Origin of the sequence: Gordonia asplenii (assembly GCF_012933505.1) — a bacterium.
Classification (GTDB): Bacteria; Actinomycetota; Actinomycetes; order Mycobacteriales; family Mycobacteriaceae; genus Gordonia; species Gordonia asplenii.
On sequence record NZ_JABBNB010000038.1, the window covers coordinates 1 to 55,272 of the forward strand.

Here is a 55,272-nt window from a genome sequence, read left to right on the forward strand (position 1 = left end):
AGGGGGTTGCGGCACGAGCGACGACGACAGCACTCGGGCAGCAGAGGGGTGCGACACGAGCTACGACCACGGCACTCGGGGAGCAGCGCGTTGCGACACGAGCGACGACCACGGCACTCAGGGAGCAGACGGTTGCGACACGCCTGGATGCGCTACCCCTTCACGCAGACAATCTGCCGGAGGAATGCCACGACCTCGACGAGATTCGCCTGTGCCGCAACGACTTCGTTGATGTCCTTGTACGCTCCGGGGATCTCGTCGAGCACTCCGCGGTCCTTGCGGGACTCGACGCCCTCAGTCTGCGCGACGAGGTCGTCGACTGTGAAGGTCCGCTTCGCCTTGCCGCGCGACATCTTTCGGCCCGCACCGTGTGACGCACTCGCGAACGAATCAACCGAACCCAGCCCTCGGACCACGTACGACCCGGTGCCCATCGACCCGGGGATCAGCCCGAGATCGCCTGCCCCGGCACGGATTGCGCCCTTACGGGTGATGTACATCTTCTCACCGTCGACCTCCTCTTCCGCCACGTAGTTGTGGTGGCAGGAAATCTGCTCGCCGAAAGTTACGCCCGCTGTGGGGAACTCGTCGACGACGGCCTGCTTGACGAGGTCGAGCATGACCGCGCGGTTCTTGGCGGCGTAGTTCTGCGCCCACGTGAGGTCGCGCCGGTAGGCATCCATTTCGGGAGTGCCCGCAAGGAACACCGACAGTTCGGCGTCGGGCAGTTCGACGTTGTGCGTCAACGTCTTCGCGACTCCGATGTGCCGTTCGGCGATCTCCTTGCCGATGTTCCGCGAGCCCGAATGCAGCATGAGCCATACGCGCTCGTTCTCGTCGAGACAGACTTCGATGAAGTGGTTGCCGCCACCGAGCGTGCCCATCTGACGTCCCGCCCGTGAGCGGCGACCGTGAACCGCAGGGTCGAGGTCGTCGAAGGAATCCCACAACTCGTTCATGTGCCACTTGGTGCGGGTCGACATCTTGTGTCGACCGACCACGTCGTCGTGCATGTTGAAGCCGACGGGTACATACGATTCGATCCGGGTCCGCAACGCGTGCAAGTTGTCGGGCAGATCGTTCGCGGTGAGCGATGTCTGCACGCCCTCCATGCCGCAGCCGATGTCGACGCCGACCGCCGAGGGCGACACGGCATTGCGCATCGCGATCACCGACCCGACGGTCGCGCCTTTGCCGAAGTGGACGTCGGGCATGACGCGCAGCCCGTGAATCCAGGGCAGCTTCGAGATGTTACGGAGCTGCTGCAGAGCCTGCGGTTCGATCTCGTACTCGTTCGCCCACATCAATGTGTTCGGTGCGCCCGAGAGCTGCACCGGGAAGCCGTTCATCGTCTTTCCTATCCTTTGACCAATTTGCTGCTCGAAGGACGGTACGTGGTAGCGGATCGTCGAACAATCGAATTATCCCTGCCGCGCTGCGATACGCGCCTGCACCTCCGGTCGGCGAAGCGGTGGCACCGTCTTCGGTGGCTGGCGTCGTTGTGGCAACTCCCCCAACAACTCTCGGGTCGTGGCGGTCACCTCGGCGACAGCCTTCTCGAACGCTGCCTCGACGGCGGCCGACGGGTAGCGGATCCCGCTGACCTTGCGGACGTACTGCCGCGCGGCGGCCTCGACCTCGTCTTCGGTGGCCGGCGGTTCCAGACCACGCAATTCAGTGATGTTGCGACACATGGCAAACCTCTCCTCGATATGTATGTGTGAATACAGACCGCCGACCGTCGGCTGACTAATCGGCGATATGGACGACGGCCTTACCCAGGACCCGCCCCTCGGCGAGGTCGGTGAGTGCGGTGGGCAGATCTTCCAACGCATAGGTCACATTCACCGGAGGCCGCATCCCGGCGTCGATCATCTCCACCAGTTCGTCATGCAGCAGAGCCGGCACCTGCGGATGAGTACGCACGTACTCGCCCCACGCTGCACCGGTCACCGCGATATTGCGAAACAGCACGCGATTGAGCTTGACGGTCGGGATCCCTCCGGCCGCAAAGCCGACCACCACGTAGCGACCGTCGGGCGCGACCTGACGCAGTGCCTCGTCGAACACCTCGCCGCCGACCGGGTCGATCATCACGTCGACGCCCTCCGGCGCGAATTCTTTGAGCCGCGCGGCCCACCCGTCGGCCAGCTGGACTACTTCGTCGGCGCCCGCGGCACGCAGCATGTCCTCGGCACCGGTCCGGTGCACCATCGCAATAACCTTGGCGCCCATGGCCTTTGCCACCTGGATCGACGCGATGCCCACGCCGCCCGCCGACCCGAGCACCCCGACGATCTCGCCCGGCGCCGTCTGCGCCCTCATCTTCAACGCGAACAACGCGGTCTGAAAGTTGATCCCCATCGCCGACGCCTCCTCGAACGTGATGGCATCGGGAATCGGCAGCAACTGCATCGGATGCGCGACGACCTGCTCGGCGAAACCACCGATCATCGACGCCACCATCACGCGGTCACCCGACTTGATCGACGACCCGTCGGGCGCAGTCCGTACGACGCCGGCGACCTCCGTTCCGGGTGTGAACGGCAGCGGCGGACGGAGTTGATACTTGCCCTGCGTCATCAGGAGATCGGGGAAACAGATACCGCACGACTTGATGTCGACGAGTACTTGGTCGGGGCCCGGCGTCGGGTCGTCGACGTCGACGAGCGCCAGTCCGCCGGGACCGGTTTCTTCGGAGAGCAGTTGAGCCTTCATGGGTTCTGACCCTACGCCTCAGACTCTACGGCGAAGTAGAACGCGTTACAGGTAGCATCGAGCGCATGTCTGCCACAGTCTCCGCACTGACGCCCGAGCGGCTCGCCGCCGCCGACGCCGCCCCCGGCTTCATGCCGGTCGACGAGGCGACGGCGCTCTACGACGTCGCCCGCGAGTACCTCACCACGCCGGACTCGGTGGGCGTCGGCGTGGAAATCGGTACGTACTGCGGCAAGTCGACGGTTTTTCTCGGATCGGCGGCCATCGAATCGGGCTCGCTGATCGTGACGGTCGACCACCATCGCGGCTCCGAGGAACACCAGCCCGGATGGGAGTACCACGACACGTCGCTGGTCGATCCGCATGCGGGCACCCTCGACACGTCGGCGCGGTTCCGGCGAACGATCTTCGACGCCGACCTCGAAGGCACCGTCCTCGGATTGCTCGCCCGGTCGGTCGACGCCGCACGGGTCTGGGGCCGGGCCGTCGACTTCGTGTTCATCGACGGCGGCCACAGTATGAAAGCCGCACAGGCCGACTACGACGGCTGGGCACGATGGGTTCGCCCCGGCGGCGCACTGTTGATCCATGACGTGTTCCCCGACCCCGCCGACGGCGGCCGACCCCCATACGAAATCTACTGCCAGGCTTTGGATTCCGGAAAATTCAGCGAGGTCGGCGCGCACGGGTCACTGCGAGTGCTGCAGCGCGCGTAGGCGTCAGCGGTTGTCGCGCTTGGCCTGTCGCTTGGCGCCCTGCGCGATCGACGACGCCTCGTACTTCTTGCGACCTGACGACTGACGTGTCTTGTCAACGCGCGCTTTGCCTTTCGAGGCGACCTTGCCGTCTCCATCAGCGGCCAGTCGCGGCGCGGGACTGTCCTTCTTCGCCGCGGCGAGACGCTCGGCTTTGAGCTCTTTCGCGCTCTGGTGTGCGACGACGCCGAGCTGGTAGCTGACCCTGCTCAGCGCTTCCTCGAACAGTTCCGCACGTTCGGCGCGACGGACGTTGACCTTCTTCGCGAGACCTCGTCCGCCCTTCTTGCTCACCTTCTGCGCGCCTGCGCGGCGATACTGCTGAACCGCCTTGTTGCGGGCGCGGCGGGTGCGCCGATGCAACTTCAGCAGCTTGCCTTCGGAAAGGTCGGTGAGACGATCCGTCTCAGTCGCCAGAATCAACTTGTACTCGTTTTCCGACAGACTGTTCTTGATCTTCGACATGAAAGTCCTCTCCCCATCCCATCCCCGCGATGGTCATGGACATTTCAGCGTATGCCGGAAACCGAGGCGCCAACGGTACTTTGCCGGGTTCAATCCGAGCCCAGGCCGAGTTGTCCCGCGCGCTTGGCGAGGTAGGCACGAGCGGTGTCGACGTCGTTGTCGGGGACGCCGTAGAGAACCGTCGTAACGCCGAGGTCGCTCCACTTCGCGAGCCGTTCCTCGTCGGGGCGGGTGTCGAGGACGACGATCTGCGGGGTGCCCGCGCGGCCTGCATCGGCCCACGCCTTGTTCAGCAGGGTCACCGAACCTTCGATGTCGGATTCGCCGGGCGTGGTGATCCAGCCGTCGGCGCTGCGGGCGATCCACTTGAAGTTCTTCTCGTTGCCGCCGGCGCCGACGAGCACTGGAATCTGCGTCTGCGTCGACTTGGGCCAGGTCCAGCTCGGCCCGAACTTGACGAACTCGCCGTCGAACTCGGCCTCCTCCTGAGTCCACAGCGCGCGCATCGCTTCGAGGTATTCGCGCAGCATCGTCCGACGACGCCCGGCGGGAACATGGTGGTCGGAGAGCTCGTCGAGGTTCCATCCGAATCCGACGCCGAGGGTGAGTCGACCGTCGGAGAGATGGTCGAGGGTGGCCAGCGTCTTCGCGAGGGTCAGCGGATCGGACTGCACCGGCAGGGCGACCGCGGTGGCGAGCCGGATCTTCGACGTCACCGCGGCGGCGGCGGCGAGCGAGGTCCACGGGTCCAGGGTGCGCATGTAGCGGTCGTCGGGCAGCGACGAATCCCCCGTTCCGGGGTGGGCCGCTTCCCGCTTGGTCGGGATGTGACTGTGCTCGGGCACGTAATACGCCGCGAAGCCGGCCTGCTCGATCAGCGGCGCGAGCACATGCGGCTTCAACCCCCGATCGCTGGTGAACTGAACGATTCCGAATTCCATCGCGAAAGCCTTTCAGACAGTTGACTGGACACCAGTCTAGTTGGTGTTCAGCGGTTTGAGTACGTCACTTCGCGTTGCCGCACGTCACGGAAGATTCCGTTGCCCGACGACGTCCGGCTCAGCGCGTCCGCCGCCAGCACGACGGCGGCCGACGTCCAGCAACTCTTCTCGACCGGCCACCGTTTGCCGTCGGAGAACACCAGACCCGTCCAGTACGAGCCGTCCGGGTCGCGTAGATGCTGAATCGACGCCAGCAGTTCGGTGGCGCGCTCGACGTCGCCGAGGGCGTCGAGCGCTAGCACCAATTCGCTCGTCTCGGCACCGGTGACCCAGGGGCGATGGCTCACGCAGCGAATCCCCTTGCCCGCCACCACGAATTCCGACCAGCGCTCGGCGATGCGGTGCGTCCCGACGTCGCCGCGCAGCGCTCCGCCGAGGACCGGGTAGTACCAATCCATCGAGTGCTGCGACGGCGGCTCGAACACGTCGATCCGGCGCGCGAACGCCTCGCCCAGCACAGCGTGCGCCCGCGTCCACCGATCCGGTTGGTGCCCAAGGGTTTCCGCTATCGACACCGCGCAATCCAGCGCGTGAAAGATGCTCGCGTTGCCGGTCAGCTGCGCTTCGTCGAACATCGTGCGAGTCGAATGGTCCTGCGCCCAGCGGAATGCGCCGTCGGGCCGCTGGAATGTGCACACCAGATCGATGGCGCGATCCACCGTCGGCCACATCGCTGAGAGGAACGCGTCGTCGCCGGTGACCAAATAGTGATGCCACACTCCCACAGCGATATACGCGCAGAAGTTGCTGTCGGTATTGGCGTCCACGACGACGTCGCCGCGGAACTCGATGGGCCACGATCCGTCCGGCCGCTGCGTCCGCCTCGACCAACCGTAGGCCGCTTCAGCCTCGTCGGCGAAACCCGTGACCGACAGCGCCATCGCCGACTCGATGTGATCCCACGGGTCGGTCTTGCCGCCCGGAAACCATGGCAGCGCACCGGAATCGGTCTGCATCCGGGCGATCGCGGCCCCCGTGGCGGCCACCTGCTCGGCAGAGACGACGCCGGGCACCGCGGGCATCGAGGTCACCTCGGCTTACGCAGGTACAGGGCGACGGATTTGCCGATCACCGGATTGAGCAGTCGCTCGCCGCGGACCGTCAGCCACGGCTTGCTCATCATGTCCCACACCAACATCTGGTGGTAGCCCTTGACCAGGACGTTGTCGTTGTTATCCACGCCCACAGCACATTTCAGCCACCAATACGGGGAGTGCAGGGCGTGCGCATGGTCGGTGCCGGTGACTTCCAGCCCGGCATCACGCAGCTTGCCGGCCAGCTCCGACGCCTTGTAGATCCGGACGTGCCCGCCCTCCACCTCATGGTAGGCGTCCGAGAGCGCCCAGCACACCTTCTCCGGCCAGTAACGCGGAACCGTCACCGCCGCAAGGCCGCCCGGCTTGAGAACGCGCACCATCTCGGCGATCGCCGCCTCGTCGGACGGGATGTGCTCGAGGATCTCCGACATGAGCACCACGTCGAAGGAATCGTCGGCGTACGGAAGCCGCAGTGCGTCACCGACTTCCGCGCGCGCCTTCGCCGACGCCGGGACCTGCCCCTCGGCCATCATCGCGTCGAACATCCCGCCGACGTCGGACATATCCGATTCGGACATGTCGAAGGCGATCACATCCGCTCCACGACGGAACATCTCATAGGAGTGACGCCCCTGACCCGCGCCGATGTCGATGGCCTTGGTCCCCGGACCGACGGACAGTCGGTCGAAATCAACTGTGAGCAATGGTGTTTCCTTTGTCGAGCACGGATCGGTAATGCGCCGCGGTCCTCGCCGCCACCGCGGCCCAGCTGTAGTTCTGCTCCACCCTGCGCCGTCCGCCCGCGCCGAGGCGTGCACGCAGGGCGGCATCGCCGAGCAGTCTGTTGATCGCGGCGGCGAGCGCCCCCGAATCCTGCGGCGGCACAAGGATCGCGGCTTCCTCGTCGTCGCCGACGACCTCCGGGATCGCACCAGCACGTGTGGCGACCAGCGGCGTCGCGCAGCTCATCGCCTCCACGGCGGGAAGTGAGAATCCTTCGTACAGCGATGGGACGCATGCGATTTCGGCGGTGGAGAGCAATCGGGCCAGTTCGTCGTCGTCGATGCCGGATACGACGGTCACCTTGTCGGCGATGGACAGTTCGTCGATTCGCTTGGCGGACGGGCCTTCTGGATCGAGCTTGGACACCAGCACCAGTTCGACGGGGCGTTCAGCCCCGACCTTGGCGATCGATTCGAGAAGATACCCGACGCCCTTGAGCGGCGCGTCGGCGCTGGCGATGCACACGACGCGCCCGGGAACACGCTCCGGCGACGGCCGGAAGACCTCCGTGTCGACGCCGAGTGGGATGGTGGTCAGGGCGCCGTCGGGAATGTCGAACGCCTTGCGGATGTCCACTTCGCTGCTGCGCGACACGGTCAGCAACTCGGGAATCCGCCGCGACACGATGCCCTGCATCCGCAGGAAGGAATGCCAGCGCCACGCGGTGACCTTCGCGAACCCCTTGGCCGCCCGTACCGCGAGGGTTCGGTCGCGGGTGATCGGGTGATGGATCGTGGCGATCAGCGGGAATCCGTACCTCTTGATCTGCAGCAGCCCGTACCCGAGGCACTGATTGTCGTGCACGACGTCGAAGTCGGCTCGGCGCTCCTTGAGCAGTCGTGCGACGCGGAGGCTGAAGGTCAGCGGCTCACCGAATCCGGCCGTCCACATCGCGCCGACCTCGATGAAGTCGATCCAGTCGCGGAACTCGGATAGCCGTGGGGTACGGAACGGATCGGCGTCGTTGTAGAGGTCGAGGCTGGGCACCTCGGTGAGCGTGACCCCGGCGTCGAGCGCCGATTGATCGAGCTCCGGGTAGGGCTGCCCGGAGAAGACCTCGACGCTGTGCCCGAGCAGCGCCAGTTCGCGCGACAGATGTCGCACGTAGACGCCCTGCCCCCCGCAATGCGGTTTGCTGCGGTACGAGAGCAGCGCAATCCGCAGTTTCTTGTCGTCGTGCATGGGTCGATCAGCCCTCCGCCGTAGCAGCGGTCTTCTCGAACTCCTCGACGGTGACGATCTTCAGCAGGCGACGGCCCGCGGATTTTCCTGCCGACTTCTCGACGGCGTCGATGGCCTTCCAGCCCGCGAGGGTGATGCGGTTGGCGCCGCGGCCGGTGACGAGGTCGGCGACGTCGGCGCGCGAGATCGCCGGGTCGGTGAGCGTGCCCGCGATGAAGTCCGCGAGCACCGCGGCCGCGGTCTCCTCGCCGCACAGCCGATTGCGGCCGATGCCGCCGGTGGGACCGCGCTTGATCCAACCGGTCACATACAGGCCGGGTACCACGTCGCCGCCTGCTTCGGCGGTCACCCGGCCGCCGTCGTTCGGCACGATGCCGCGGACGGCGTCGAACGGCAAGTCCCCGACCGGCGTGCCGCGGTAACCGATGGAGCGCAGGACGAGTCCGGTCGGCAGGTCGAAGGTCTCGCCGGTAGCGGTGACCGCGACGCGGTCGGCGTCGTCGACGAAGGCGTTGCGAACGCAGACGACCTTCTCGGTCCTGCCGCCCCCTTCGATCGACACCGGAGAAGTCAAGTAGCGGAACACGATTCGCTTGTTGCCCGGCGTGCTCGACCGCCCGGCGAACTCGCGCGCCAGCCGCACCTTGGTGGCGATAGTCGAGTCGAGGCTGCCGTCGGCTTCGGCTGCGGCCGACGCCGGATCGAGGGTGAGTTCGTCGGGATCGATGATCACGTCGACGCCGCGGACGTCGCCGAGCGCGAGGAACTCGCTGTTGGTGTAGGCACCCTGCGCCACCCCGCGTCGGCCGAGCAGGACCACCTCGCGAATATTCGACTCGCGCAGTTTCGCGAGGGCGTGGTCGGCGATCTCGGTCTTGGCCAGTGCGGCCGGGTCGGACACCAGGATGCGGGCTACGTCGAGTGCGACGTTGCCGTTGCCGACGACCACGGCGCGCTCGCCCGAAAGGTCGACGTCGAAGTGCGCGTAGTCGGGATGGCCGTTGTACCAGGCGACGAACTCGGTCGCGGAGATCGAGCCGGGCAGGTCTTCACCGGCGATGCCCAGGCGCTTGTCGGTCGCCGCGCCCACCGCGTACACCACCGCGTGGTATCGCTCGGCGAGTTCGTCGTGGGTCACGTGTTTGCCGACCTCGACGTTGAGGAAGTAGGCGAAGTTGCGCTTGTTGGCCGTCGACGCGTAGGTCCGCTCGACACCCTTGGTGGCGGCGTGGTCGGGTGCGACGCCGGCACGCACGAGGCCGTACGGCGTGGGCAGCCGATCGAACATGTCGACCTTGACCGACTGCTTGGCGACGAGGTGCTGGGCGGCGTAGAAGGCTGCCGGACCGGCGCCGACGATGGCGACGTGGAGTTCTTTGTCGGGCAGCGGCGGTGACTTGCGCGGCGGGACCAATCCGCCCTCGACGTCGTGATCCTTGTAGTAGTCGGCGTTGATCTGCAGGTAGGGTTCGTCTTTCTCTTCGAGCTGGTCGTCGGGGTAGATCGCTTCGACGGGGCACTCGTCGATGCAGGCACCACAGTCGATGCAGGTCTCCGGGTCGATGTAGAGCATCTCGGCCGTCATGAAGTCGGGTTCATCGGGCGTGGGGTGAATGCAGTTCACCGGACAAACGCTGACACAACTACCATCGTTGCAGCAGGGTCGCGTGATTACGTGCGCCATCTGGCCTCTACCTCGCAGTTCGCCTTGTAGAACGTGTTCTACTTCGCTGTCAAATGTACCTTAGCCGCTAAGCCCACCATCGCCAAGAGTGAGGACGCTCCGTGAGCCCAACCGACCTGCCGGTCACGTTCGAACCGCTGAGCGATCGCAAGGAAGGCGCGCGATTCTTCGAAGCAGGTTATCGCGTCCGCACCGACGACGTAGACCAGGCGATGCGGGTACGCCTCGACGCCGTCGCACGATTTCTGCAGGACGCCGCCAATGACAACCTCGACGCGACCCCGTTCGTCGAGACCGACCCCTATTGGATCGTGCGCCGGACCATCATCGACGTGATCGAACCGATCTCCTGGCCGGGCGAGGTGTCCGTCGAGCGGTGGTGCGGCGCGCTGTCGACGCGGTGGACCAACATGCGGGTGCGGGTGACGTCGAAACACGAGACCAACCGCTTCAACCCCGGCTCACGCCCGGACGGGCTGATCGAGACCGAGGGTTTCTGGATCAACGTCAACGAGCAGGGGATGCCGTCACGGATCACCGACCACGCGCTGGAACTGCTCGGGGAGACGGCGCTGGAGACCCGGCTGCGCTGGAAGTCGATGAACCAGGACACCGCCCCCGACGACGTCGTGCTCCCCGATCGCCCCCACGTCCTGCGCGTCACCGACTTCGACCCGTTCCGGCACCTCAACAACGCCGCCTACCTGGAGGCGGTCGAAGACGAACTCGCCGACCATCCCGACCTGGTCGAGCGGCCCCACCGTCTGGTCATCGAATATCTGCGGCCGATCGTGCCGGGTACCGAGCTGACTCTTCGACGCCGCCGGACCGCCGACAAGCTCGAAGTGTGGATTCAGATGGGCTCGGCGAAGACAGTCGCCGCGACGGTTTCGGTGGCGTTGCTGCCAGAGCGCTAAACACGCCTTCTCTGCACCATTCCGACGATCCACAGCAGGATCACCGCGCCCAATACCGCGGTGAACAAGGTGAACCACCATCCCCCGGATGCGGTGTCGAGGAAGAAGCTCAGCAGAAAGCCACCCAACAGGGCGCCGATGACGCCGATCACGATGTTCATCAGAATTCCCGAACCGCTGCCCTTGACGATCTTGCCTGCGATCCATCCCGCGAGTGCGCCGATGATGATGTATCCGATCCAGCCGACGCTGGTGGTTGCCGTCGAACGGGCGAGAACCTCTTGTGCGGCAATGACGTCCATGACTTCTTCTCCTCAAAGCAGTTGGTTCGCTGTGCTTTCGACCCTAGCCCGATTCGAGGCGTTGGTCGGGGATCGAAGTCAAACGTTTACCTTGTTTCACCCCTAGGGGTGAAAGGCCTGCGATTCAGGCGTCGCCCTTCAACACCAACGACATCAGGTTGATGGCAGCCGTACACGGATCGCCTGCCCCGACACGCGGTTCGACCCACCACGTGTACACCCCGCGGCTCGGCGCATTGGAGGTGACGCCGCACATCGTCGGACGCTTGGGATCGCGAGCGGTGAACGCGGTGTACACGTTCTTGATCTTGATGGTCTCGGTGGTGTAGCCCATCCGCTTGACCGTGCGTTGCTCGACGGCCATCGAGCCCCACTCGAACCAATTGAAGGTCACGGCGGTCGTGATGCTGCCCGACACGGTCCACCGACAGATCGCCCCGTTGAAGTTTCGTGTCGCGAAGGTACCGCCTACGGCCTTCGCCACCTGCGCGGGAGTGAGGATTTCACATTCGAGGAGCAGCTTGTCGAACTGATCGGTGCTCACCGCTCCCGGCTCGTCGGCATTGCCGCCCACCGGATGCGCGGTGCCGTCGACGGTGCATCCGGCGATCGCGAGGACGACCGCGACGAGTACCGCCAGCAGTCCGGTCGTCGAGCGGCGGACCGGACGTCGAACCATGCTCATGAGGCCCTCTCAATCGACATGCGCGCCAGATTCTTCGCCGCGGTGCAGAGACTTTGGGTCGACTCCGCGGTCGACGTGGTGAGGCTGCCCGCACTGATCGACCACTCGAAGAAGTCCGCGCCGAAACCGATGCCGATCTCACAGATGCCGGTGTCGTAGGCGATGAACCCCTGATGACCGTTGATGTCGATGTTCTTGGTGGACTCGCGGGAGAGCTGCTCGGTGGCGCGCTCGCGGGAGATCGGCGAGCCGCGGTACCAGTTGAACGACGCGACCGCCCCGAGGCGCAGGTCGTCGCTGGCCCACTCGCACACCGACGGATTGTCGACGGTGGCCGAGACACCGCTGAAGCCGGTCTCCCGCTTCACTTCGTCGATGGTCACGCCGCCGCATTCGCCGAAGAACGGTCCCGACCCGGCGGGAGCCAGCGCGGTAGGCGGCGTGGTGGGGTTGTCGTCGGTGTTGCTACCGCACCCGGCGATCAACAACGCGACGACGATCAGCAGCAGGGTCGGCAATCCCCCGAGGAATTTCTCGAGGTCACGACGTTCCCGCTTGGTGGGCCGTCCCGCGCCGCGATCACGGCGCGGTTGGCTGGCGATGACTTCGCGTGACGGCGGAGGCGGCGACTTGTCGATGTAGGCCTCGGCGGCCAACGGTGCCGATACTCGTTTGGTGATCGGCTTGGTCACTTCGACGATTCGGACGATTCCGTTCAACCGCACCTCGACGGTATCGCCGACACTGACCGACTGCGCCGGTTTGGCGGTGACCCCGTTGACCCGGACGTGTCCCGCCCGGCACGCGGCGCCGCCTGCGGAGCGGGTCTTGGTGAGTCGAATCGCCCAGATCCAACTGTCGACGCGTGTCCCCATGTAAGTACGCCTACGACTGCGCGGCCGGTATGCGGCGCGCAACTGTCGTGCGGTTGGCGGGATCGGCCCCCATCGAAACTCCTTAGCTGCCGGTGCGATCGGCATGCACCTGATCGGTACTGCCGGCCCTGCCCACACTGTAGCGAAGTACAGCGACACTGCTCCCGCGACTGAAGCTGAGCGACATTCGGCGCCGCATCCCGGGTGGGTGGATGTGGCGCCGAATGTTGTTGTGGCGGTTAGTCATTGACTACCACCGGTCAGAATGTCCGAAATGCCGTGCCGTACTCGCCTTTGGTGAAAAACAACTTGAAGCTGAAATCAGTTAAGCACATCGGATCGACACTGCGAGATCCGAATCGCAAAAGTTTTCTATGTATTTTCTCGGGTCGTTTGTCCAAGTCAACCGCCCTTTCGTTACCTCGGCGAACGGCCCGCACCGGATAGGGTAAGCCCATGACCGAGCGCCTCGACCCCATCGCACTCGCCCGTGAGAACTGGACCGAGGCGGGCTGGTCCGACGTCGCCGACGGAATGGTGGCGGTGACGTCGGTGATGCGCGCCCATCAGATCTTGCTGGCCCGCGTGGAGACGTCGCTGCGGCCCTACGACCTGAGTTTCTCCCGCTACGAACTTCTGCGGCTGCTCGCGTTCTCCCGCACCGGGTCGATGCCGATAACGAAGGCCAGCGATCGACTGCAGGTGCACGTCACCTCGGTGACCCATGCGATCCGTCGGCTGGAGGCCAACGGACTGGTACGTCGCGCGCCGCACCCGACCGACGGCCGCACCACCCTCGTCGAGATCACCGACATCGGCCGCTCGACCGTCGAAGACGCCACCACCACGTTGAATCGCGACGTCTTCTCCGACGTCGGGATGGACGACGCCGAGATCTCCGGACTCGTCACCGCGATCCACTCGCTGCGCCACCACAACGGAGATTTCTGACGTGGACGACATGCGCGAACCGCTCTGGCTGATCGCTGTCGCGTTGCTGCTCATCTTGGCCGTCGCCCTGATGTTCAGCGCGATCGCCCGATGGCTGCTGCGGGGCCGGGCACGGCTGCAGATGTCCACATCGATCGTCTTGTCGATCTTCGGCTCGTCATTGGGGCTGCTGCTCGCGAACGCGATCAAACCCGTTGCGCACCTTCGTGATCCATTGTCGATCCTGTCGTGTCTGGTCTTGTCGGTCGCGGTCATCGCGGCCTACGGGGGCGTCGTCGCACATTTTCAGCGGCCACAACTCGAACTCCTGTCCGATCTCATCGCGGCCGGCGAGTCAGACCGGGTGGAGTTCAAGTCGACGGCGCGTGTCAACCTTCGATCCGGCGACAAGGATCCGCGGATGGAGCAGGTGATCGTCAAGACGGTCGCCGCATTCCTCAACGCAGACGGTGGAACGCTGCTCATCGGCGTCGACGACGACGGCTCACCGCTGGGCCTCGACGCCGACTACGCGACGCTGAAAGTACCCGACGCCGACCGCTTCGAGCTGTGGCTGCGCGACCTGTTGACGACGAGTCTCGGCCAGACGACGGCGGCCGAAGTGTCGATCGGGGTGGAACCGATCGGCGTCGACGACGGGCAGCGGCCGGTGTGTCGAGTGCGAGTCTCGGCGTCTCCGCGGCCGGTGTACCTGTCGCCCGGAAAGAACGCCCCGCGCGAATTCTGGGTCCGCTCGGGCAACTCGACACGTCAGCTGCATGTGGACTCCGCCGCCGAGTACGTGATGCATCGGTGGCCATTGCGGGTCGGATCGTCGGTGGCGGCTCAGTTCAAGGCCGCGGTTCGCTTCTCAGCGGAACGGTAGGCGCGACGATCCCGGTGATCACGATGTCGATCATGCCCGACGCCCGCGCGGTGTCGAAGCCCACGTTGTCTGCGACGGAGGCGACGCCGCTGATCAACCGCATCACTTCTCGGTCATCGACACCCGACCGCAGCTCGCCCCGATCAGCAAGTCCCCCAAGAACTTTCGCGTTCGCTGCGACCAGCACCTGACACTTGCGGTAGATCGGCGACGACTCGTCGTCCATCGCCGACATCAGCTTCGCCGCCGCGCCGCGATAGATGCCGACATTGTCGACGAAGCGACCGAACCAGTCGCGGAGAACTTCGGGAGCGGGCCGCGGGTCGACCGACGCGGCGTCGGCGTCGGCCTCGATCCGCAGACTCCAGTCCTTCATCACGGCGTCGATCAGGTCGTCGCGAGTGGGGAAATGCCGGTACAGCGTGCCCGGCCCGACGCCTGCGCGTTTGGCGACGTCGTCGAGCGACGCCTGCGATCCGGCTTCCCGGAACACCGCGCGCGCAGCCTCGATCAGCTTCTCCCGGTTGCGTCGAGCGTCGGCACGCATGGGTTTCTCCGTCGACGTCTGCTTTGTCTGCGACGGCGTCGAACCCACGACAACACCAACCCTCTTGCTAACCGGAGACATTCTCCGTATCGTTAATAACCGGAGGAACTCTCCGATTACATAATCGGAGACTCACTCCACATCAGACTACCTCGTCCGGAAAAGGATGCACATGTCATTTCGCATACCATCCGAACGGCGCCGCGCGGTGGGCCTGGCCATCGTCCTCGTCGCTCAACTCATGCTCGTTCTCGACACCACCGTGGTGAATGTGGCGCTGCCGCATATCCAGGAAGATCTGCACTTCTCCCCCGCCACCCTGTCGTGGGTGCTCAACGCCTACACGCTCGCCTTCGGCGGCCTGCTGCTGCTCGGCGGACGCCTCGGCGACGTGCTCGGCCGACGCCGAGTCTTCACCATCGGCCTGGCCGTGTTCACCGGATCGTCGCTGGCCGGAGCCTTCGCGACCGACGCGACCTTCCTCGTCGTCGCACGTGCTCTGCAGGGGGTCGGGGCGGCTCTCGCGGCGCCGAGCGTACTGGCGCTGCTCACGACGTCGGCGCCCGACGATCGCGCCCGCAACCGCGCCTTGGCGCTGTTCACCGCGGTGTCGTCGGCCGGCGCGTCGATCGGACTGATCGCCGGAGGTCTGCTCACCGACCTCGGATCCTGGCGTCTGACCCTGTTGATCAACGTGCCGATCGGCCTCGCTGTGCTGGCGTTCACATCGCGCTTCCTCGACGAGACTCCCCGGCGGACTGGACGATTCGACGTGGTCGGAGCCGTCACGGCGACTGCCGCGGCAGTCAGCGCCGTCTACGCGCTGGTCACCGCACCCGAACACGGCTGGGCGTCGGCGACGACGATCGGCCTGCTCATCGCGTCGGCCGTACTGCTGGCGGTCTTCGTCGCGACCGAGACCCGAGTCGCCCATCCACTGCTCCGGTTGAGCCTGCTCAAAGTACCCTCCCGCGCGGCCTCGCTCACCCTGATCGCCATGATGGTCGGCTCACAGTTCTCGATGTTCTTCCTGTTGATCCTCTTCGTCGAGCGCGTGCTCGACTTCGGTCCGCTGGCCGCGGGCGTGGCGTTCCTGCCACTGTCGTTGTCGATCTTCGCGAGCTCACGCGTCAGCGCCGCCCTGGTCGGACGGTTCGGCCCCTGGCCGCTGCTCGTCGTCGGAACGGCGGGCATGATGGCGTCGTTCCTGTGGATCAGCGGCATCGACGAATCGACGTCATATGTGACCGGGCTGCTCGGCCCGATGATTCTCAACGGACTGTCGGCCGGGATCGCCTTCATGCCGACCACCGTCATCACGCTCAGCAATGTCGAGCCGGAGCACGCGGGTTCGGCGTCGGGACTGATGCAGACCATGCAGCAACTCGGTGGCGCGGTGGGCCTCGCGATCATCGTGTCGGTGTACTCGTCGCACGCGGTGCCCGGGCAGGTGGTTCCCGGTCTGGCACAAGGGTTCGCGACGTCGGCGATCATGTGCGGAATCGCCGTGCTGATCGCGATCTCGGGCGCGGTGGCGTTCGGGGCGCGACGTCGGGTAGTGCGAGTTGCCGCGGTGACAGAGTCGGAGTCGGTGAACGCCTGAGCGCGGACGGGCTCTGGCGCTACTGCGCCGCGCGGAACATCGGCCATACCTGCGGACCGTTCGGCAATTGGATCACTCCGGTGACCTCGAAGCCGAAGCGTTCGTAGAGTGGGATGTTCTCCCGCTTGGAGCTCTCCAGGTAGGCAGGACCGTCGAGGGTGTCGAGGCGATGATGCAGCAGACCGGTCCCGATGCCGCGGCCCCGTTCGATGGAGCCGATCGTCGACAGGTACCAGTGCGGTTGCCTCGGCCGATGCGCGCCGAACGCCTCTTCGATGATCACTCCCCGACGGACCCGGGTGCGAAAAAGGCGCAGTGCCATCGGAATCGCCCGCCAACTCTGCTCCGCCTTGAAGCCCGGCGGATCCCAGTAGGCGGCGCCCACCGGGCGCTCGGCGTCGAGCATCAGATCGGTGGAGTCGGGCGCGCCGTGGGCGGTGCGATCGAGGAACCGGAACATCGCGACGTCGCGGGCGGGATCGGAGATGAGCCACCGCATCACCGGGTCGTCGGCGAATGCCGTTGCGAGAACGCGGTAGGACGCCTCGCGATTGGTGTCGTCGACGGGCACGATCTGCATCTTGCTCCCCTATCTGAATGCGGCCAGTTCGAGGGTAGCCGCAGGCGAGGTTCGGCAAGCGCCTGCGATGCCGGGACGGCCGGGGATACGGTGTGCGAATGCACGCCTCGTCAACACTGCGCGCACTCAGCTGCGTCGGGCTCGCCGCGGCTGCGGCGTCGGCGGTGGCGCACGTCGTCGGGGCCGGGCACCTCGGAGTGCTGGGTGCGGCGGTGTCGGTGGCGATGGCCGCGAGTTGCCTCGGCTGCACCGGGCACCTGGTCCGTCGACCGGCCGCCACCGGCGCGTGGCTGACCATGGCGGTGATGGCCGCCGGGATGATCGCGATCCACATGATGGTGATGGGCACCGGGCACATGAGCGGCCACGTGCACGCGGCCGGAGTGACGATCGTGCCCGGCGAGATGTCGGGGCTGATGCAGGTGATGCTGGTCGCCAGCGGCGCGGAGCTGCTGATCGCCGTCGTCGGACTATGGGCGGCGACGTCGGAGACGAATGCGCGCACCAGGCTACAGCTGGAACGGCCGGCACGACGATAATCGTCGCGCCGGCCCGTCTGTCCGTAGGTTATTCCTAGTGTGTGTCTCCTAGCGCAACGTCTGGATGATGGCGCTGAAGTCCAGATCGGAGTGCTGCTCGGCGAAGCGCGCGTACAACTGCGCGGCATGGGACCCGAGGGGGGCATTCGACGACGTGCTGCGGACGGCGTCCATCGCCAACCCGAGGTCCTTGTTCATCAGCGCGGTGGCGAAGCCGGGCTTGAAGTCGTTGTTGGCCGGCGACGCCGGGACCGGACCGGGGACGGGACAATTGGTGTGCACCGACCAGCAGTTGCCGGTCGCACCGGTGATCACGTCGAACAGCGCCTGATCGGCCAGGCCGAGCTTCTCCGCCAACACGAACGCCTCGCCGATGGCGATCTGCTGCACGGCCAGCACCATGTTGTTGCAGACCTTCGCGGCCTGGCCGGCACCCGGGCTGCCGCAGTGAATCACCTTGCCCGCCATGGGTTCCAGCGTCGACTGCGCCGACGCGAAGGCTTCGTCGGTGCCGCCGACCATGAAGGCCAGCGTGCCGGCGACCGCCCCCTTCACACCGCCCGACACCGGGGCGTCGAGCTGCGCGAGTCCGTGGTCGGCGGCGAGCCGGTTCACCTCCCGCGCGTCGTCGACGGAGATGGTCGAACTGTCGATCAGCAGAGCGCCGGTCTGCGCGACCGGCAGGATCTCCGCATAACACTGCTTCACCAGCGCGCCGTTGGGCAGCATGGTGATGATCACCTCGGCACCCGCGACCGCCTCGATGCCCGCGGGAAAGACGTTGACGCCGTTGGCCTTCGCCTCTTCGACGGCAGCGGGAACCGGATCGAAGCCGTGCACGGTGTGGCCCGCCTTCACCAGGTTGGCCGCCATCGGGCCGCCCATGTGCCCCAGGCCGAGAAATGCGATTGTCGTCATCGAGAAGACTCCTTCATCGAAAGTGATCAGATCTTGTAACGCGAAGCGATGGCCCGGCCGTGCACCACGCGCATGATTTCGTTGGTGCCTTCCAGGATGCGGTTCACTCGCAGATCGCGCTGGATTTTCTCCACACCGTACTCACGCAGGTACCCGTAACCGCCGTGCAATTGAATGGACTGGTCGGCGATGGAAAAGCAGGTGTCGGTGACATAACGCTTGGCCATCGCACACTTCTCGACCTTGTCGGGGGCGTCGGCGTCGAGCGCTTGCGCGGCATCCCACAGCAGCAGGCGCGAGGTGTGCAGCCCGGTTGCCATGTCCGCCAACGTGAACCGGATGGTCGGCTCGTCGATCAGGGTGGCGCCGAACGCCTCTCGCTGTGCGACATAGGTGGCCGCGGAGTCGAACGCCGACTGTCCGCCGCCGAGCGAGCAGGCGGCGATGTTGATGCGGCCGCCGTTGAGACCGTTCATCGCGATGCCGAAACCGATGCCCTCCCGCGCGCCGAGGAGCGCGCTCGACGGCACTCGCACGGCGTCGAAGACCACCTGCGCGGTGGGCTGCGCATGCCAGCCCATCTTCTTCTCCTGCGCGCCGAAACTTAGTCCGGGAGTGCCCTTTTCGACGAGGAACGTCGAAATGCCTTTCGGGCCCGGACCTCCCGTGCGCGCCATGACGACATACAGATCCGACGATCCCGCACCGGAGATGAACTGTTTGATGCCGGTGAGCACGTAGTCGTCGCCGTCGCGGACCGCCTTGGTGGACAGGTTCGCGGCGTCGGAGCCGACGCCCGGCTCGGTGAGGCAGTAGCTGGCGACCGTCTCCATCGACGCGAGCCGGGAAATCCATTGGGCACGTTGCTCATCGGTGCCATAGGTGTCGACCATCCAGGTACACATGTTGTGGATGGACAAGAACGCCGCTGTCGTCGGGTCGGCGTAGGCCAGCTGCTCGAAGATCCGGACGCCGTCGATGCGACGCAGCCCCGATCCGCCGAATTTCTCTTCGCAATAGATTGCGCCCATACCCAATTCGGCTGCGGCCCGGAGCTCGTCGACCGGGAAATGACCGGCCTGATCCCACTCGGCAGCATGCGGCGCAAGGTGTTTGGCGGCGAACGCCGCGGCGGTCTCGACGATGACCCGATCGGTCTCGTCGAGGCCCGCCAACGACGCAGCCGGAACAGTCCGTGTCATGTTCGCCTGTCGTCCTCGGTGAGATGTGTCAGTGGGTGGGCATGATGAACGACGCACCCGGCTGATCACCGTGGCGCGGCCAGCGCGTCGTGATGGTCTTGACCTTGGTGTAGAACTGGATCGACGCCGGGCCGTGTTGATTGAGATCGCCGAAGCCCGAACGCTTCCAGCCGCCGAAGGTGTGATAGGCCACCGGAACCGGGATCGGCACGTTGACGCCGATCATGCCGACCTGCACGCGTGTGGTGAAGTCGCGGGCGGTGTCACCGTCGGCGGTGAAGATCGCGACGCCGTTGCCGTACTGATGATCGGTGGCCAGCGCCAGCGCCTCTTCGTAGTCGCCGGCGCGGACGATCGACAGGACCGGGCCGAAGATCTCGTCGGTGTAGATGGTCATGTCCTTGGTGACATGGTCGAAGAGCGTGGGGCCGAGGAAGAATCCCTTCTCCAGGCTCGCGTCGCCGTAGGTCAGCTCGTTGGCGGCCCGGTCGCGGCCGTCGACGACCAGCTCGGCGCCCTCGTCGACGCCCTTGCCGATGTAGCCCTTGACGCGGTCGAGTGCGGCCGCGGTGACCAGCGGCCCGTAGTCGGACTTGGGGTCCAGGCTGTGTCCGACGCGCAGCGCCTCGACCTTGTCGATCAGCTTGGCGCGCAACCGGTTTGCGGTCTCCTCGCCGACCGGCACCGCGACGCTGATCGCCATGCAGCGCTCACCCGCGCTGCCGTAACCGGCACCGATCAGCGCATCGACGGCCTGGTCGAGGTCGGCGTCGGGCATGATGATCATGTGGTTCTTGGCGCCGCCGAAGCACTGCGCCCGCTTGCCGTTGCGCGCGGCGTTCTCGTAGATGTACTGCGCGATGTCGGAACTGCCGACGAACCCGATGGCGTGGACGTCGTCGTTGTTCAGCAGTGCGTCGACCGACACCTTGTCACCGTGGACCACCTGCAGCACACCCGCGGGCAGACCGGCCTGAACGAAGAGCTCGGCGAGGCGCACCGGGACGGACGGATCACGCTCGGACGGCTTGAGGATGAAGGCGTTGCCGCAAGCGAGGGCGGGACCGATCTTCCACAGCGGAATCATCGCCGGGAAGTTGAACGGAGTGATGCCCGCGACGACGCCGAGCGGCTGGCGGATGGAGTGGACGTCGATGCCGCTGCCCGCGCCCTCGGTGAACTCACCCTTGAGCAGGTGCGGGATGCCGATGGCGAATTCGATGACGTCGAGGCCGCGCTGGATGTCGCCCTTGGCGTCCTCGAAGGTCTTGCCGTGCTCCAGCGAGAGCTTCTCGGCCAGCTCGTCGGTGTTCTCCTGGACCAGCTGGACGAACTTCATCAGTACGCGGGCCCGACGCTGCGGATTCCAGGCGGCCCATTCACGCTGCGCGACCTGCGCCGACGCGACGGCAGCATCGACTTCGGCTGCGGTGGCGAGCGGTACCACCGCCTGCACCTCACCGGTGCTGGGGTTGAAGACGTCGGCGGTCCGCGAGTCGGCGGGAGCATCGACCCGGCGGCCGTCGAGGAAGTGCGGAATTCGGGGAACTGCGGTAGTCACGGCGAGGTCATCCTTTACATGGACACGGCTGCGAGGGGGACTATCCAATTGTAGGACTTCCTAGTAATTACTTGCAACCCCTAGTTTCTTGCCACGGTTCCGGCAGACCTCACAGCCGCAGGATTGGTCTTCGACGCCGACCAGACCGTAAAATAGCCACCGAACTAAGGTCACCCTTAGCGCGTCACCCCGAAAGGAAACCATGTCCACCGTCATCCTCTACGGCACTGAGACCGGCACCGGCGAGCTCGTCGCCGACGCGATTTCCGATGTGCTGGCCGCCGAACACGACCCGTCGATCTACGACATGACGGAGTTCGCGGTGGAGGATCTCAACACCGACGACTTCCTCGTGGTGATCTGCTCGACCTACGGCGAGGGCGAATTGCCCACCGGTGCAGAGCCTTTCGCCGACGAACTCGACGAGGTTCAGCCAGATCTGAGCGGCCTGCGATTCGCGGTCTTCGGCCTGGGTGACACCGTCTACGGCGACACCTTCAACCGCGGTGGCGAGATCATGGCCGAGAAGCTCACCGCCCTCGGCGCGGTTCAGGTCGGCGAGCACGGTCGTCACGACCTGTCGTCGAAGGTCAAGCCGCAGGCTCAGGCGAAAGAGTGGGCGCAGGCCCTCACCGACGTCATCGCCGAAGGCTGACCGGCACGTCGAACCCGCTCACGACCCAGGGTCGGGGGCGGGTTCTTTGCTGTCGGCGTCGTCGCTGTCTGGGGCCGGGTCGGCCTTGAGGGTTTGCCCGCGCACCGCGGAATGCTTGGCCAACTCGACCACCGAGCGCGCCAGGATGGCCAGAATGATGCCGAGAAACAGCGCCGTCTTGGTGCTCACTTTCACGTTCTCCCCCAGCAGCACGATACCGAGGATCATCGACACCACCGGCTCCATCACCACCATCGCCGGGAACGACGTCTGCAGGTCGCCCGCGCCGAACCCCCGTTGCTGGGCGCCGATGGCCCCGACGATGACGATCACCAACAGGTAGACCTCGGGGTGGCGGAACATCCCGATCGGAAAGTGGACCGCCTGATAGATGACGGTCTTGATGAGCAGCGCCGACACCCCGAACAGCACACCGGCGGTCAACCCGTAGAACAGGGCCCGATAGTGCGGGCTGGACCGTTCGGCGATCAGCACGAATGCGATCACCACCCCGATCACCGACACGACCGTCACCGCGATGAGGGTGAGGTCGGGGCGTCGCAATGACGACGTCGGCCGGGCGACCAGCAGGAAGGTGACGACGCACGCCACCAGGACGCCGCCCCACGCCCACTCCCCGAGTTTGGGATGGCGATGATCGGCCCACGCCTCGAACGGGAGCGAGAACAGCACCGCCAGCACGACCAGCGGCTGGACCAGCAGAATCGTCCCCAACCCCAGAGCCGCGGCCTGCAGCGTAAAGCCCGCGATCGCGATGATGGCCCCCACCCACCAACCCCGCGTGATGGCACCCGACGACGCCGAGGCACGCTGCCGAAGGACCGTGCCGCCCGCGATGAGCAGCGCAGCGCTCACCGCGAGAACGGCCGGAACCCAGGTTTCCACGTCGACAACGTTAACGGCCGACGCTGGGTGCTACGCAATCGAACCGGACTAATTATCGTTGGTGAATCAGGCCGATCCGACGTTCAGCGTCGTGACCACCGGTGTCGGGTTGAGCGTGAGATCGAGCACCGGGCAGTGTGCGTCGACCACCTCCTGCAGTTCGCGGTAACGCTCGTCGGTTTCCGGCCCGGCGACGTCGACGATGACGCGTACCTCGGTGTATCCCGGCCGCACGGCGTCGTCGAGACCGAAGAATCCGCGGACGTCCAGATCTCCTTCGGCGCGGGCGGACAGCGAGTCGACACGGATCCCCAGGCGCTGAGCCCAGAAGCGGTAGGTGACGACCTGGCACGACAACAGCGAGGCGAGATAGAACTCGACCGGATTGGGCGCCGAGTGCTCGCCGCCGAGCGCCGGCGGTTCGTCGACCGCGACCTGGAAGGTGCCGAGCGTGACGTCGCTGCCGACGGTACCCCGCGGTTGCGCAGCAGCGCTGAAGACGACGTTCGCGTTGGCGACATTGGCCTCCACCGCGGCCGCGGTGGCCGCGGTGATGGCATTGAGCGGCAGGTCGGCGGACGGGAGCGGATGGGTCGCGGAGATCGTTGTGGTCATGGCAGGCGACGCTAGTGAGTGGGCTTGGGGTGGCACAGGTTTTGAATTGGTGCGAATGTAATGGCGAGCCTTCAACGAGCCAGGGGTACAACTCGAAATGACTGCACGCACATTGATTCTCATGCGCCACGGAAAGTCAGGATATCCGCCCGGCGTCACCGACCACGAGCGTCCGCTCGCCGAGCGCGGGAGACGCGAGGCGGAGCTGGCGGGCGAATGGATGGCACGCGACGGACTCGCCGTCGACGCGGTGCTGTGTTCGACGGCCACGCGGACGCGGGAGACCCTGCAGCGCACCGAGATCGACGCGGCGTCGACGATCTTTCTGGACGAGATCTACGGTGGCACCCCCGACGACATCTTCGAGGCGCTGCGGGTTCATGCGCCCGACGACGCGACGACAGTGCTCGTCGTCGGCCACGAGCCCGGCATGCCGGAGACGGCACTCGAGCTCGATCCGCTCTGCTACATCGAGCGATTCCCGACGTCGGCGTACGCGGTGCTCGACGTGAGTCTGCCGTGGGACCGCATCGGGCTGGCCCCCGACCCGGAAGCGTCGTTGCGGGCGATGCGCATTCCGCGCTGAGCCGCCGCTGTCGACACCGCGACGATGTTTGACCCCCGTCGCCGCGGGTACTCGTCATCGACACGAACGTCGTGTCGACGAGGAGGCTTTGATGCCGGAATGCGACGTGTGCGGGAACGAATACCCGCACACCATGACCATCGAGATCGGCTCCGGGGCGGATGCGACCGTCGGGATCTTCGACAGTTTCGAATGTGCGATCTCCGCGCTCGCGCCCCGCTGCGCACACTGCTCCTGCCGCATCATCGGGCACGGCGTGGAATGCGACGGCGTGCACTTCTGCTGCGCACACTGTGCCCGCCAAATGGGTGTCACCGACGTGGCCGACCGGTCCGAAACGACCAATAGTGCGTTCTGGAATCAGACCGCACCCGCCGGGGGTGAATGACATGCGATTCGCCAAGGCACTGGGCCTCTGGGGCTACGTCACACTTCTTGTGGCCGTGGCGCTCGTGGTGCTGTGGATAGGGATGGCCGCCGGCGATCACCGAGGCACGATGTGGGCGGGGACCGCCGCAGTCGTGATGGTGATCATCAGTCTGGCGTCGCTGACGGTGAGCAGGCGGCTGCTGGTCCGCCGAGACCCCGACAATCGGCCGGAGCAAGACCCGTTGCAGCCCGCGGTCACCGACGAGGAGGCCGCAGACTACGAAGCGCGCTACCACGGACGAGCCGACGGAGACGACGCCACCGACCGATGAAACATGGTCGGCGGCAACCTGTTTCTAAATGACGACCGGGCGTGGTGGCGGATCGGGATTTGGTGCTCCGGGGTCGGGAATTACCGGGTCAGGAATTCCGGGGTCGGGAACCGGCACCCCCGGGTCGGGTGGCCGCGGGGGCGGCGGGGGCGCCGGCGGGTCGGGCACAGGTACAGCGGGTTCGGGCGTCGGCATCGGAGGCGTCGGGCGCGGGACGGGCACCGGGCCGGTGTCAGCTCGGGGCGCGGTGGCTTCGAATCGATTCATTTCACTCAACCAGCTTTCAATCGGTACTCACCTGCGAGAAGTACCCATCCGACGACCCGCCGAAACATCGTCGGCCTAGCCAGTGACTCAAACGGTTGCTAGGCTCGAGAACACGGTTGACACAACAGCCGTCCTGGCGGCTCGGCCGCTGCTTAACGGGAGTTACCGTGGCAAATTTTCTCTCAGCAGTCCCTGAACAAGAGGTTCCACCCGAGGACGCGTTTGCAACCGCGCAGGTACGCGCCGGCAACTGCCAGGCGGTGGTAGTCGACGTTGACGGGATCACCTTAGCGACCATCTCCGGGTCGATCGATGCTGTGAGTGTCGGCGACTTCACCGGGCATCTCGCCGCCGCCTGTGCGGCGGGAACGGGGCGGCTGGTGCTCGACATGTCCGACGTCGACTTCCTGAGCGTGGACGGTATCGCCGCCCTGCACAACACCGCTCGTTACGTGACGAACTCGGGTGGAGCGTTGGCGGTGAGCGGGGGCCGCGCGGTCAGGCGACCTTTGCAACGCACCGGACTCGACGGCCTCATTCCCGTATTCGATTGGTTGCCAACGGCTTTCGACGCCGTCGGAGGCATCGCGCCAGCTTAGTTGCCAGGTCGGGCCGCGTCGCACACTTGGCGTGGCCCGACCGTGGCCGCTCTACGCTCCATCGTGGTCACCGAGTGGGAGGGGCGCTGCGCTCGTCAGTCAGTCGGCGAGTGACACGAAGCGGTATCCACCCCCAGAGAACTGCGATCAGCACCGCTATCGAGGCCCCCGCCCCCGCGGCCGCCCACACCGAATGCGTAGCGGCCAGCGCGACCATGACCAGCGCACCCGTCGTTGCGACCCCGACCATCGCCAGTCCGAGCAGAACGTAGCGATGTGCGGCGGTGACCACCACCGCCAGCCGATGCCGCCGAAAGAGAAAGCGGTGCATGGAGATCGGCGCAAGCAGGAACACGATCGCGAGCACGGCCGCGGACACGGTGACGAAGTAGACGACGTGTCCCCCGTCATCCAGCTCCGCGAAGCCCGCCTGAAACGGCACGATCATCAAGAATCCGGCCAGCAACTGCACGCCGGTCTGCAGAACACGCAGTTCCTGAACGAGTGATCCCCAGTTGCGGTCGAGCCGTTGCACTTCCGTCTCCCCACGCGCCTGCCCGTTCCAGCGCACCTCATCGCGGTCGGACGTGATGGGGTTCAATCGCGGGGCACCCGGCAAGCTGTTCACGTAGGCTCACTTCCTCCTCCAGTCGGCGCGCCAGACGAGTACCCAGTCGGCCCGACAGCCAAACGTGAGCACCCCGACTCGGTAATATCGACCGAGTGACCGAGAGTCAGTCGATCGAGAACACCCTTTCTGATTCCACATTCGAGATCGGGCAGTTTTGGTACTACTTCGATGAGGATCGCTGGGTGTGGTCCGATGAACTCGCGCGCATTCACGGGTATGCGGGGACAAGCGAAGTGACGCCGACGACGCAACTCGTCCTAGAACACAAACACCCTGATGACAAGGCCCGCGTCGACGAACTCATTCAATCTATTCGCAATGGTCACAAATCATTCAGCAGCTTGCATCGAATCGTGCGCGTCGACGGTACCGTTGTACCGGTGGCGGTCGTCGCTGATACGTTCGTCGACGACGCAAAACGGCGAATCGGGACGTCGGGTTACTATCTCGTGTTGCAAGCCCCGGGAGCACTTACCAAGGCCAGCAACGAATTCGAGGCTCAACTGCGCGAATCGGTCACCGACCGCATAGACGAAGTCGTCGACCACCGCGCGGACATCGAACAAGCAAAAGGGGCGTTGCGGTTGGTGTATCGCCTCACCGACTCGCAGGCTTTCGACTTGCTCACGTGGCGCTCCCAGGAGACCAATGTGAAAATTCGCGATCTCGCACGAGCGATCTGCGATGAGCTCGGATCTATCGAGATCACCCCGCAAACCCGCTCTCAATTCGACCACCTGTTGCTGAACGCACACGACAACGAATAAAAGGACGCGACTGCCGCAATTCACCGCACTTTCACGACACCCCGCCAACGCCTTCGCTACCCCCTTAGGGGTGAAGACGTACGCCCGTGATAGCCGTAGCTTCGCACTGTCGCATGCGATCCCATCCGGGACGACGCACTCATCGCCGAAGGGGCCTGGATGACACTTGGAACAGAACCGACTTCGAATGGAGGATTCCGCACTGGCCGTTTCATGTACTTCGCCGAGGGCGACCGCTGGGAGTGGTCCGACGAATTGGCCCGCATCCATGGCTACGAGTCCGCCGCGGCGGTCTCACTGTCCACCGAACTTCTGCTGCGCCACAAACACCCTGATGATCGCGCCCGGGTCGCCGACCTGATCCACCGAGTTCGGTTCGGCCGCGAACCGTTCAGCGGCAAACATCGGATCGTCGACGTCAACGGGGCCATCGTCCAGGTGATCGTCGTCGCGGACACGATGACCGACGGTGACGCCGTGATCGGCACGTCCGGTTATTACATCTCACTCGACGAGCCACCGCTGATCGGTGACGTCGATGAGATATTCGATCGCCGGATGCTGATAGAACAGGCGAAAGGGGTGATTCGCTTCATCTACCAGCTCGATGACCAACGCGCGTTCGACCTGTTGGTCTGGAGATCGCAGGAGACGAATACGAAGATCCGAGACCTCGCGTCGGCCCTCTGCGACGCCTTCTCGACAGTGACGCCGTCGAGCGAGACGCGGGCGCGCTTCGACCACCTTCTGCTCACCGCGCATGAGGCGTGCGGCCCCGACGACTGATTGCGGGCCCCGCCGGTTCGACCGGCGAGGCCCGCAATTGTGTGACGCCTACTGCTGGTGCGCCTGCTGCCGCTTCTCTGCGGCCTCGGCGTGTGCACGATCGGCGTCGGCCTTGACTTCGTTCTTGCCGGCTTCCCGGGTTGCCTGGCCCTTCTCCTGCTGGGCCCGACCTTCCTCGGCAAGATCAGAACGACCGGTCACATTTCCGACCGCCTCCTTGACTTTGCCTTTCACGTCCTCGACCGTTCCCCTGATCGTCTCGCCGGGTCCGTTGTTCTCAGCCATGAGCGACTTCGCTCCTTTCGAGTTCGTGGTGTGTGATCGACGGACTTGGTTGCCGTCGTAGTCGGGGTAGCCGAACGGCTCGCGCCTCAAACCTCTTGTGGCAGAGGACACAGTCGACGAATACCCGGATCAGTCCGGTCCTGGTTTCGATGCCGCTTGGTTTCAAAGCCGGCTCATCGGGGTATTCACAATGCCTCACAACAGACGAGGAGCGAGCCATGAAGATCGCGATGGTCTCCGAACACGCCGATCCGCTCGCCGACATCGTCGGTCCCGACCGTGGCGGTCAGAACGTCCATGTCGCCGGGCTGTCAGCGGCCTTGACCAGGCGCGGCCACGATGTCACGGTCTACACCCGCCGCGACTGCGCCGGGCCGCGCACACGGGTGGCGCCGGAGGGCTATCGGGTGGTGCGCATCGACGCCGGGCCGCCCGAACGCATTCCGAAGGACGAGGTCTACGACTACCTGGACATCCTGATCGACGGCCTGTCCGCGGCGTTCGCGATCGATCGACCGGATGTCGTGCACGCTCACTATTGGATGTCGGCGATCGCCTCAGAACTCGCGGCGTTTCCCGAGCGACTACCCGTCGTCGTGACCTTCCACGCACTGGGCTCGGTCGAACGCCGCTTCCTCGGCTCGGCCGATACCAGTCCGACACAACGCATTCCGTTGGAGACCGTGATCGGCAGACGCGCAACCGCGATCGTCGCGACGTGCACCGACGAGGTGCGCGAACTGCACGACCTGGGTGTGTCGACGAGGCGAGTGAAGCTCATCCCGAGCGGCGTCGACGTCGACGAGTTCGGCAACGGCCAACCGCAGGATCAGCTGCCGCGAGAGATGCTGCCACCGCGTGGGCAGCGCCGTCGGATCGCGACCGTAGGCAACATGACTCCGCGGAAGGGGCTCGCGACGGTGCTGGCGGCGCTTGCCGACATTCCCGATGCAGAGCTGATCGTCGTTGGCGGCTCGTCGGCGGGATCAGTGTCCGACGACCCGGAGGCGGCACACTTGATTCGTTGTGCCGCAGAGTATTCGGTGAGCGATCGGGTCCACTTCGTCGGGTCCGTCGCCCACTCGGCGATGCCGGCGATCCTCGCCGACGCCGACGTCGTGGCATGTGTGCCGTGGTATGAACCGTTCGGCGTCGTGCCGCTGGAAGCGATGGCGGCCGGCACCGCGGTGGTGGCCTCTGCCGTGGGTGGGATCCTCGACACGGTGGTTCCCGGGGTCACCGGAGAGCTGGTACCGCCGCGCGACCCCGCTGCGCTCGCCGAGACGTTGCGCTCGTTGTTGGCCGACGATGTCCGGCTGCGGTCGTACGGTGACGCCGGTCGTCGTCGCGCCGACGAGCGATACCGCTGGTCGAAGGTCGCGCTGGAAACTGAACGATTGTATCGGCGACTGTGCGAGCAGCGGCAGAAGGTCGGTTCGGAAGTGATCGGTCACGCGGCGCTGTGACGTGGGCGGAACGGTTGGCCGCATGACTGGTGTGCCGCACATCGTTTGGGACCGGGCTCCGGTGGGTAACCGACTCGCACAGTCAACCGCAAAGGAGCATGGCATGACATTCACCGCCCCCGGCCTCACCGACACCGACGCGAAAGAACTCATCGACACACTGCAGGAGCGACTCAGCGCCCTCAACGATCTGCACCTCACGCTCAAGCACATTCACTGGAATGTGGTGGGCCCCAACTTCATCGGAGTGCATCAGATGATCGACCCGCAGGTGGAACTGGTCCGCGGCTACGCCGACACGCTGGCCGAACGCATCGCCGCGCTCGGCGGCTCACCGGAGGGAACGTCCCGCGCGATCGAGCGCGAGCGCACCTGGGACGACTACTCGATCGGACGCGACACGGCCCAATCTCATTTGGCCGCACTCGATCTCGTCTACAACGGATTCATCGCGTCGCATCGCGGCGCCATCGACAGAACCGGCCCGATCGACCCCGTGACCGAGGACATCCTGATCGGGCAGACCGCAGAGTTGGAGAAGTTCCAGTGGTTCGTCCGCGCACACCTGGAGAACCCGTCAGGTGGCCTGACCCACGCCGGCACTCACACCGAACGGCAGGCGGCCGCGGCAGCGTCGGAATGAGTCGGCGAGACTAGTGCTAGAGCTGTAGGTCGGTGGCGGTGTGGTGTTGATTTGGGGACTTGTGAAGAAACGCCATCCTCGTCGTCGATGAGACCGGGCATCTGAAGAAGGGCACCAAAACTGTTGGGGTGCAACGCCAGTACACCGGTACGGCGGGTCGGATCGCCGTCGTCGCAGTGGTGGTGATGTTAGACAAGGCCGAGTCGGTCCGCGACGTCTTAGATCCGGGAGCGCTGCTCGCGGGTGAGGGGTTGGACGGGCACTCGCTGACTGCGTCGGCTGGGCGGCCGTGATGTGCGGCGCGGGTGACGGCCAGGGCCGACTCCGGCAGTGTCCCGCCGATGACCGAGTACCACGCGGCGCAGCCCGCGTTGAGGCTGGCGGCGGCGAAGGCGTCGCCGGAGATGCCGAGCGTGACGTGTTCGGGGATCGTGGCGCGGATCGCCGCGACGCGGTCGCGGGCTTTGGCGGGGTCGGCGGGGACGCCGGGGATCTTGATCGAGGCGATTCCCGGCAGTTCGGCGATGCGGGAGTAGAGCTCGGTGGTGAAGGTGAAGTGGGTGGTGGTGGGGTTGTCGTAGACGATGACCGGTAGATCTGTGGCGCGGGTGACGGCGCGTCGTCGTTGAGAGGTGTGAGCGGAAATGCGGATAGACCGGTGAACAGGTTGCTCATGAGGGCTCCGGTTCCGGTCGGTGCTCGAGGCCGAGGATCGGGTTGCCGTAGATCGAGCGCACCTCGGAGATGACGACGCGGTACTCACCCAGCCATTCCTGGTGACGGCTCTTGGCCAGACGGTGGGTGTCCATACCGACGAGTTGACGCAGTGCCGCCATGTCGCTCCAGTAATAGACCTCGGCGTGCAGTCCGGTTTCTTCGTTGTGCCATGCCTCCTCTCCGAGGAAGCCCGGGATTTGGCGGGCGCGCTGCGCGATCTCGCTGTCGATATTGTGGAATTCGTCGGTGAGTTCGCCGATTTCGAAAATGAATGTTGAGCTGTATTTCGGCTTGGCGTTCATGTGTTCTCCTTCGATGGGGATGCGGGTATCTCTGTGGTCACGAGGGTGTCGGCCGTGCGGTCGCCGTCGCGTTGGGCCGCGGCGCCGGCGAGGACGACGAGGGCTATGCCTGCGATTTGTAGAGGTGTGGGGGTCTGGGCCAGTACAAGTAGCCCGATGAGGATGCCGAATGCGGGTTCGATCGACAGCAGAGTGCCGAACGCAGTGTGGGTCATGCGGCGTAGCGCCGTCATTTCCAGGCCGAATGCGATGACCGGCGTGATGAGTGCAATAGTGGCGGCCGCGGGCAGAACCCACCAGGTGAGAGTGCCGGCGATGACTTGGGGCAGGCCCACCGGCAGGGTCGCGAGCGCTGCGACCGGGATCGTCAGGGCCAATCCGCTGATGCCGGCGAACCGGTCGCCGACGTGCTGGGTCAGCAGGTTGTACAGGGCCCAGCAGGTTCCCGCGGCGACGGCGAAACCGACGCCGACAAGGTCGATACTGCCCTTCCAGGGTTCGGTCAGCAGCACCACACCGACGAAGGCGAGCAGCGGCCAGAGGAGAGCTTTGCGTTGTTTGCTCATCACTGCGGCGACCGTGAGCGGTCCGAGGAACTCGATCGCTACGGCGGTGCCGAGTGGGACGCGCTCGACGGCGGCGAGGAAGAACGTTGTCATGAAACCGGTGACCACGCCGAGTGCGATCAGTGCGGGGATGTCGTTGCGGCGCAGCGCGCGGAGATTTGGTCGGGCGATGCACCACAGGAACACCACCCCGAAGCACATCCGCATCCAGGCGGTACCCGCCGGTCCGACCTGTTCGATCACCGGTACGGACAGGGCGTTGGACAACTGCACCGACATCATCGCGGCGACCGCCATCAACCACGGTGGAATGCCCGATATGGCGTCAGGGGACTGGATCTCAGACATCGGTGGAATCCGCTCGGTGAGAATCTCCTACCCCAGGCTCATAGACGGTTAGGGAGAAATGGGCCAGTGTGTCGTCGCTCGGATTGACATATGCGTGGTCCACATCGCCGGCGAAGGACAGTGCGTCCCCGACGCCGAGTGCGTGAGCTCGACCATCAACCTCCACTGTCATCGCGCCCCGCAGGACCTGGAGTAGTTCACGAGTCCCCGCTACGTGGGCCTCACTCACATGACTGTCACCAGGACCCAGGGTCCAGTCCCACAACTCGACGACATCCGGCGGCTCGGTGCCGGCCACGAGCACGCCACGACCGCCGTGCTCGCCAGTCCACAAGACCGCACCATCACCACTGCGAGTCACCTTCGCCACCTTCGGAGCGGGGGGTTCCACGAGAGCGGGTAAGCCCACCCCGAGTGCATCACTTAGCCGCAGCAACGTGCCCACGCTGGGGTTCACGGCCCCCTGCTCGACGTTGACGACCATGCGTCGGCTGACCCCGGCGAGTTCGGCGAGCTGATCAAGCGTCCACATGCGCACAGTTCGTTCCTGCTTCACCCGTGCGCCGATCGCCAGCGCTAGAGCCTCCACACTTTCATCCATGATAGTGCAGCATAGTGCAAATGTGAGGCAATATAGTAGCCGTTGCGGTCTTCACTATTGCCGAGTAGCGCGCGACGCGGACGCCGACGATGCGCCAGCTAAGCCACCAAAAACCCAGCGCCGCAACACAATAGCCCAATCTACGACTGTAATGCTACGGCGGACGACACCTACGCGGGCGGGTCGTCCGCCACCGACTTGCGCAGCCGACGCAACGTGCTGGACAGCAGCCGCGACACATGCATCTGGGAGATTCCCACTTCGGCGGCGATCTCGCTCTGCGACTTCGACTCGAAGAAGCGCAGCGCGATGATCCTTCGCTCGCGCTCGGGCAACTGCTCCATCGCTGGACGCAGCGTCACGAAGTCGTCGATTCGCAACATCTCCCGATCTTCTCCGCCCAGGGTGTCTTTCAGGGTTCGCCCGTCGTCGTCGGCGGCGGCATTCGGTGAATCGATCGACGACGCCGAGTGCGCCGACCGCGCCAGCAGCCCGTCGATCACGTCGGAGACCGGCATGTCCAGATGCGTGGCGAGCTCGCTGGGCTTGGGTGAGCGCCCCAATTGCTGGATGAGTTCGTCGGTTCCGCGAGCGATGGCCGCGGCGATGTCTTTGGCCCGACGGTTGACGCGGACCGACCATGTGTTGTCGCGGAAATGACGCCGGACCTCGCCCATCACCGTCGGCACCGCGAAGGACAGGAACTCGGCGCCGACCGTCGGGTCGAAGCGATCGACCGCGTTGACGACGCCGACCCGCGCCACCTGGAGGAGGTCGTCGAACGGCTCTCCCCGGCCGGCGAAACGTCGGGCGATGTGCTCGGCGAGTGGAAGGCAGCGTTCGATCGCCTCGTCTCGCAGGTCGGCTCGGTCTGTGGCATCGTCGACGGCCGCGGCTTTCGCGAGCAAGGCCGCCACGACGGCGTAATCGTCGGCTTGTGGGGTGTTTGGCACTGGCGCCGTCAGTCTCTGACCGTCGTAAGCGTTATCCGCGCCTCGCGGCCGCGGGCGCCCTGGGCGTACGCGACGCTTACGTCGTCGGCGACGCATTCGATCACGTACCAGCCGAAACTCGTCACATCCACCATCGAGTCCCCCACCGCACAACAGACCTCGATCTGGACACGCTGTGGCCCAGTGGTGACGACCACGTGCAACGACGCCGCCTCGGAGTCGGCAAGAGCGATCAGTTCGGTGCACGATTCATCCACGCCGACTTTCAAGTCGGCGACGGTGTCGAGCCCGAAGTCGTCGGTGAGCAATACGTTCTCCACGAGTCCCCGCACGATGGGGAGTCTGTCGACCCGGGCCGGCACCGTCAGTTCGACGACGCTGACGATCGTGTCGGTGGCTTCTGCGGTTGCGCTGTTCAGGTTCTCCATTGCCGCCTCGTGAGTGAACTCGTGCCTGCGTCGAAGAGACTACCCAGGCACCGGGCGGTCGAAACGTGGCGCGGTGAAAGTCGTCTCAGCGGTCCGCCAGACCCTGACACCACCAGTCGGCGGCGGTTCGACGATGGTAACGCCTGATAACTTCGATCTGTCGCGCATCGACACGACACGACCGAATGGAGAGGTGACTTTACCCGTGAATTCCCCGGGCGGGGCGGTCGACGATCATCCCCAAGCAGCGGTGGCCGTTCTCTGCGGCGCAGGCATCGTCGTCGCGTTGATGCAGACGATCATCGTGCCGCTGATTCCGCAGCTGCCGTCGATGCTGCACGCCGCACCCGACAACACCACGTGGGCCCTGACCATCACCCTGCTCGTCGGCGCGGTGATCACTCCTATCGCCGGGCGGCTCGGCGACATGTACGGCAAACGCCGCATGCTGTTGGGCAGCATGGCGACGCTGCTGATCGGATCTGCGACGTGTGCACTGTCGTCGTCGTTGCCGATGTTCCTGATCGGCCGTGCGTTTCAGGGGCTCGGATTCGGCACGATCGCACTGGGGATCAGCGTGATGCGCGACATCGTGCCGCCGAACCGCCTCGGGTCGGCGGTCGGCACGATGAGCGCGTCGCTCGGTGTCGGTGGTGCGCTCGGACTGCCGTTCGCGGCGGTGATCGCCCAGCATCTCAGCTGGCAGGCGTTGTTCTGGATCTGCGCGGCCGCGGGGGCGCTGGGCGGTGTGGGGATCCTCGCGTACGTCCCCGAGACGCCGTCGCGGGCCGGTGGACGATTCGACGTCGCCGGTGCGCTCGGACTGGCAGCGATGCTGACCTGTCTGCTGCTCGCGCTGTCGAAGGGCGCGTCGTGGGGGTGGGCGTCGCCGACGACGCTCGGCATGTTCGGCGCATTCGCGGTGATCGCCGTCGGATGGTGGATCGTCGAGCGGCGCAGCGCCAACGCACTGATCGACCTCGACGTCGCGCTGAGCCGCCCGGTGCTGCTGACCAATATCGCTTCTGTCGCAATCGGATTCGCGTTCTATTCGATGCAGTTGATCCCCATTCAGCTGTTGATGGCCCCGGCGTCGAGCCCCAACGGTCTCGGACTGGACATGCTGATGGCGAGTCTGGTGCTCGCACCCAGCGGCATCTGCATGTTTCTGTTCTCCCACGTGAGCGCCCGGCTGAACGTGATGTTCGGCCCGCGGACGTCGCTGGGGATCGGCGCGGTGGTGATCGGCGCGGGGTACGTGGTGTTCATCGTCGCCGTCGCCGGGTCGTGGGAGATGGCGTGGTGGATGATGCTCGTGGTGTCGTTGCTGATCGGCGCGGGCCTGGGCATCGCGTATTCGGCGATGCCCGCGCTGATCATGCGGGCGGTGCGCGTCGAACGGACCGGCGAGGCCAACGGCTTGAATGCGTTGATGCGTATCGTCGGGACATCGTCGTCGGCCGCGGTGACCGGCATGATTCTGTCGGCGTCGATGGTCGGGGTGGCCACACCGCAGGGCGCGCTGTCGGTGCCGAGCGAGTCGGGTTATCTGTGGGCCAGCGGCATCTCCCTGGTCGCTTCTGCGGCAGCGGTCGCGCTGGCTCTGGCGATTCCCGCGCCCCGCGCATTTCGGATCAGTCCCGCCTAGCGGGTTCTGCTGACGGAGCGTCGACGAGGATGGAAGATGGCTTCGAGGACCATCCGACGTTTGGAGTTTCCATGACCGACTTGACCATCGACCCCGCCAAGACCGCACTCGTCCTCATCGAGTTCCAGAACGAATTCACCTCTCCCGGAGGTGTTCTACACGACGCCGTGGCCGGTGTCATGGACAGTACCGGGATGCTCGACAAGACGGTCGCGCTCGCGGCGAAAGCCCGCGCGGCCGGCGTCACCGTGATGCACGCTCCGATCACTTTCGCCCCCGGCTACGGCGAATTGACCCGCCATCCGTACGGAATTCTCAAGGGCGTCGTCGACGGCAACGCCTTCGTCAAGGGATCATGGGGCGCCGCCATCGTCGACGCGCTCACCCCCGCCGACGGCGACATCCTGATCGAAGGCAAACGCGGCCTGGACACCTTTGCGAGCACCAACCTCGACTTCATCTTGCGCAGCAAGGGAATCGACACAATCATCCTCGGCGGATTCCTGACAAACTGTTGCGTCGAGTCGACGATGCGCACCGGCTACGAGAACGGTTTCCGGGTGATCACGCTGTCCGACTGCACCGCGGCGACATCGGCCGAGGAGCACGACAACGCCATCAAGTACGACTACCCGATGTTCTCGACTCCACTCACCGCCGCGGAGGTCGACGCGGCTCTGTGAAGCGGGGATCGCGCGAAACCCGTTGCATCACTGCAAATTCGGGCCCATACGTCGCCAAGAATGCTGCGGCAGAAACCATCTCAACCTGATATCGGACCGCGACCACCGAAGAGCAGTTCACACGGTGTCGATGTAGGCGCTCAGCTCACGGCCGGGAGGTGGGCTGTCGACGATCAGCTTCTTGCTGCGCAGAACAGTGCGGGCGGTGACCAAATAGTTGTGTATTAATGGCCCCACGGCATCCTTGCGGTATGCCAGGGCAAGCGGTACCGCGATTCGCGGCGTACGCAATGGACGGTAGGTGACCCCGTTCATGCGAAGGTGCCGGATCGACTCAGGTGCCAAGGACACGCCCAGCCCCGCGGCTACCATCGCGACAAGAGTTGCTGTCTCCGCGACCTGTTGCCCGATCGTCGGCGTGAATCCCTCTTGTGCGCATGCCGCGATCAGTGTGTCGTACATGGTGGACGGAGCGCAGTACCCGATGAAAGTCTCGTCGGCGAGGTCACGCAGGTCGATCGCGGTGTAGGTGGCCAGCGGATGCTGAACAGGGAGAACCACCATCAGCGGTTCGTTTCTCAGGAGTTCGACCACGATTTCCGGTGACTTCACCGGCGGGCGGAGAAGGCCGACGGACAAGGTTCCGTCGAGAAGCGCATCGACCTGAGCCGGACTGAGCATCTCACTGCGGAGGGTGAGCTCGACGAATGGATTGCGCTCACGATGGGCGCGAACGAGATTGGGCATCAAGTCGTACGTCGCCGAGCCGATGAAGCCTAGCGAGAGCGAGCCCAGTTCGCCGCGGTCGGCTTTCCGGGCGGATTCCATCGCGTCGTCGCTGTCGGCAAGCAGCCGGACGCAGCGCTCATAGAACACGCGACCGGCCTCTGTGAGCGCGATCGTACGCGTCGTGCGCTCGAGCAACGTCACCCCCAGTTCGCGTTCGAGTTTGCGGATCTGATGTGAGACCGGCGACTGAGCGACCGACAGTCGCTCCGCGGCGCGAGTGAAGCTGCCCTCGTCGACGACTGTCACGAAATACCTGATATGCCGCAGTTCCATACACCAAGCCTAGATACAGACAAAAAAGAGGTCAATAACGGAACATACAGGTGTTGGACATCTAGATAACGCGATCCTTACGCTCGTTGCAGAGACATCGATCACAGCTCGAACGCCTGGAAATACACATCACAACCCCTTCAGGCCGCCGCCGATCATCCGACAGGAGACAACATGATCACCGCCTTCCCGACCATCGAGCGCCGCCAAGCTCCCGACAACCAGGTCACTCCAGAGACGGTCCGTCGCGCCATGGGCCGGGTTCCCACTTCCGTCGCGGTCGTGACGGCCTCGCACGGGGGTCGACCGATCGGCATGACCATCGGATCGCTGACGTCGGTGTCACTCGACCCACCACTGGTCGCGTTCTTCGCGTTTTCCGGGTCATCCACGTTCGCCGAGCTTCGCGAATGCGAGCAGTTCTGCATCAACGTGCTCGCCGAGGATCAGGCGGAAATCTGCTACGGATTCGCGCGAGTCGACGGTGAGAAGTTCGAGCTCGGCGAGTGGAAGAACCACGACGGAATCCCACGCATCACCGACGCTGTCGCCACGGTGTTGTGCGAAAACGCAGGAGTCTTCGCCGCAGGCGATCACCTCGGGATGCTGGGTCGGGTCACCGACGTCGAGTTCAGCGACAACCGCCCGCTTCTCTACTACCGGGGAAAGACTTCCCAGCTACACACGCACGCCGCCTGAGTACCAATACACCATCCATCCAAGGAGTATCCGTGAAAGTCAATCTGTTCTTGCAGGCGCCATATCGCTATCTGCCCGACGATTTCGAAACCAAGCACGAATCGGTGTGCGATGTCCCCTACTCACTCGTGACACGCGATGGAATGTACTCGTCGATCCGAGACTTCATGGACGAGCTGATGCTTGGCGCTCGAAGCGGATATGACGGTGTCGCCATAACCGAGCACGGTCAAAGTAGCTATGACATGGTGCCGAACCCAGACCTGATCGCAAGTAGTCTGGCGTATATGACCGAGGCCGAAGGCCTCGAGGTGGCCATATATCCAATGGGGCGCTCTCTCGGCAAGTCGCGGGAACCGCTACGCGCCGCTGAGGAATACGCCACGATCGATGTGATGAGTGGCGGCCGCCTGGTCGCCGGCCTCACCGTCGGACTGAGCTACGACGCGAACATCAACAACGAAATCCCGCCGATCGAGATACGCCCTCGCTTCGATGAGAATCTGGAGTTGGTGCTGCGGTCATGGCGCGAGCAGGAACCGTTTGCGTGGAACGGCCGGTTCTCACAGTATCCGATGGTCAATATGTGGCCCCGCCCCCTGCAGGACGACGTACCCGTGTGGATTACTGGAATCGGCAATCCGCGGACCATGCGAATGTGCTTTGATCGAGGCTTCGGATTCAACTATCTGAGCTGGTTCGGCGCAAAGGTAACCGGAAAGCGGATCTTCGACCGCATGTGGGAGCAGGCCGACGAGGCCGGCGTCGCCCGCAATCCCAATCGCATCGGTTTTCTGCAGACCATTGCCGTGTCCGAGACGGACGAGCGTGCCGAGATCGAATACGGACCGCACGCCGAATACGCCTTCCGCAAAGGGCTCGGTTCTATCCCGATCGAGAAGCTGGGCCTACCCGGCGCAATCGACATCAATGGCGTCAAGGCGTTGATCAAGGACCCCGGTGACTTCGGGCTCTACCACAAGATGCGCACTGTCACCTTCGCCGAACTGGTCGACGCCGGTGTGATCGTCGTCGGCAGCCCCGATACCGTTGCCGAACAACTGATCTCCTTCTGCACCGAGTACGGGATCGGCAATCTGCACGCGATGCTCGGCTTCGGATCGCTGCCGCGAAACCTCGTCATGAAGAACATCCAATTGTTCGCCGAGGAAGTCCTTCCCCGGCTGCGTCCGCTGTGGACCGACACCGACTTCGAACACCACTGGTGGCCGACTCGTCTCGGCGGCAAGCCGATCGCCTACCAGACCAAGGCCCAGACCACGGCAGGAGCGAGCGCGCGATGAACACCACGACCCTTTCGATCACCGAGCAGACCGTCGACTTGTGGGGCGGCCGGTTGAGCATCACGGTCAAGGTGGCCGGCGCGGGCGCACCGCTGCTCTACCTTCACCCGGCGGCCGGCCTGACGTGGGATCCGTTCTTGACCCACCTCACAACGCATTACACGGTCTATGCGCCTGAATTCCCGGGCACCAGCGAGGGCAACCCCTACGCGATCCATACCATCGACACGCTCAGCGACATGGTTCTGGCCTACGAAGAACTGATCCGAACTCTCGGCCTCGACCATCCGGTCATCGTGGGGCAGTCGTTCGGCGGCATGCTCGCGGCCGAACTGGCCTCCACCTTCCACGCACTGCCGAACAGGTTGATCCTGCTCGATCCGATCGGACTCTGGCACGAAGGGGCTCCCACCGCGAACTGGGTGGCGACACCTCCAGACCAGCTGCCCGCCTTGCTGTTTCACGACCCCGAGGGACCCGCCGCACAGGCGATGCTCGCGCCGACCGACGATGTGGAGCAACTGCAAGCCGCGGCCGCGGCGATGGTGTGGGCGATGGGATGCACGGGGAAGTTCGCATGGCCGATCCCCGACCGTGGACTCCGTCACCGACTCCACCGACTCGCTGTGCCCACCCTGATCATCTGGGGCCGTGACGACAAGCTGATCTCGGTCGAGTACGCCGAGCACTTCCACAAGCTCATTTCCGACAGTACCGTCACCATCATCAACGAGTGCGGCCACATCCCTCAAGTGGAGAAGTTCGACGAGACCGTCGAAGCCGTCGACAAATTCCTCATCTGATTGACAGATCCCATCCGAGTGTTCCGCACGACTCGGTAACACCGACCGCAGGAGATTGAGATGGCACCGACGCATCATCCGACGTCGAGTTCCGACGCCGGCTCCCCACGAACGCATATCGCGTCGATCGATTCCACGGTGATGCGCCGGGCCATGGGACGCGTTCCTACTTCGGTGGCCGTCGTCACCGCCCAGTGCGACGGAGAACCTATAGGCATGACTGTCGGATCGCTGACTCTGGTGTCTCTCGACCCACCGCTCGTCGCGTTCTTCGCCTTCGCGGGATCATCGACCTTTGCCCGAATCCGCGATTGTGAACGATTCTGCATCAACGTTCTCGCCGAGGATCAGCACGAAGTCTGTTTCGGGTTCGCCACCCTCGACGGCGCCAAGTTCGATGTCGGAGAATGGGACTACCACGACGGCATTCCGGCTGTCCGGGGTGCGGTCACCACCGTGCTCTGCGAGCAGGACCACATATTCGAGACCGGCGATCATCTGGGGATGCTCGGCAAAGTCATGAATGTCGATTTCAGCGACAACCGGCCCCTCGTCTACTACCGCGGACAAACGTCACAACTAGACGACCAGTCGCTGCGCTAGTCGAGCTCGACGCCAACTGGCCCGGCATCGATTCAGTCGTCCGCAAACGCTACTCACCGAAAGGCCTACTCATGTCTATCACCCACATATCTCCGGCCGTGCGAGGCCGACAACTTGTCGAACAGCTCGAACACCTACTGCAGGACTTCATCCGCAAGCAGCACGTGACCCATGACGAATATCGCGTGGCGACCGATCTCATCATCGATTCGATCGAGTGTGGAGAAAAGTCGTTGCTCTTCGATGTCTTCTTCGAGGCCGAAGCAACCGACGTGGCCAATATCGGGCGGGAGGTGAGTCCAGAAGCGATCGAGGGACCGTTCTATCTGCCTGGCGCACCGGTGTTGACCGGTCCGTTGAATGTCATGCCGCAACGGCCGCATGAAAAAGGAACGCCGCTGTATTTCCACGGCACGGTCCGCGACCCGGGCGGGAATCGTCTCGGTGGCATCGAACTGGATCTGTGGCACGCGGATGCCGATGGGCTCTACTCCAACATCCATCCGAACATCCCCGACTATAACCTGCGGGGCCGGTTCTATTCAGAGTCCGATGGTACCTACCAAGTTCTGTCGATCCTGCCGCCGCCGTACGAGATCCCCAAGAACGGCCCGACGGGCACCGTTCTGCGCGCGCTCGAGCGGCACTTCTTCCGGCCCGCGCACCTACATGTGAAATTGCGGGATCCCGCAGGCGACTACGAGGAGATGACCAGTCAGCTTTACTTCGCCGGAGGCGAGTACGTCGAGAATGATGTGGCGCATGCCGTCCGCGACGGTTTGCTGATCACCCTGAAGAACATCGATAACCTCGATCGGATCGCCGCGCTCGGCTTGGACCGGCCCTATATCGAGGCCGAATACGACTTCACACTCGCGCCGGCGTCCTGATCGAGCTGCAGTCATGGACTCTTCGATCATCTCCGAGATCCGCACCACGATCGTCGACATCCCGATCCGACGTCCGCACAAGTTCGCGGTCCTCACCATCGACACACAGAGCTTGCTGTTGGTGTCGGTCGAAACCCGCGACGGCACAGTGGGTATCGGTGAGGGGGTCGTGCCCGGCGGGCCATGGTGGGGCGGCGAATCAATCGAGGGCATGAAGGCTCTCATCGACGGATACCTCACGCCGCTGCTAATCGGCGAAGACGCCCATCGTCCCAGCTTTCTCGCTCACCGTCTCGATCGCATGATCGGCGGCAGCGAGTTCGCAAAGGCCGCAGTGGAAATGGCGCTGTGGGATCTCAGCGGCAAAGCAGCCGGGATCCCCGTGCACCGACTGCTCGGTGGCGCACACCGAGACCGTCTCCCCGTCACGTGGGCGCTGGGTGCCGAAACTGCAGACGTGGTGATCGCGGAGGCGCGGGCCAAACTCGAACAGGGAAGCCATACTTCGTTCAAACTCAAGATGGGTGCCGGCGAGCCCGCTGCCGACGTGGCCCGAATAGCGGCGGTCGCGGCCGACCTGGCAGAGAAAGCACGACTGTCGGTTGACCTGAACGGTTCGTGGGACCTCCTAATCGCCGAACGCTATCTCCCCGAACTCACCGCGGCCGGCGTATCGCTGTTCGAGCAACCGGTGCCACGATGGGACGTGCCGGCAATGTCGCGACTCGCCGAACTGCTGACCGCTCCGGTGATGGCCGACGAATCGCTGCGTTCACCGCAGGATGCCGCGCGCCTGTGTACGGCGCGCGCCGCGGACATCCTCGCCGTCAAGATCCCCAAATGCGGAGGAATCACAAATGTGACGGCGATCGGTGCCGTCGCCGAATCCTTCGGCATCCAGTGCTTCGGCGGAACAACCATCGAGTCGTCGATCGGGACAGCCGCCGCATTGCACACCTATTGCGCCATGCCGTCACTGGTGGCCGGCAGCGAGCTGTTCGGAACGCTGCTGCTCTGCGACGATCTCGTCGTGGAGCCGATCGGGCTCCGCGACGGACATCTCCACCTGCCCACCGGCCCGGGGTTCGGGGTCGAGCTCGACGAGCGGAAGGTGAAGCGCTATGCCCGCGCATCCTGAACATTTCCGCACCGAAGACGACCGGAGGATCAGGCTGATTGATGACTACCCCGTCTACCGAGAACTATTGGCACGCAACGATGCTCCACCCGGTTCGAGCTGGGGTGTGTTCGGCGACGATGATCAACTCGGCACCTTGAACTTCCTCGTGTTGGCGGACCTCGCCGACGCTGCTCGGACGGTGCGGGCGGGCCGTGCGTATTCGCTCAACCTCCGCTCGGACGCAATCACATCTTCACTGGCACCGACCAGAGAGCCGTTCGTTCACAACATCTTTCAACGAACACCGTTTCATCGCGACGAATGGCTGGACCGCTTCTATCTGCAATACGCGACACAGATCGATGGCCTGCGGCATATCGGTCACCCCGACTACGGGTTCTATAACGGCGCTGACGGCACCGATTTTCAGCCGGGAACCGAGCGCCTCGGCATCCACCACTTCACCGCGCTGCCCATTGCGGGACGTGCGGTGGTTGCCGACATCGACGGGTATCTGCAATCGATCGGAGGTCATCTCGATCACGATGCGGGACAACCGGTTGAACTAGAGACCCTGTGCGCGACGCTGGAACATCAAGGCAGCACGATCAAGCCGGGAGACATCGTCCTAGTCCGGTTCGGATGGCTCGGCCACTATCGCGACGACAGCTCTGCCGACTGGCGAAAGAATCTGGTAGTCAAGCAGTTCCATACCGGGATGCGACAGGACCGCGACCTGCTCGAGTGGCTATGGGACCATCGCGTCGCGATGGTTGCGGCCGACAACTTCGCATTCGAATGCTGGCCTGCCGGCCCCGACAGCCCCTTCTTCGCAGAGGCCGACCGTTCGGGCGTTGCCGACGACCCGCACGCCGGGATCATGCATCGGGAACTGATCGCGCTCCTAGGCATGCCGATAGGAGAGCTGTGGGACCTCGATCGACTGGCCGCGGACTGTGCTGCCGACGGCCGCTACGAGTGCCTGGTCACGGTCTCGCCGCTGCCGGTAGTAGGTGGCGTCGGATCCCCCGCGAACGCGATCGCACTGCGATGACGGTTTCCAACTTCAGTTACCAGGCGCTACCCATGCGAGTGGCCTTCGGCGACGGTGCCGTCTCGCACCTGCCCGACGAGTTGGATCGCGCCGGTCACATGCGCGCGTTGGTGCTATGCACTCCGGGACAGACGCGTATCGCGCAGATCGCCGTGGCCGCGCTCGGGGTGCGGAGCGCCGGGGTGTTCGACGCCGCGCGTATGCACGTTCCTGTCGAAACCGTCTCGGCCGCAATCAAGTACGCGTCAGAGGTCGATGCCGACAGTTGTGTGGCGATCGGCGGGGGCTCATCGATCGGACTCGGCAAGGCCATCGCCCTGGAATCCGGGCTCCAGATCATCGCGGTACCGACGACCTACGCCGGTTCCGAGATGACACCGATCTGGGGGCTCACCCGTAATGGACGCAAACAGACCGGCCGTGACTCCGTCGTTCTGCCGACGTCGGTAGTCTACGACCCACAGCTCACGACTTCCCTCACAAGTGAGATCTCGGCCGCCAGCGGACTCAACGCGATCGCTCATGCGGTCGAAGCCCTCTATGCGCCGGACGCGTCACCGGTCATCTCGCTCATGGCGGAAGAGGGCGTCCGCGCCCTCGCCGGTGCCCTGCCGGCGATCGTCGACAACGGTAGCGACCGGGTAGCTCGACGCGCGGCTCTATACGGGGCGTGGCTGTGCGGCGCGTGTCTGGGGGCAACGACAATGTCGCTGCATCATAAGCTGTGCCACGTACTCGGTGGCTCGCTCAATCTGCCCCATGCCCAAACGCACGCGATCGTCCTACCATATGTCTTGGCCTACAACGAAGTTCACACTCCCGCGGCGAAGGCGGCCTTACAACGCGCACTCGGCGTGGACTACGCGCCGTCGGTAGCGCTTCGAGAAATCGTCACCAGACTTCCGATCCCGGGGTCGTTGTCAGCTCTCGGTGTCCGATCAGAACAACTGCAGTCCGTCATCGAACAAGTGCTGGCAAGTCCTTACGCCAATCCCACGCCCGTGGAAATCGAGGGTCTGCGCGACATCCTCCACCGTGCGCTACGCGGCGCCGCGGTGTCAGAATGACGCACGAAGAATGAGCGCCGAGGCTGGTGCGATGTCCTTGGGAAAGGTCACACCGAACGGCTACCGCTCTCCATCTCATCCGCCGGTGAAGGGATCCACCGGCACGCAGGGCACCGCGCGCGGGTGCGCGGGATCGAGGGCATTGAGGACCAGGGCCGCGCTGCGGCGATTCGAGGTGATCGACGCATGGTCGGAGTGGTCGAGTGAACACCCCTGCTGCACAACGATGTTCGTGACGTCGGTGCCCGCCGGTCCGGGAAGTTGACCCGCTCTGTACGGCGTCACGACCTCGTCGTCGCGCGTCGAGATATTGGTGTAGGCGATGCCGCGCACATACGGCGTCGGCAGCCGGACCGCTTCGTTGAAGTCGAAATCGGCGGCCGGCGTCGAACAGCCCGCACATGAGCGCGGCGGTAGCTTCGCCCCGAGTCGGCGCCCGATCGCCTCGGCCAAGTCGCTGCGGGCGTCGTCGTCGTCGGGCCCCTGCCTCCAGTACGGCGCGAGCGACACATAGCGGCGCACCTTTCCCGCGCCGCCGAGGTACTTGATCCAGTAGGTGGGGAGCTGGGTGCCGAGCGAATGCCCGACGACGTCGATCTGCCGAGCCCCGGTGCGGGCGAGCACCGCGTCGACGAAATGCTTGATCTCCCAGGCACTTTCGAGTTTCGACCCGAGTCCGCCGAGCGCCGATGCCGGCCACGGGGTGCTCAACGCTCCATAGGTTGGAGCGAAGACGCAGTATCCGGCGTTGTGCAGCACCGGCACCAGCGTGCCCCAATTCGTCTGTCGCCCACCGCCACTGCCATGAAACAGGACGACGGGACGGGGATGCGCCGACGTCGGGCGGCAGGAGTAGTCGTTGCTGCCCGGCAGCGAGCCGCCGGGATTGCGCAGCTCGGCGTCGATGCCGGACAGGAAGCTGTAGGTGACCGGGAGCCGGGTGACCGGCGTCGCCGACGCGGGTGGCGCGACGGCCGTGGTGAGCACCGCCACCAGGAACAGTACCGCGGCAACGACTTTCATCGAGACTCCTCGTCGTCGGTGACCAGATCCAGCCGAACGCCCAACAGGCGGACGGGACGGTCGAGTTCGAACTGGTCGAGCAACGCGTGGCAGACCGGTTCGATGTCGTCGAGGGCGATCGTCGGTTCGGGCAGCTTGCGCGATTTGGTCCGCGTGTAGAAAGTCTTGGTGCGCACCGTGATTGCGATGCGGAACACGACACGCTGTTCGGCGAGGACCTGATCGAGTACTTCCCGGGTCAGTTCGGCGATGGCCGCGTGCAATTCGGCGGCGTCGGTGATGTCGGTGGCGTACGTGCGCGATTTGGAGTGCGAGCGGGCCAGCCACGGTTCGGCGGTGATCGTCGCATCCCCTCCCCCACGCGAGAGGACGTAGAGCCAATTGCCTTGGTGTGGACCGAAAGTGGCGATCAGATCATCCTTGGGCGTCGCGATGAGCTGATTGACGGTGTCGACCCCGTTGGCAGACAACTTCTTCGCCGTCTTCGGCCCGACACTCCACAGCTCCTTGGTGGGCCCCTCGCCCATCAGCTCGATCCAGTTGCCGGCGTCGAGGCGGAAGATCCGTTGCGACGCAGCGTCTCTCACCTCTTGCTTCTTGGCGAAGTTGGTCGCCATCTTGGCGCGCTGCTTGTTGTCACTGATGCCGATCGAAGCGCGCAGTCCGTTGCGATCCGCGATGGCCGTGATGATCTGCGACGCCAGGGCAGCCGGGTCGTCGACGTCGGCGCCGAGGTAGGCCTCATCCCACCCCCACACCTCGACCGGGTGCCCGAAGCTGCGCAGTGTCGCCATGACGTCGGCCGACGCGACGTCGTACGCGGGAGCGTCGAGTGGCAGGTAGACGGCATCGGGCATCTTGCGATGCGCGACGCGCAACGGCATGCCGGCCCGGACGCCCTGTGCCCGCGCCTCGTACGACGCGCAGGTGACCACCTTGCGAGCCTCGGTGGGGTCGCCGTTGCCGCCGACGATGACGGGGACGTCGACGAGTTCCGGCGAACGCAGGCGCTCCACGGAGACCTGGAACTGGTCGAGGTCCACGTGCAGGATCGCGCCGAATCGTTGGGCGGTGGTCACGTGGCCAGGGTAGAACTTCAGCCGAATGCGCGGCGATACCGGTCAGATACTGTCCGCATTAATCGATAGAACTGAAGTCGGAACCAACAACCGAGAGGGAGCTCATCATGGACTGGACCATCGAAGTGGCGATCCTGCCGGTCACCGACGTCGACCGCACCAAGGCGTTCTACGAGTCGATCGGGTTCGCCGCCGATCACGACCACACCGTCAGCGACGAGGTGCGTTTCGTCCAGATGACCCCTCCCGGATCCAATTGCTCGATCGCCTTCGGCAAGGGTCTCACCGACGCCGAATCGGGATCGCGGCCGCTGCACATCATCTGCGTCTCCGACATCAACGCGGCCCGGGAGCAACTGCTCTCGGCGGGAGTCGAGGTCAGCGACGTCGACGTGCAGGCGTGGGGCCACTTCGTATACTTCGGCGACCCCGATGACAACCGGTGGTCGGTGCAGTACCTCCCCTACCGCTACGCGTCGTGAGACATCGGGACCTTATGCCCTAGTGGCCGGGCCCGCCCCGCGGGAGGATTGATATGCGGGCCGGAGTCGGGGGCCGGCCCGAGGAGCAGCAGTTCGCAGGCCCGGCCCAGTGAAGTCGGGCCTGCGGACCTCGCCCTGGCAATACGCTGGTCCCATGTCATCCTCACAACCCTTTCCCGACGTACGTTGGGGCTCGGAGTCAAGCTTTCTGCGCGCGCCGATGGTCAAACTGGCCAAGACCGGCTTCGGTTCCGCGGTCATCCGCACCCTTTCTCCCGCCGACCGCTGGTTGCTGGAGAAGACGAACGGCCGGTTCACCGCGCTCGGCCCGATCGGAGCCCCGACGATGCTGCTGGCGACGACCGGCGCCAAAACCGGCGCGCGCCGCGTCCAGCCGCTGCTCTACTACCGCGAAGACCCCGACATCTTCGTCATCGGCTCCAACTTCGGCGGCGATCACCACCCGGCGTGGACGCACAACTTACTGGCCGGCGGGCCGGCGTCGGTGCTTATCGGCGACGAAATCCCGGTTACCGCAACGCTTCTCGACGGCGAAGATCGTGAGCGGGTGCTCGCGGGCTTCATCGACATGGTCGCGGCCTATCAGGTCTACCTGACCCGGACCGATCGCAAGCTGCGGATCTTCCGGTTGTCAGCGAAGCAGTAGCCGAGCATCTAGTCTGATCAGACAACACTAGTTATCAGAAATGGGGAGGCCGACGGCATGGTCGTGCGTCACATACTCGATGCGGCATCGGAGACCATCGGTGCGCTGAGAATCCTGCAGCACCGCGGCGCGATCGACCTACGGCGCCCGCTCGACATCGTCGAGATGGCCAAACGGGGCAGCACCATCGGCCCGTCGTCGACCGTCATCCTCGCCGGTGCCCAGAAGTACCCCGACGCCCCGGCGATCACCGACGAACGCGGCACGCTGACGTTCGCCGAGGTGGATCGGCAGTCGAACGCACTCGCGAATAAGCTGCTCACGCAGGGCCTGCGGCCCGGTGATGTGGTCGCGGTACTCGCCCGCGATCATCGCGGACTCATCGTCGCGCTGAGCGCCACCGGCCGAGCGGGTTTCCGGCTCGCGATGATGAATACCGGCTTCGGCAAGAGTCAGTTCGTCGAGGTCGCCGAGCGCGAAGGCGTTCGCGCGATGCTCTACGACGAGGAGTTCGGTGACATCGTCGACGGGCTGCCCGCGATGCCGCGCGTCCTCACCTGGGTCGACGGCGAACGGCCGGTCCCCGACGGCGTCGCCACCCTCGACGACGTGGTGGCCGACGGCGACACGTCCATGCCGCCGACGCCGAAGTCGTTCGCCGGATTCGTGATCCTGACCAGCGGCACCACCGGACTGCCCAAGGGTGCGCGGCGCGCGAAGACACCCCCGCTCGCGAGCGCCCTGCTGCTGGACCGGATTCCGATTCCGCAGCGCGGCACCATGGTCATCGTGTCGCCGATCTTCCACTCGACCGGGTTCGTCGTCTGGGGCGTCGGAACCGCGCTGGGCAATCAGACGGTGGTAATGCGCCGCTTCGACGCCGAGAAGACGCTGGCCGCGCTCGCCGAACATCGCGCCGAAGTTCTGGTGGCCGTGCCGACCATGCTGCACCGGATGATCGCCCTGGGACCCGAGGTAATCGCGAAATACGATCTGTCGGCGCTGAAGATCATCGTGATCGCCGGATCGGCGCTGTCGCCGACCTTGTCGCAGGCCGTGCAGGACACCTTCGGCGACGTTCTCTACAACCTGTACGGGTCGACCGAGGTGGGGATCGTGTCGATCGCCCAGCCGCACGAATTGCGCCTCGCGCCGGGGACGATCGGGCGGACGCCGGTGACCAGTCACGTCGCTCTGTTCGACGAGCACGATCAGCCGATCACCGGAATCGACGTTCCCGGCCGACTCTTCGCGCGCAACGCCGCTCCGTTCGAGGGCTACACCGACGGGCGGAGCAAACAGGTCATCGACGGCTACATGTCCACCGGCGACATGGCCCGCATCGACGCCAACGGCCTGATGTTCATCGAAGGCCGCGACGACGACATGATCGTGTCCGGCGGTGAGAACGTCTTCCCTCTCGAAGTGGAGAATCTGCTCGCCGAGCATCCCGACGTCGCCGATGTGGCGGTCATCGGCGTCGACGACGATGCTTTCGGAAAACGGTTGCGCGCCTTCATCGTTCGCAACCCTGACGCCGATCCGCAGCCCGACGAGCTGAAGTTGCACGTCAAGACCCACCTGGCCCGGTACAAGGTGCCGCGCGACGTCGTCTTCGTCGACGACCTGCCCCGCAATCCGACCGGAAAGCTGGTCCGCAGGATGCTGCCGACCGGACCGCTGGAGTGAGCGACTCGTAAAGTCAGCCGAAACGGCGTCGGGCGAGAACAATGGGAGGCACCCGAGGTCAGGAGGCGTGATGTCGAATTTCCCAACGGTCGTGATCGAGCAGGCTCGTAGCAGCGCATGGGCGACGACGCTGGATCGGGCGCGCGAGATGAATCCGGTGAATCCCGGGGACTCCTGCATCTCGCTCGCCGTGGACATTCTTCGACGACGTGGGATGGCGGTTCGGGACTCGACGGCTGCACCGCTCGACGCCGAAGCACTTCGCGGCGTCGACGTCTACGTGATTGCGCACCTCGCACTGCCCGGCGTCGAATATGTGACCGGGCCTCTACCGCCGGTCTACTCGCCCGCTGAACTGGATGTGCTGGAGCAGTTTGTGCATGACGGCGGCGGGTTGATCGTCTTGGCCGAATGCGACACCGCGACGTCGGGCAACAACCTGGCCGCCCTGACCGCACGGTTCGGCGTCGAGGTGCGCTCGATGGTCGTGCAGGAGTCGCCCGGTGAGCGGCGGGTCTCGGGAAATGCGTCGTGGGTGCTGTCCGACGTCGATCCCGCGCTGCGTGGTCAGGGGATTCTGACCGCGGTCGAGCAGGCGTGCTTCTATCGGTCGGGCACCCTGGCGGTGACCGACGGCCTGGATGCGACGGTGCTGGCCCGAACGAGTGCCACCGCGTGGCCTGCCGGCGCACCACTCGCCGTCGCGGTGCGGGCGGGACTCGGACGCGTCGTCGTGTTCGCCGATTCGGATCTCTTCGGTGACGATTCCATCGAAGAATTCGATCACCGGCAGTTGTGGGCGAACGTCGTGACCTGGGCCTCCGGTGTCCGTTCCGTCGCGCCACGCGGCGGCTCGGTGACATCCGGTGACCGGAAGTGGTTGCCGCTCAAGGCTTCAGTCGAAGAGTTGCGCTTGCTCCAGAACTCCGACGGATCGGTGACCGACGACGATGCGCGACGTCGGGCCGGCGAGTTGTGTTCGTCGGTGTCTGCGGCGTTGGCGTCGATGTCCGATGGGTTCGCACACGACGGCGACTACTTCGCCGCAGCGGTCCGAGACCTCGAACGCTGGGCGGCAAGCGGATTCGGTGTTCCGGACTTCAGCGCATCACTGGCCGCGTTCCGGCCTGATCTGCAGCGCGGCGACGGCGTCGAGCATGTCGTCGTCTTTCCGATGTACACCCAGAACGGCAATGCCGGGCACGTGTTCGAAGCTGTGCAATTTCGGGTCCTGTGGCCAGGATGGCTGGCCGATCTGGAACGGACCTACGACAATCCACAGTTCCTCCCGGTGGAGTTCGTCGACTTCACCTCGGGGTACGACACCAATTCCGCGGTACTGTTCCCGGAGACGGTGACGGTTGCCGCGCCACCCGAATTCCATTGGGGCGCAATATTCTGCGACCGTGAGGCCGCACGATTCCGCCGAGTCGTGGGCCGGGCGGCGGAGTTGCTGTCGCTGGCCATGCCTCCAGACCTCGAGCGACTGCTGGGCTCACAGTCGTTGGCGCAGTCGACATTCGCGATGTGGGACCTGCTGCACGACCGCACGCACAGCCGCGGCGAACTGCCCTTCGATCCGTTCATGATCCGCCAGCGCATGCCCTTCTGGCTGTACTCGCTCGAAGAACTGCGATGCGATCTGTCGACGTTCCGCGTCGCGAACGAGCTGGAACGGCAAGGCCATCCGTATGGCTGGCCGGTGCAACTGGCCATTCTGTGCGATCGGCTGTTCCGGTTCCCGATCACCGGCGACCGGGTCCGCAACTACGACGGCCTCGGCGGGCAGCTGCTGTTCGGGTATCTGCATCGCCGCTCAGTGTTGTCGTGGCGGGACAATCGGTTGTCGTTCGACTGGAAGGCGTTGCCGGACAGTGTGATCGCGTTGAGTGAGGAGATCGAGGACTTGTACCGCACCGGAATCGACCGCGACAAGGTCGGGCAGTGGCTGGCGACATATCGTTTCGTCAGCACGTATGTGACGCCCGCTGCGGGGTCGTCGTGGGCGCGTGGCGACCTGCCACTGGGCGAGGCACCGCGCGAACTGGTGAATCTTGTTGCGCCAGACGAGTTCCCGCTCAGCGTGTTCTACGAGGCACTGAAACGGAAGATGCAGCCGACGATCGACTCGACCCGCGGAATCCGGGCCGTCGCATGATCGAGCGTCGGCACGATCCCGCCAAGCGCGGCTTTGCGAGCGACAACTACGCCGGCGTACTCCCCGAAGTACTCGACGCCATCGCCGTCGCGAACGGCGGTCACCAGTCGTCGTACGGTGCGGACGCGTACACCGCCGCGCTCGCCGAACGGGTGCGCGAGCTGTTCGGACCGTCGGCGTCGGCGTACCCGGTGTTCAATGGGACGGGCGCGAATGTCGTTGCGCTGGCATCGATGTCGCAGCGCTGGGAGTCGGTGGTGTGCGCGGCGTCGGCGCACATCCACGTCGACGAGGGCGGTGCACCGGAGAGCGTCGCGGGACTCAAGTTGTTCACGGTCCCGACGTCGGACGGGAAACTCACCGTCGCCGGAATCGAGGATGCGCTGCCCGACCGGGCGGGCGACGTCCATTGGGCGCAGCCGCGGGTGCTGTCGGTGGCCCAGGCGACCGAGCTGGGGACGGTGTACTCACGCGCCGAGCTCGGTGAACTCGTCGACTACGCGCACGGTCGGGGGTGGTCGGTACACGTCGACGGCTCCCGATTGGCCAATGCCGCAGCGTCATTGGGCGTCGAGTTGGCCGCGTCGACCGCCGACGTCGGGGTGGATGTGGTGAGCGTCGGCGGCACCAAGAGCGGATTACTGGGTGCCGAGTTGGTGCTGGTGCTCAACCCGGACGCCGTGCGCGGTGTCGAATACGGCCGAAAGTCGTTGATGCAGTTGGCCTCCAAACAGCGGTTCCTGGCCGCGCAGTTCCTGGCGCTGTTCTCCGACGGCCTGTGGGAACGTGTTGCGCGCCACGCCAATTCGATGGCGGCACTGCTCGCCGACGCGATGGCTGACCTGCCCGGCGTCGAACTGACACAGAAGGTGCAGGCTAATGCCGTATTCGCGACCCTGCCGCGGGAGGTGTCGCTGCGGCTGATGGAACAGGTCCCGTTCTACTTCTGGGACGAAGCGCGCGGCGAGGTTCGGTGGATGTGTTCGTGGGACACGACCGAGGAGGATGTGCGGGGGTTCGTGGAGCTCGTGCGGGGCGAGTTGAAGTGCGGTGAGGTGAGGGCGACTCACCGGGCCGCAGATACTTGAGGTACTTGCCCAAACCGTCGAACTCGCCGACCAGACGGACGACTCCGTTCTCGTCGACCCAGTCATAGTCGGTTCGGGCGATGAATCGTCCCTGCCGGTCGACGATCTCATGCTGAAGGCGCGGGACTGTCAGTCCGGCTCGAATCATCTGCGCCCTCCCCCACGTCGAATGCGGTTCGGCACAGAGTAGTCACCCAGACACCGTCGATTCGAGTGACGTCGCTCGGCGATAACGGCCCCGGATGAACATGGCGGCGCGAGCGCTGGTAACCGCGATCCGACGTCGCCGACGTGAGGTGCAACCGCCCGAAGTCGGGTTGTAACACCGCCATACCGTGGACGACAGCCGCCGATGTATAGCTGACGGCGACCGTCGGCGACGTCGACGCAGCCAGTACTTCGAGTCGGTGGGCTGCTTCGGGCGTGTGCTCGACGGGCGGCACGTATACCCCGGGCCCGACACGACGTAGGTCTCCGGCGTCGGCCCCACAACAAACGACAGACCCGACACTTTGAAAGTGTCGGGTCTGTCGTTGTTATGCGGGTTTGCGCTGACTACCGGGGTTAGCGGTAATCGCTGCCGAATCCGTAGTCGTCGAGCGGCACCGCAGCGCCGGCCGGAGCACCGAAGGTGCCGTCCGGGCTGTAGTAGGTGTCGTCGTAGTTCGGGACGGCGTACGCCGCGGCCCGAGCCTCTTCGGTCGGCTGCACCTGGATGTTGCGGTACCGGTTGATGCCGGTGCCTGCCGGGATGAGCTTACCGATGATGACGTTTTCCTTGAGGCCGATGAGCTTGTCGCTGCGGCTGTTGATGGCCGCATCGGTGAGCACCCGGGTGGTCTCCTGGAAGGACGCCGCCGACAGCCACGAATCGGTGGCCAGCGATGCCTTGGTGATACCCATGAGGACCGGACGTCCGGCCGCGGGCTCGCCACCCTCGGACACGACCCGACGGTTCTCCGACTCGAACTCGGCGCGCTCGGTGAGCGAACCGGGCAAGAACTCGGTGGCACCGGAGTCGATGATCGTCACGCGACGCAGCATCTGCCGGACGATGGTCTCGATGTGCTTGTCGTGGATCGACACACCCTGGCTGCGGTAGACCTCCTGGACCTCGTTGACCAGGTGCACCTGCACCTGACGGGGACCCATCACGCGCAGCACCTCGTGCGGGTTGGCCGAGCCCTCCATGAGCTGCTGGCCGACCTCGACGTGGTCGCCGTCACTGAGCAGACGCTCGGAGCCGTCGTCGTGCTTGAACACGCGCAGACGCTGACGCTTGGAGATCTTGTCGTACACGACCTCGTCGGACCCGTCGTCGGGGATGACGGTGATCTTGTAGAACCGATCGTCATCCTCGAGCCGGATCCGGCCGGATACCTCGGCGATCGGCGCGACACCCTTGGGCACACGTGCCTCGAAGAGCTCCTGCACGCGGGGCAGACCGCCGGTGATGTCGTCGCCGACACCACCCTGGTGGAAGGTACGCATCGTCAGCTGAGTACCGGGCTCACCGATCGACTGCGCCGCGATGATACCGACGGCCTCGCCGATGTCGACGAGCTTGCCGGTCGCCATCGAGCGGCCGTAGCACATCGCACACACACCGGTGCCGGTGGCGCAGGTCAGCACCGAACGCACCTTCACCTTGTCGATGCCCGCGGCGAGCAGAGCCTCGATCGCCGGGTCGCCGAGGTCGTGGCCACGCTCGACGACGACGTTTCCGTCGGCGTCGACCGCGTCGGCGGCCAGGGTGCGCGCGTAGGCGCTCGTCTCGACGTGCGCGTCACGGATGATCGAACCGTCGGCCTGCTTCTCACCCAGCGGCACGATGATGCCGCGCTCGGTGCCACAGTCGGTCTCGCGGACGATGACGTCCTGCGACACGTCGACGAGGCGTCGAGTCAGGTAACCCGAGTCCGCGGTACGCAGCGCGGTGTCGGCTAGACCCTTACGGGCACCGTGGGTGTTGATGAAGTACTCGAGAACGGTCAGGCCCTCACGGAACGAGGACTTGATCGGACGCGGGATGAACTCACCCTTCGGGTTGGTCACCAGACCCTTCATGCCCGACAGGTTACGAACCTGCGTCAGGTTACCGGTGGCACCCGACTTCGGGATCATGATGATCGGGTTGTCCTCGGGGTAGTACTCCTCCATG

General features: G+C 65.0%; 60 protein-coding genes and 2 pseudogenes (1 of these 62 only partly in view). 31 read left to right on the forward strand and 31 right to left on the reverse strand.

The window, feature by feature from the left end; translation table 11 throughout:
• Positions 1 to 152: 152 nt before the first annotated feature.
• The 3 genes from HH308_RS25540 to HH308_RS25550 form a co-directional block, all read right to left on the reverse strand.
• Entirely contained in the window at positions 153 to 1,349 is a 1,197-nt protein-coding gene (locus HH308_RS25540; RefSeq protein ID WP_170197096.1) for an RtcB family protein, read from the reverse strand.
• A 72-nt stretch (positions 1,350 to 1,421) separates the two neighbouring features.
• On the reverse strand, positions 1,422 to 1,694 hold the full coding sequence (locus tag HH308_RS25545) for a DUF2277 domain-containing protein (RefSeq protein ID WP_170197097.1): 273 nt from the start codon (positions 1,692 to 1,694) through the stop codon (positions 1,422 to 1,424).
• A gap of 55 nt (positions 1,695 to 1,749) precedes the next feature.
• Positions 1,750 to 2,718, reverse strand: a complete 969-nt coding sequence (locus HH308_RS25550; RefSeq protein ID WP_170197098.1) for an NADPH:quinone oxidoreductase family protein — start codon at positions 2,716 to 2,718, stop codon at positions 1,750 to 1,752.
• A 65-nt stretch (positions 2,719 to 2,783) separates the two neighbouring features.
• On the opposite strand from HH308_RS25550, the gene HH308_RS25555 reads away from it, so the two are divergent.
• Positions 2,784 to 3,434, forward strand: a complete 651-nt coding sequence (locus HH308_RS25555) for a class I SAM-dependent methyltransferase (RefSeq protein WP_170197099.1) — start codon at positions 2,784 to 2,786, stop codon at positions 3,432 to 3,434.
• A gap of 3 nt (positions 3,435 to 3,437) precedes the next feature.
• On the opposite strand, the gene HH308_RS25560 is transcribed toward HH308_RS25555, so the two are convergent.
• From HH308_RS25560 to HH308_RS25585, 6 genes are all read right to left on the reverse strand, one after another.
• Positions 3,438 to 3,938, reverse strand: a complete 501-nt coding sequence (locus tag HH308_RS25560; protein ID WP_170197100.1) for a hypothetical protein — start codon at positions 3,936 to 3,938, stop codon at positions 3,438 to 3,440.
• Between the two features lie 89 nt (positions 3,939 to 4,027).
• The gene (locus tag HH308_RS25565; RefSeq protein WP_170197101.1) at positions 4,028 to 4,879 is read right to left on the reverse strand and encodes an LLM class F420-dependent oxidoreductase; all 852 of its coding nucleotides are present in this window, start codon (positions 4,877 to 4,879) and stop codon (positions 4,028 to 4,030) included.
• 47 nt (positions 4,880 to 4,926) lie between these two features.
• A complete protein-coding gene (locus HH308_RS25570; protein ID WP_170197102.1) occupies positions 4,927 to 5,961 on the reverse strand; it encodes a prenyltransferase in 1,035 nt (344 codons plus the stop codon).
• Positions 5,962 to 5,966: 5 nt separating this feature from the next.
• Positions 5,967 to 6,680, reverse strand: coding sequence for a class I SAM-dependent methyltransferase (locus HH308_RS25575; protein WP_170197103.1), 714 nt, complete (start codon positions 6,678 to 6,680; stop codon positions 5,967 to 5,969).
• Positions 6,667 to 7,923 (reverse strand): glycosyltransferase family 4 protein, encoded by a 1,257-nt coding sequence (locus HH308_RS25580; protein ID WP_170197161.1) that lies wholly within the window; start codon positions 7,921 to 7,923, stop codon positions 6,667 to 6,669. The genes HH308_RS25575 and HH308_RS25580 overlap by 14 nt, the downstream gene beginning before the upstream one ends.
• A 25-nt stretch (positions 7,924 to 7,948) precedes the next feature.
• Positions 7,949 to 9,625: an FAD-dependent oxidoreductase gene (locus HH308_RS25585; protein WP_170197104.1), complete on the reverse strand. Its 1,677-nt coding sequence runs from the start codon at positions 9,623 to 9,625 to the stop codon at positions 7,949 to 7,951.
• 101 nt (positions 9,626 to 9,726) lie between these two features.
• On the opposite strand from HH308_RS25585, the gene HH308_RS25590 reads away from it, so the two are divergent.
• The gene (locus HH308_RS25590) at positions 9,727 to 10,542 is read left to right on the forward strand and encodes an acyl-[acyl-carrier-protein] thioesterase (RefSeq protein ID WP_170197105.1); all 816 of its coding nucleotides are present in this window, start codon (positions 9,727 to 9,729) and stop codon (positions 10,540 to 10,542) included.
• Here HH308_RS25590 and HH308_RS25595 read toward each other — a convergent pair.
• The 3 genes from HH308_RS25595 to HH308_RS25605 all read right to left on the reverse strand — a co-directional run bounded on the left by HH308_RS25595 (position 10,539) and on the right by HH308_RS25605 (position 12,404).
• Positions 10,539 to 10,844, reverse strand: a complete 306-nt coding sequence (locus HH308_RS25595) for a GlsB/YeaQ/YmgE family stress response membrane protein (RefSeq protein WP_170197106.1) — start codon at positions 10,842 to 10,844, stop codon at positions 10,539 to 10,541. The genes HH308_RS25590 and HH308_RS25595 overlap by 4 nt on opposite strands.
• Before the next feature lie 124 nt (positions 10,845 to 10,968).
• Positions 10,969 to 11,523: a DUF3558 domain-containing protein gene (locus HH308_RS25600; RefSeq protein WP_170197162.1), complete on the reverse strand. Its 555-nt coding sequence runs from the start codon at positions 11,521 to 11,523 to the stop codon at positions 10,969 to 10,971.
• Positions 11,524 to 11,525: 2 nt separating this feature from the next.
• Positions 11,526 to 12,404 (reverse strand): Hsp15 family ribosome-associated heat shock protein, encoded by an 879-nt coding sequence (locus HH308_RS25605; RefSeq protein WP_170197107.1) that lies wholly within the window; start codon positions 12,402 to 12,404, stop codon positions 11,526 to 11,528.
• A gap of 456 nt (positions 12,405 to 12,860) precedes the next feature.
• Between HH308_RS25605 and HH308_RS25610 the strand changes: the two genes are divergently transcribed.
• Both HH308_RS25610 and HH308_RS25615 read left to right on the forward strand, forming a co-directional pair.
• On the forward strand, positions 12,861 to 13,355 hold the full coding sequence (locus HH308_RS25610; protein ID WP_170197108.1) for a MarR family winged helix-turn-helix transcriptional regulator: 495 nt from the start codon (positions 12,861 to 12,863) through the stop codon (positions 13,353 to 13,355).
• Between the two features lie 10 nt (positions 13,356 to 13,365).
• Positions 13,366 to 14,220: an AlbA family DNA-binding domain-containing protein gene (locus HH308_RS25615; RefSeq protein ID WP_170197109.1), complete on the forward strand. Its 855-nt coding sequence runs from the start codon at positions 13,366 to 13,368 to the stop codon at positions 14,218 to 14,220.
• Here the strand turns inward: HH308_RS25615 and HH308_RS25620 are convergent.
• The gene (locus HH308_RS25620; RefSeq protein ID WP_170197110.1) at positions 14,186 to 14,767 is read right to left on the reverse strand and encodes a TetR/AcrR family transcriptional regulator; all 582 of its coding nucleotides are present in this window, start codon (positions 14,765 to 14,767) and stop codon (positions 14,186 to 14,188) included. The genes HH308_RS25615 and HH308_RS25620 overlap by 35 nt on opposite strands.
• 172 nt (positions 14,768 to 14,939) lie before the next feature.
• Between HH308_RS25620 and HH308_RS25625 the strand changes: the two genes are divergently transcribed.
• Entirely contained in the window at positions 14,940 to 16,370 is a 1,431-nt protein-coding gene (locus HH308_RS25625) for an MFS transporter (RefSeq protein ID WP_170197111.1), read from the forward strand.
• A 19-nt stretch (positions 16,371 to 16,389) separates the two neighbouring features.
• On the opposite strand, the gene HH308_RS25630 is transcribed toward HH308_RS25625, so the two are convergent.
• Positions 16,390 to 16,950, reverse strand: a complete 561-nt coding sequence (locus HH308_RS25630) for a GNAT family N-acetyltransferase (protein WP_170197112.1) — start codon at positions 16,948 to 16,950, stop codon at positions 16,390 to 16,392.
• A gap of 98 nt (positions 16,951 to 17,048) precedes the next feature.
• Here HH308_RS25630 and HH308_RS25635 point away from each other — a divergent pair, with 98 nt between their 5' ends.
• On the forward strand, positions 17,049 to 17,489 hold the full coding sequence (locus tag HH308_RS25635; protein WP_170197113.1) for a hypothetical protein: 441 nt from the start codon (positions 17,049 to 17,051) through the stop codon (positions 17,487 to 17,489).
• Between the two features lie 48 nt (positions 17,490 to 17,537).
• Here the strand turns inward: HH308_RS25635 and mmsB are convergent, their stop codons facing one another.
• The 3 genes from mmsB to HH308_RS25650 are packed head-to-tail and all read right to left on the reverse strand — an operon-like array spanning position 17,538 to position 21,170.
• Complete coding sequence (gene mmsB / locus HH308_RS25640) at positions 17,538 to 18,407, reverse strand: 3-hydroxyisobutyrate dehydrogenase (RefSeq protein ID WP_170197114.1); 870 nt, start codon at positions 18,405 to 18,407, stop codon at positions 17,538 to 17,540.
• A 26-nt stretch (positions 18,408 to 18,433) separates the two neighbouring features.
• Positions 18,434 to 19,609 carry an acyl-CoA dehydrogenase family protein gene (locus HH308_RS25645; protein WP_170197115.1) on the reverse strand — a complete coding sequence of 392 codons (1,176 nt, stop codon included), beginning with the start codon at positions 19,607 to 19,609 and terminating at the stop codon, positions 18,434 to 18,436.
• Positions 19,610 to 19,637: 28 nt separating this feature from the next.
• On the reverse strand, positions 19,638 to 21,170 hold the full coding sequence (locus tag HH308_RS25650) for a CoA-acylating methylmalonate-semialdehyde dehydrogenase (protein ID WP_170197116.1): 1,533 nt from the start codon (positions 21,168 to 21,170) through the stop codon (positions 19,638 to 19,640).
• A 202-nt stretch (positions 21,171 to 21,372) separates the two neighbouring features.
• On the opposite strand from HH308_RS25650, the gene HH308_RS25655 reads away from it, so the two are divergent.
• Positions 21,373 to 21,825 carry a flavodoxin domain-containing protein gene (locus tag HH308_RS25655; RefSeq protein WP_170197117.1) on the forward strand — a complete coding sequence of 151 codons (453 nt, stop codon included), beginning with the start codon at positions 21,373 to 21,375 and terminating at the stop codon, positions 21,823 to 21,825.
• Positions 21,826 to 21,843: 18 nt separating this feature from the next.
• On the opposite strand, the gene HH308_RS25660 is transcribed toward HH308_RS25655, so the two are convergent.
• Positions 21,844 to 22,731, reverse strand: a complete 888-nt coding sequence (locus tag HH308_RS25660; RefSeq protein ID WP_170197118.1) for a DMT family transporter — start codon at positions 22,729 to 22,731, stop codon at positions 21,844 to 21,846.
• A 66-nt stretch (positions 22,732 to 22,797) separates the two neighbouring features.
• Positions 22,798 to 23,346 (reverse strand): OsmC family protein, encoded by a 549-nt coding sequence (locus tag HH308_RS25665; RefSeq protein ID WP_170197119.1) that lies wholly within the window; start codon positions 23,344 to 23,346, stop codon positions 22,798 to 22,800.
• A gap of 97 nt (positions 23,347 to 23,443) precedes the next feature.
• On the opposite strand from HH308_RS25665, the gene HH308_RS25670 reads away from it, so the two are divergent.
• The 4 genes from HH308_RS25670 (at position 23,444) to HH308_RS25685 (ending at position 25,499) form a co-directional block, all read left to right on the forward strand.
• Positions 23,444 to 23,932 (forward strand): SixA phosphatase family protein, encoded by a 489-nt coding sequence (locus HH308_RS25670; protein WP_170197120.1) that lies wholly within the window; start codon positions 23,444 to 23,446, stop codon positions 23,930 to 23,932.
• A 91-nt stretch (positions 23,933 to 24,023) separates the two neighbouring features.
• A complete protein-coding gene (locus HH308_RS25675) occupies positions 24,024 to 24,320 on the forward strand; it encodes a metallothionein (RefSeq protein ID WP_170197121.1) in 297 nt (98 codons plus the stop codon).
• 1 nt (position 24,321) lies between these two features.
• Entirely contained in the window at positions 24,322 to 24,633 is a 312-nt protein-coding gene (locus tag HH308_RS25680) for a hypothetical protein (protein ID WP_170197122.1), read from the forward strand.
• Between the two features lie 434 nt (positions 24,634 to 25,067).
• Entirely contained in the window at positions 25,068 to 25,499 is a 432-nt protein-coding gene (locus HH308_RS25685) for an STAS domain-containing protein (RefSeq protein ID WP_170197123.1), read from the forward strand.
• Between the two features lie 67 nt (positions 25,500 to 25,566).
• On the opposite strand, the gene HH308_RS25690 is transcribed toward HH308_RS25685, so the two are convergent.
• Positions 25,567 to 26,127 (reverse strand): DUF6328 family protein, encoded by a 561-nt coding sequence (locus HH308_RS25690; RefSeq protein ID WP_170197124.1) that lies wholly within the window; start codon positions 26,125 to 26,127, stop codon positions 25,567 to 25,569.
• A 95-nt stretch (positions 26,128 to 26,222) separates the two neighbouring features.
• Between HH308_RS25690 and HH308_RS30580 the strand changes: the two genes are divergently transcribed.
• Complete coding sequence (locus HH308_RS30580; RefSeq protein ID WP_170197125.1) at positions 26,223 to 26,897, forward strand: PAS and ANTAR domain-containing protein; 675 nt, start codon at positions 26,223 to 26,225, stop codon at positions 26,895 to 26,897.
• A gap of 159 nt (positions 26,898 to 27,056) precedes the next feature.
• Positions 27,057 to 27,683: a PAS and ANTAR domain-containing protein gene (locus HH308_RS25700; RefSeq protein ID WP_170197126.1), complete on the forward strand. Its 627-nt coding sequence runs from the start codon at positions 27,057 to 27,059 to the stop codon at positions 27,681 to 27,683.
• A gap of 48 nt (positions 27,684 to 27,731) precedes the next feature.
• On the opposite strand, the gene mbp1 is transcribed toward HH308_RS25700, so the two are convergent.
• A complete protein-coding gene (gene mbp1 / locus HH308_RS25705) occupies positions 27,732 to 27,968 on the reverse strand; it encodes a microaggregate-binding protein 1 (protein WP_170197127.1) in 237 nt (78 codons plus the stop codon).
• Between the two features lie 218 nt (positions 27,969 to 28,186).
• On the opposite strand from mbp1, the gene HH308_RS25710 reads away from it, so the two are divergent.
• The 3 genes and pseudogenes from HH308_RS25710 to HH308_RS30745 form a co-directional block, all read left to right on the forward strand.
• Positions 28,187 to 29,434, forward strand: coding sequence for a glycosyltransferase (locus HH308_RS25710; protein WP_170197128.1), 1,248 nt, complete (start codon positions 28,187 to 28,189; stop codon positions 29,432 to 29,434).
• A 103-nt stretch (positions 29,435 to 29,537) separates the two neighbouring features.
• Positions 29,538 to 30,077 carry a Dps family protein gene (locus tag HH308_RS25715; RefSeq protein WP_170197129.1) on the forward strand — a complete coding sequence of 180 codons (540 nt, stop codon included), beginning with the start codon at positions 29,538 to 29,540 and terminating at the stop codon, positions 30,075 to 30,077.
• Between the two features lie 71 nt (positions 30,078 to 30,148).
• A pseudogene (locus HH308_RS30745) lies at positions 30,149 to 30,245 on the forward strand (transposase); the annotation flags it as partial.
• 163 nt (positions 30,246 to 30,408) lie between these two features.
• Here HH308_RS30745 and HH308_RS30585 read toward each other — a convergent pair.
• The 6 genes and pseudogenes from HH308_RS30585 to HH308_RS25750 form a co-directional block, all read right to left on the reverse strand.
• Positions 30,409 to 30,840: pseudogene (locus HH308_RS30585) on the reverse strand (dihydrodipicolinate synthase family protein); the annotation flags it as partial.
• The gene (locus tag HH308_RS25730; RefSeq protein ID WP_170197130.1) at positions 30,749 to 31,096 is read right to left on the reverse strand and encodes an antibiotic biosynthesis monooxygenase family protein; all 348 of its coding nucleotides are present in this window, start codon (positions 31,094 to 31,096) and stop codon (positions 30,749 to 30,751) included. The gene HH308_RS25730 and the pseudogene HH308_RS30585, both read right to left, overlap by 92 nt.
• A complete protein-coding gene (locus HH308_RS25735; RefSeq protein WP_211188856.1) occupies positions 31,093 to 32,010 on the reverse strand; it encodes an EamA family transporter in 918 nt (305 codons plus the stop codon). Before HH308_RS25735 ends, HH308_RS25730 begins: the two co-directional genes overlap by 4 nt.
• Positions 32,003 to 32,611 carry a helix-turn-helix domain-containing protein gene (locus HH308_RS25740; protein ID WP_170197131.1) on the reverse strand — a complete coding sequence of 203 codons (609 nt, stop codon included), beginning with the start codon at positions 32,609 to 32,611 and terminating at the stop codon, positions 32,003 to 32,005. Before HH308_RS25740 ends, HH308_RS25735 begins: the two co-directional genes overlap by 8 nt.
• A 170-nt stretch (positions 32,612 to 32,781) precedes the next feature.
• Positions 32,782 to 33,564 carry a SigB/SigF/SigG family RNA polymerase sigma factor gene (locus HH308_RS25745; protein ID WP_312870855.1) on the reverse strand — a complete coding sequence of 261 codons (783 nt, stop codon included), beginning with the start codon at positions 33,562 to 33,564 and terminating at the stop codon, positions 32,782 to 32,784.
• Positions 33,565 to 33,572: 8 nt separating this feature from the next.
• Positions 33,573 to 33,992, reverse strand: coding sequence for an ATP-binding protein (locus tag HH308_RS25750; RefSeq protein ID WP_170197133.1), 420 nt, complete (start codon positions 33,990 to 33,992; stop codon positions 33,573 to 33,575).
• A 133-nt stretch (positions 33,993 to 34,125) separates the two neighbouring features.
• Between HH308_RS25750 and HH308_RS25755 the strand changes: the two genes are divergently transcribed.
• Together HH308_RS25755 and HH308_RS25760 are read left to right on the forward strand one after the other, a co-directional pair.
• A complete protein-coding gene (locus HH308_RS25755; protein WP_170197134.1) occupies positions 34,126 to 35,640 on the forward strand; it encodes an MFS transporter in 1,515 nt (504 codons plus the stop codon).
• A 71-nt stretch (positions 35,641 to 35,711) separates the two neighbouring features.
• Complete coding sequence (locus tag HH308_RS25760) at positions 35,712 to 36,323, forward strand: cysteine hydrolase family protein (RefSeq protein WP_170197135.1); 612 nt, start codon at positions 35,712 to 35,714, stop codon at positions 36,321 to 36,323.
• Between the two features lie 117 nt (positions 36,324 to 36,440).
• On the opposite strand, the gene HH308_RS25765 is transcribed toward HH308_RS25760, so the two are convergent.
• Positions 36,441 to 37,385 (reverse strand): LysR family transcriptional regulator, encoded by a 945-nt coding sequence (locus HH308_RS25765; RefSeq protein ID WP_170197136.1) that lies wholly within the window; start codon positions 37,383 to 37,385, stop codon positions 36,441 to 36,443.
• Between the two features lie 174 nt (positions 37,386 to 37,559).
• Here HH308_RS25765 and HH308_RS25770 point away from each other — a divergent pair, with 174 nt between their 5' ends.
• The 8 genes from HH308_RS25770 to HH308_RS25805 all read left to right on the forward strand — a co-directional run bounded on the left by HH308_RS25770 (position 37,560) and on the right by HH308_RS25805 (position 44,925).
• Positions 37,560 to 38,084 carry a flavin reductase family protein gene (locus HH308_RS25770; protein ID WP_170197137.1) on the forward strand — a complete coding sequence of 175 codons (525 nt, stop codon included), beginning with the start codon at positions 37,560 to 37,562 and terminating at the stop codon, positions 38,082 to 38,084.
• A 32-nt stretch (positions 38,085 to 38,116) separates the two neighbouring features.
• Positions 38,117 to 39,388 (forward strand): LLM class flavin-dependent oxidoreductase, encoded by a 1,272-nt coding sequence (locus tag HH308_RS25775; protein ID WP_170197138.1) that lies wholly within the window; start codon positions 38,117 to 38,119, stop codon positions 39,386 to 39,388.
• Positions 39,385 to 40,191 (forward strand): alpha/beta fold hydrolase, encoded by an 807-nt coding sequence (locus tag HH308_RS25780; RefSeq protein WP_170197139.1) that lies wholly within the window; start codon positions 39,385 to 39,387, stop codon positions 40,189 to 40,191. Before HH308_RS25775 ends, HH308_RS25780 begins: the two co-directional genes overlap by 4 nt.
• 60 nt (positions 40,192 to 40,251) lie before the next feature.
• Positions 40,252 to 40,794 carry a flavin reductase family protein gene (locus tag HH308_RS25785; protein ID WP_170197140.1) on the forward strand — a complete coding sequence of 181 codons (543 nt, stop codon included), beginning with the start codon at positions 40,252 to 40,254 and terminating at the stop codon, positions 40,792 to 40,794.
• A 71-nt stretch (positions 40,795 to 40,865) separates the two neighbouring features.
• On the forward strand, positions 40,866 to 41,684 hold the full coding sequence (locus tag HH308_RS25790) for a dioxygenase family protein (RefSeq protein ID WP_170197141.1): 819 nt from the start codon (positions 40,866 to 40,868) through the stop codon (positions 41,682 to 41,684).
• A 13-nt stretch (positions 41,685 to 41,697) separates the two neighbouring features.
• Positions 41,698 to 42,822 (forward strand): muconate cycloisomerase family protein, encoded by a 1,125-nt coding sequence (locus HH308_RS25795; RefSeq protein ID WP_170197142.1) that lies wholly within the window; start codon positions 41,698 to 41,700, stop codon positions 42,820 to 42,822.
• A complete protein-coding gene (locus tag HH308_RS25800) occupies positions 42,806 to 43,858 on the forward strand; it encodes a cyclase family protein (RefSeq protein WP_170197143.1) in 1,053 nt (350 codons plus the stop codon). The genes HH308_RS25795 and HH308_RS25800 overlap by 17 nt, the downstream gene beginning before the upstream one ends.
• The gene (locus HH308_RS25805) at positions 43,855 to 44,925 is read left to right on the forward strand and encodes a maleylacetate reductase (RefSeq protein ID WP_170197144.1); all 1,071 of its coding nucleotides are present in this window, start codon (positions 43,855 to 43,857) and stop codon (positions 44,923 to 44,925) included. The genes HH308_RS25800 and HH308_RS25805 overlap by 4 nt, the downstream gene beginning before the upstream one ends.
• A 75-nt stretch (positions 44,926 to 45,000) precedes the next feature.
• Here the strand turns inward: HH308_RS25805 and HH308_RS25810 are convergent, their stop codons facing one another.
• Positions 45,001 to 45,948, reverse strand: a complete 948-nt coding sequence (locus HH308_RS25810; protein WP_170197145.1) for an esterase/lipase family protein — start codon at positions 45,946 to 45,948, stop codon at positions 45,001 to 45,003.
• Positions 45,945 to 47,027: a DNA polymerase IV gene (locus tag HH308_RS25815; protein WP_170197146.1), complete on the reverse strand. Its 1,083-nt coding sequence runs from the start codon at positions 47,025 to 47,027 to the stop codon at positions 45,945 to 45,947. Before HH308_RS25815 ends, HH308_RS25810 begins: the two co-directional genes overlap by 4 nt.
• A 107-nt stretch (positions 47,028 to 47,134) precedes the next feature.
• On the opposite strand from HH308_RS25815, the gene HH308_RS25820 reads away from it, so the two are divergent.
• The 5 genes from HH308_RS25820 (at position 47,135) to HH308_RS25840 (ending at position 53,111) form a co-directional block, all read left to right on the forward strand.
• Positions 47,135 to 47,509, forward strand: a complete 375-nt coding sequence (locus tag HH308_RS25820; RefSeq protein ID WP_170197147.1) for a VOC family protein — start codon at positions 47,135 to 47,137, stop codon at positions 47,507 to 47,509.
• 154 nt (positions 47,510 to 47,663) lie between these two features.
• A complete protein-coding gene (locus tag HH308_RS25825; protein ID WP_170197148.1) occupies positions 47,664 to 48,176 on the forward strand; it encodes a nitroreductase family deazaflavin-dependent oxidoreductase in 513 nt (170 codons plus the stop codon).
• Positions 48,177 to 48,233: 57 nt separating this feature from the next.
• Positions 48,234 to 49,865, forward strand: a complete 1,632-nt coding sequence (locus HH308_RS25830) for an acyl-CoA synthetase (RefSeq protein WP_170197149.1) — start codon at positions 48,234 to 48,236, stop codon at positions 49,863 to 49,865.
• A gap of 70 nt (positions 49,866 to 49,935) precedes the next feature.
• A complete protein-coding gene (locus HH308_RS25835; RefSeq protein WP_170197150.1) occupies positions 49,936 to 52,023 on the forward strand; it encodes a DUF6421 family protein in 2,088 nt (695 codons plus the stop codon).
• Entirely contained in the window at positions 52,020 to 53,111 is a 1,092-nt protein-coding gene (locus tag HH308_RS25840; RefSeq protein ID WP_170197151.1) for a threonine aldolase family protein, read from the forward strand. Before HH308_RS25835 ends, HH308_RS25840 begins: the two co-directional genes overlap by 4 nt.
• 564 nt (positions 53,112 to 53,675) lie before the next feature.
• Here HH308_RS25840 and HH308_RS25845 read toward each other — a convergent pair.
• A protein-coding gene (locus tag HH308_RS25845) for a DNA-directed RNA polymerase subunit beta' (RefSeq protein ID WP_170197152.1) crosses the window boundary here: on the reverse strand, positions 53,676 to 55,272 show its 3' end. 2,360 nt of this gene lie beyond the right edge of the window; 1,597 of the gene's 3,957 nt are visible here — the last part of the coding sequence; its start codon lies beyond the right edge, outside the window; it ends in the stop codon at positions 53,676 to 53,678.

Bases quoted from the DNA above. Each gene is read 5' to 3' on its own strand.
- HH308_RS25630 (WP_170197112.1), bottom strand. From the start codon at position 16,950: ATGCAGATCGTGCCCGTCGACGACACCAATCGCGAGGCGTCCTACCGC.
- HH308_RS25655 (WP_170197117.1), top strand. From the start codon at position 21,373: ATGTCCACCGTCATCCTCTACGGCACTGAGACCGGCACCGGCGAGCTC.
- HH308_RS25610 (WP_170197108.1), top strand. From the start codon at position 12,861: ATGACCGAGCGCCTCGACCCCATCGCACTCGCCCGTGAGAACTGGACC.
- HH308_RS25750 (WP_170197133.1), bottom strand. From the start codon at position 33,992: ATGGAGAACCTGAACAGCGCAACCGCAGAAGCCACCGACACGATCGTC.
- HH308_RS25800 (WP_170197143.1), top strand. From the start codon at position 42,806: ATGCCCGCGCATCCTGAACATTTCCGCACCGAAGACGACCGGAGGATC.
- HH308_RS25665 (WP_170197119.1), bottom strand. From the start codon at position 23,346: ATGACCACAACGATCTCCGCGACCCATCCGCTCCCGTCCGCCGACCTG.
- HH308_RS25760 (WP_170197135.1), top strand. From the start codon at position 35,712: ATGACCGACTTGACCATCGACCCCGCCAAGACCGCACTCGTCCTCATC.
- HH308_RS25790 (WP_170197141.1), top strand. From the start codon at position 40,866: ATGTCTATCACCCACATATCTCCGGCCGTGCGAGGCCGACAACTTGTC.
- HH308_RS25620 (WP_170197110.1), bottom strand. From the start codon at position 14,767: ATGCGTGCCGACGCTCGACGCAACCGGGAGAAGCTGATCGAGGCTGCG.
- HH308_RS25635 (WP_170197113.1), top strand. From the start codon at position 17,049: ATGCACGCCTCGTCAACACTGCGCGCACTCAGCTGCGTCGGGCTCGCC.
- HH308_RS25545 (WP_170197097.1), bottom strand. From the start codon at position 1,694: ATGTGTCGCAACATCACTGAATTGCGTGGTCTGGAACCGCCGGCCACC.
- HH308_RS25600 (WP_170197162.1), bottom strand. From the start codon at position 11,523: ATGGTTCGACGTCCGGTCCGCCGCTCGACGACCGGACTGCTGGCGGTA.
- HH308_RS25795 (WP_170197142.1), top strand. From the start codon at position 41,698: ATGGACTCTTCGATCATCTCCGAGATCCGCACCACGATCGTCGACATC.
- HH308_RS25540 (WP_170197096.1), bottom strand. From the start codon at position 1,349: ATGAACGGCTTCCCGGTGCAGCTCTCGGGCGCACCGAACACATTGATG.
- HH308_RS25615 (WP_170197109.1), top strand. From the start codon at position 13,366: ATGCGCGAACCGCTCTGGCTGATCGCTGTCGCGTTGCTGCTCATCTTG.
- HH308_RS25780 (WP_170197139.1), top strand. From the start codon at position 39,385: ATGAACACCACGACCCTTTCGATCACCGAGCAGACCGTCGACTTGTGG.
- HH308_RS25755 (WP_170197134.1), top strand. From the start codon at position 34,126: ATGGTAACGCCTGATAACTTCGATCTGTCGCGCATCGACACGACACGA.
- HH308_RS25770 (WP_170197137.1), top strand. From the start codon at position 37,560: ATGATCACCGCCTTCCCGACCATCGAGCGCCGCCAAGCTCCCGACAAC.
- HH308_RS25810 (WP_170197145.1), bottom strand. From the start codon at position 45,948: ATGAAAGTCGTTGCCGCGGTACTGTTCCTGGTGGCGGTGCTCACCACG.
- HH308_RS25585 (WP_170197104.1), bottom strand. From the start codon at position 9,625: ATGGCGCACGTAATCACGCGACCCTGCTGCAACGATGGTAGTTGTGTC.
- HH308_RS25740 (WP_170197131.1), bottom strand. From the start codon at position 32,611: ATGGATGAAAGTGTGGAGGCTCTAGCGCTGGCGATCGGCGCACGGGTG.
- HH308_RS25805 (WP_170197144.1), top strand. From the start codon at position 43,855: ATGACGGTTTCCAACTTCAGTTACCAGGCGCTACCCATGCGAGTGGCC.
- HH308_RS25565 (WP_170197101.1), bottom strand. From the start codon at position 4,879: ATGGAATTCGGAATCGTTCAGTTCACCAGCGATCGGGGGTTGAAGCCG.
- HH308_RS25825 (WP_170197148.1), top strand. From the start codon at position 47,664: ATGTCATCCTCACAACCCTTTCCCGACGTACGTTGGGGCTCGGAGTCA.
- HH308_RS25675 (WP_170197121.1), top strand. From the start codon at position 24,024: ATGCCGGAATGCGACGTGTGCGGGAACGAATACCCGCACACCATGACC.
- HH308_RS25670 (WP_170197120.1), top strand. From the start codon at position 23,444: ATGACTGCACGCACATTGATTCTCATGCGCCACGGAAAGTCAGGATAT.
- HH308_RS25625 (WP_170197111.1), top strand. From the start codon at position 14,940: ATGTCATTTCGCATACCATCCGAACGGCGCCGCGCGGTGGGCCTGGCC.
- HH308_RS25830 (WP_170197149.1), top strand. From the start codon at position 48,234: ATGGTCGTGCGTCACATACTCGATGCGGCATCGGAGACCATCGGTGCG.
- HH308_RS25560 (WP_170197100.1), bottom strand. From the start codon at position 3,938: ATGTCGAAGATCAAGAACAGTCTGTCGGAAAACGAGTACAAGTTGATT.
- HH308_RS25730 (WP_170197130.1), bottom strand. From the start codon at position 31,096: ATGAACGCCAAGCCGAAATACAGCTCAACATTCATTTTCGAAATCGGC.
- HH308_RS25715 (WP_170197129.1), top strand. From the start codon at position 29,538: ATGACATTCACCGCCCCCGGCCTCACCGACACCGACGCGAAAGAACTC.
- HH308_RS25785 (WP_170197140.1), top strand. From the start codon at position 40,252: ATGGCACCGACGCATCATCCGACGTCGAGTTCCGACGCCGGCTCCCCA.
- HH308_RS25595 (WP_170197106.1), bottom strand. From the start codon at position 10,844: ATGGACGTCATTGCCGCACAAGAGGTTCTCGCCCGTTCGACGGCAACC.
- HH308_RS25735 (WP_211188856.1), bottom strand. From the start codon at position 32,010: ATGTCTGAGATCCAGTCCCCTGACGCCATATCGGGCATTCCACCGTGG.
- HH308_RS25570 (WP_170197102.1), bottom strand. From the start codon at position 5,961: ATGCCCGCGGTGCCCGGCGTCGTCTCTGCCGAGCAGGTGGCCGCCACG.
- HH308_RS25555 (WP_170197099.1), top strand. From the start codon at position 2,784: ATGTCTGCCACAGTCTCCGCACTGACGCCCGAGCGGCTCGCCGCCGCC.
- HH308_RS25840 (WP_170197151.1), top strand. From the start codon at position 52,020: ATGATCGAGCGTCGGCACGATCCCGCCAAGCGCGGCTTTGCGAGCGAC.
- HH308_RS25835 (WP_170197150.1), top strand. From the start codon at position 49,936: ATGTCGAATTTCCCAACGGTCGTGATCGAGCAGGCTCGTAGCAGCGCA.
- HH308_RS25605 (WP_170197107.1), bottom strand. From the start codon at position 12,404: ATGGGGACACGCGTCGACAGTTGGATCTGGGCGATTCGACTCACCAAG.
- HH308_RS25820 (WP_170197147.1), top strand. From the start codon at position 47,135: ATGGACTGGACCATCGAAGTGGCGATCCTGCCGGTCACCGACGTCGAC.
- mmsB (WP_170197114.1), bottom strand. From the start codon at position 18,407: ATGACGACAATCGCATTTCTCGGCCTGGGGCACATGGGCGGCCCGATG.
- mbp1 (WP_170197127.1), bottom strand. From the start codon at position 27,968: ATGGCTGAGAACAACGGACCCGGCGAGACGATCAGGGGAACGGTCGAG.
- HH308_RS25710 (WP_170197128.1), top strand. From the start codon at position 28,187: ATGAAGATCGCGATGGTCTCCGAACACGCCGATCCGCTCGCCGACATC.
- HH308_RS25765 (WP_170197136.1), bottom strand. From the start codon at position 37,385: ATGGAACTGCGGCATATCAGGTATTTCGTGACAGTCGTCGACGAGGGC.
- HH308_RS25645 (WP_170197115.1), bottom strand. From the start codon at position 19,609: ATGACACGGACTGTTCCGGCTGCGTCGTTGGCGGGCCTCGACGAGACC.
- HH308_RS25680 (WP_170197122.1), top strand. From the start codon at position 24,322: ATGCGATTCGCCAAGGCACTGGGCCTCTGGGGCTACGTCACACTTCTT.
- HH308_RS25700 (WP_170197126.1), top strand. From the start codon at position 27,057: ATGACACTTGGAACAGAACCGACTTCGAATGGAGGATTCCGCACTGGC.
- HH308_RS25550 (WP_170197098.1), bottom strand. From the start codon at position 2,718: ATGAAGGCTCAACTGCTCTCCGAAGAAACCGGTCCCGGCGGACTGGCG.